This is a genomic window from Kitasatospora sp. NPDC056181 (assembly GCF_042266225.1).
GTDB lineage: Bacteria > Actinomycetota > Actinomycetes > Streptomycetales > Streptomycetaceae > Kitasatospora.
This window is the reverse complement of sequence record NZ_JBHJUK010000003.1, coordinates 57,672-114,734: the sequence shown is the minus strand read 5'-3', so window position 1 is coordinate 114,734 and position 57,063 is coordinate 57,672. Positions and strand designations below refer to the sequence as shown.

47 protein-coding genes, 1 tRNA gene and 1 riboswitch (2 of these 49 running past the window's edge) are annotated in these 57,063 nt (G+C 74.0%); of the genes, 29 read left to right on the top strand and 19 right to left on the bottom strand.

Annotated features, from left to right (window positions below):
- Window positions 1-51, top strand: the final stretch of a protein-coding gene (locus ACFC1F_RS02705) for a VOC family protein (protein ID WP_209415586.1). Its footprint begins 348 nt before the window's first position; only the last 51 of its 399 coding nucleotides appear in the window; the start codon falls outside the window, past its left edge; the stop codon is at window positions 49-51.
- A 6-nt stretch (window positions 52-57) separates the two neighbouring features.
- On the opposite strand, the gene ACFC1F_RS02700 is transcribed toward ACFC1F_RS02705, so the two are convergent.
- Window positions 58-378: a Uma2 family endonuclease gene (locus ACFC1F_RS02700; protein WP_376155139.1), complete on the bottom strand. Its 321-nt coding sequence runs from the start codon at window positions 376-378 to the stop codon at window positions 58-60.
- Window positions 379-425: 47 nt separating this feature from the next.
- On the opposite strand from ACFC1F_RS02700, the gene ACFC1F_RS02695 reads away from it, so the two are divergent.
- Entirely contained in the window at window positions 426-926 is a 501-nt protein-coding gene (locus ACFC1F_RS02695) for an NUDIX domain-containing protein (RefSeq protein WP_307853373.1), read from the top strand.
- Between the two features lie 92 nt (window positions 927-1,018).
- Here ACFC1F_RS02695 and thiC read toward each other — a convergent pair whose 3' ends face one another.
- Window positions 1,019-2,845, bottom strand: coding sequence for a phosphomethylpyrimidine synthase ThiC (gene thiC, locus ACFC1F_RS02690; RefSeq protein ID WP_209415526.1), 1,827 nt, complete (start codon window positions 2,843-2,845; stop codon window positions 1,019-1,021).
- A riboswitch (TPP riboswitch) is annotated at window positions 2,840-2,974 on the bottom strand. Its footprint overlaps the gene before it by 6 nt.
- Before the next feature lie 158 nt (window positions 2,975-3,132).
- Between thiC and ACFC1F_RS02685 the strand changes: the two genes are divergently transcribed.
- The 9 genes from ACFC1F_RS02685 (at window position 3,133) to ACFC1F_RS02645 (ending at window position 16,505) form a co-directional block, all read left to right on the top strand.
- Entirely contained in the window at window positions 3,133-3,339 is a 207-nt protein-coding gene (locus ACFC1F_RS02685) for a hypothetical protein (protein WP_209415525.1), read from the top strand.
- 124 nt (window positions 3,340-3,463) lie between these two features.
- Window positions 3,464-4,924: a flotillin family protein gene (locus ACFC1F_RS02680; protein ID WP_209415524.1), complete on the top strand. Its 1,461-nt coding sequence runs from the start codon at window positions 3,464-3,466 to the stop codon at window positions 4,922-4,924.
- A gap of 209 nt (window positions 4,925-5,133) precedes the next feature.
- Window positions 5,134-7,905 carry a PKD domain-containing protein gene (locus ACFC1F_RS02675; RefSeq protein ID WP_376155136.1) on the top strand — a complete coding sequence of 924 codons (2,772 nt, stop codon included), beginning with the start codon at window positions 5,134-5,136 and terminating at the stop codon, window positions 7,903-7,905.
- Window positions 7,906-8,216: 311 nt separating this feature from the next.
- Window positions 8,217-11,039 carry a PKD domain-containing protein gene (locus ACFC1F_RS02670; protein ID WP_376155134.1) on the top strand — a complete coding sequence of 941 codons (2,823 nt, stop codon included), beginning with the start codon at window positions 8,217-8,219 and terminating at the stop codon, window positions 11,037-11,039.
- Between the two features lie 92 nt (window positions 11,040-11,131).
- Window positions 11,132-12,145, top strand: coding sequence for a 3-oxoacyl-ACP synthase III family protein (locus ACFC1F_RS02665; RefSeq protein WP_209415521.1), 1,014 nt, complete (start codon window positions 11,132-11,134; stop codon window positions 12,143-12,145).
- Window positions 12,142-12,891: a glycosyltransferase family 2 protein gene (locus tag ACFC1F_RS02660; protein ID WP_376155133.1), complete on the top strand. Its 750-nt coding sequence runs from the start codon at window positions 12,142-12,144 to the stop codon at window positions 12,889-12,891. The genes ACFC1F_RS02665 and ACFC1F_RS02660 overlap by 4 nt, the downstream gene beginning before the upstream one ends.
- 121 nt (window positions 12,892-13,012) lie before the next feature.
- Window positions 13,013-14,491, top strand: coding sequence for a class I adenylate-forming enzyme family protein (locus ACFC1F_RS02655; protein ID WP_376155131.1), 1,479 nt, complete (start codon window positions 13,013-13,015; stop codon window positions 14,489-14,491).
- On the top strand, window positions 14,488-15,591 hold the full coding sequence (locus tag ACFC1F_RS02650) for a cytochrome P450 (RefSeq protein WP_376155129.1): 1,104 nt from the start codon (window positions 14,488-14,490) through the stop codon (window positions 15,589-15,591). The genes ACFC1F_RS02655 and ACFC1F_RS02650 overlap by 4 nt, the downstream gene beginning before the upstream one ends.
- On the top strand, window positions 15,582-16,505 hold the full coding sequence (locus ACFC1F_RS02645; protein WP_209415518.1) for an NAD(P)-dependent oxidoreductase: 924 nt from the start codon (window positions 15,582-15,584) through the stop codon (window positions 16,503-16,505). Before ACFC1F_RS02650 ends, ACFC1F_RS02645 begins: the two co-directional genes overlap by 10 nt.
- A 48-nt stretch (window positions 16,506-16,553) precedes the next feature.
- Here the strand turns inward: ACFC1F_RS02645 and ACFC1F_RS02640 are convergent, their stop codons facing one another.
- Entirely contained in the window at window positions 16,554-16,754 is a 201-nt protein-coding gene (locus ACFC1F_RS02640; RefSeq protein ID WP_209415517.1) for a DUF5326 family protein, read from the bottom strand.
- 266 nt (window positions 16,755-17,020) lie between these two features.
- Here ACFC1F_RS02640 and ACFC1F_RS02635 point away from each other — a divergent pair, with 266 nt between their 5' ends.
- Both ACFC1F_RS02635 and ACFC1F_RS02630 read left to right on the top strand, forming a co-directional pair.
- On the top strand, window positions 17,021-18,325 hold the full coding sequence (locus ACFC1F_RS02635; protein ID WP_376155127.1) for a hypothetical protein: 1,305 nt from the start codon (window positions 17,021-17,023) through the stop codon (window positions 18,323-18,325).
- Between the two features lie 167 nt (window positions 18,326-18,492).
- A complete protein-coding gene (locus ACFC1F_RS02630; RefSeq protein WP_376155125.1) occupies window positions 18,493-19,749 on the top strand; it encodes a hypothetical protein in 1,257 nt (418 codons plus the stop codon).
- A 52-nt stretch (window positions 19,750-19,801) separates the two neighbouring features.
- On the opposite strand, the gene tenA is transcribed toward ACFC1F_RS02630, so the two are convergent.
- Window positions 19,802-20,470 carry a thiaminase II gene (gene tenA / locus ACFC1F_RS02625; RefSeq protein WP_245205697.1) on the bottom strand — a complete coding sequence of 223 codons (669 nt, stop codon included), beginning with the start codon at window positions 20,468-20,470 and terminating at the stop codon, window positions 19,802-19,804.
- 43 nt (window positions 20,471-20,513) lie between these two features.
- Window positions 20,514-20,831, bottom strand: a complete 318-nt coding sequence (locus ACFC1F_RS02620) for a cupin domain-containing protein (protein ID WP_209415582.1) — start codon at window positions 20,829-20,831, stop codon at window positions 20,514-20,516.
- 101 nt (window positions 20,832-20,932) lie between these two features.
- Here ACFC1F_RS02620 and ACFC1F_RS02615 point away from each other — a divergent pair, with 101 nt between their 5' ends.
- Window positions 20,933-21,310 (top strand): phage holin family protein, encoded by a 378-nt coding sequence (locus ACFC1F_RS02615; protein ID WP_209415514.1) that lies wholly within the window; start codon window positions 20,933-20,935, stop codon window positions 21,308-21,310.
- A gap of 181 nt (window positions 21,311-21,491) precedes the next feature.
- Window positions 21,492-22,019, top strand: a complete 528-nt coding sequence (locus ACFC1F_RS02610; protein ID WP_148643784.1) for an NUDIX domain-containing protein — start codon at window positions 21,492-21,494, stop codon at window positions 22,017-22,019.
- Between the two features lie 106 nt (window positions 22,020-22,125).
- On the opposite strand, the gene ACFC1F_RS02605 is transcribed toward ACFC1F_RS02610, so the two are convergent.
- The 4 genes from ACFC1F_RS02605 to pdhA all read right to left on the bottom strand — a co-directional run bounded on the left by ACFC1F_RS02605 (window position 22,126) and on the right by pdhA (window position 27,574).
- Window positions 22,126-23,898: a globin domain-containing protein gene (locus ACFC1F_RS02605; RefSeq protein ID WP_376155122.1), complete on the bottom strand. Its 1,773-nt coding sequence runs from the start codon at window positions 23,896-23,898 to the stop codon at window positions 22,126-22,128.
- A gap of 219 nt (window positions 23,899-24,117) precedes the next feature.
- Window positions 24,118-25,431, bottom strand: coding sequence for a dihydrolipoamide acetyltransferase family protein (locus ACFC1F_RS02600; RefSeq protein WP_376155225.1), 1,314 nt, complete (start codon window positions 25,429-25,431; stop codon window positions 24,118-24,120).
- Between the two features lie 5 nt (window positions 25,432-25,436).
- Complete coding sequence (locus tag ACFC1F_RS02595) at window positions 25,437-26,435, bottom strand: alpha-ketoacid dehydrogenase subunit beta (RefSeq protein ID WP_209415513.1); 999 nt, start codon at window positions 26,433-26,435, stop codon at window positions 25,437-25,439.
- Window positions 26,432-27,574 carry a pyruvate dehydrogenase (acetyl-transferring) E1 component subunit alpha gene (gene pdhA / locus ACFC1F_RS02590; RefSeq protein WP_376155120.1) on the bottom strand — a complete coding sequence of 381 codons (1,143 nt, stop codon included), beginning with the start codon at window positions 27,572-27,574 and terminating at the stop codon, window positions 26,432-26,434. The genes ACFC1F_RS02595 and pdhA overlap by 4 nt, the downstream gene beginning before the upstream one ends.
- Before the next feature lie 149 nt (window positions 27,575-27,723).
- Here pdhA and ACFC1F_RS02585 point away from each other — a divergent pair, with 149 nt between their 5' ends.
- A complete protein-coding gene (locus ACFC1F_RS02585) occupies window positions 27,724-28,185 on the top strand; it encodes an Lrp/AsnC family transcriptional regulator (protein ID WP_148643787.1) in 462 nt (153 codons plus the stop codon).
- 7 nt (window positions 28,186-28,192) lie between these two features.
- On the opposite strand, the gene ACFC1F_RS02580 is transcribed toward ACFC1F_RS02585, so the two are convergent.
- Window positions 28,193-28,777, bottom strand: coding sequence for a TetR/AcrR family transcriptional regulator (locus ACFC1F_RS02580; protein ID WP_148643788.1), 585 nt, complete (start codon window positions 28,775-28,777; stop codon window positions 28,193-28,195).
- A gap of 153 nt (window positions 28,778-28,930) precedes the next feature.
- Between ACFC1F_RS02580 and ACFC1F_RS02575 the strand changes: the two genes are divergently transcribed.
- From ACFC1F_RS02575 to ACFC1F_RS02565, 3 genes are all read left to right on the top strand, one after another.
- Window positions 28,931-30,199 (top strand): hypothetical protein, encoded by a 1,269-nt coding sequence (locus ACFC1F_RS02575; protein ID WP_376155117.1) that lies wholly within the window; start codon window positions 28,931-28,933, stop codon window positions 30,197-30,199.
- 194 nt (window positions 30,200-30,393) lie between these two features.
- Window positions 30,394-32,094 (top strand): phenylacetic acid degradation protein PaaN, encoded by a 1,701-nt coding sequence (paaN, locus tag ACFC1F_RS02570; protein WP_376155115.1) that lies wholly within the window; start codon window positions 30,394-30,396, stop codon window positions 32,092-32,094.
- Between the two features lie 149 nt (window positions 32,095-32,243).
- A complete protein-coding gene (locus tag ACFC1F_RS02565; protein ID WP_376155113.1) occupies window positions 32,244-33,746 on the top strand; it encodes an FAD-dependent monooxygenase in 1,503 nt (500 codons plus the stop codon).
- Between the two features lie 60 nt (window positions 33,747-33,806).
- On the opposite strand, the gene ACFC1F_RS02560 is transcribed toward ACFC1F_RS02565, so the two are convergent.
- Window positions 33,807-34,373, bottom strand: a complete 567-nt coding sequence (locus tag ACFC1F_RS02560; protein ID WP_376155111.1) for a CGNR zinc finger domain-containing protein — start codon at window positions 34,371-34,373, stop codon at window positions 33,807-33,809.
- A 374-nt stretch (window positions 34,374-34,747) separates the two neighbouring features.
- Between ACFC1F_RS02560 and ACFC1F_RS02555 the strand changes: the two genes are divergently transcribed.
- The 4 genes from ACFC1F_RS02555 (at window position 34,748) to ACFC1F_RS02540 (ending at window position 39,849) form a co-directional block, all read left to right on the top strand.
- Window positions 34,748-36,901 carry a protease pro-enzyme activation domain-containing protein gene (locus ACFC1F_RS02555; protein WP_376155109.1) on the top strand — a complete coding sequence of 718 codons (2,154 nt, stop codon included), beginning with the start codon at window positions 34,748-34,750 and terminating at the stop codon, window positions 36,899-36,901.
- 241 nt (window positions 36,902-37,142) lie between these two features.
- Window positions 37,143-38,225, top strand: coding sequence for an XRE family transcriptional regulator (locus ACFC1F_RS02550; RefSeq protein WP_376155107.1), 1,083 nt, complete (start codon window positions 37,143-37,145; stop codon window positions 38,223-38,225).
- Between the two features lie 189 nt (window positions 38,226-38,414).
- On the top strand, window positions 38,415-38,882 hold the full coding sequence (locus tag ACFC1F_RS02545; protein WP_209415505.1) for a VOC family protein: 468 nt from the start codon (window positions 38,415-38,417) through the stop codon (window positions 38,880-38,882).
- A 49-nt stretch (window positions 38,883-38,931) separates the two neighbouring features.
- The gene (locus ACFC1F_RS02540; protein WP_376155104.1) at window positions 38,932-39,849 is read left to right on the top strand and encodes a pyridoxamine 5'-phosphate oxidase family protein; all 918 of its coding nucleotides are present in this window, start codon (window positions 38,932-38,934) and stop codon (window positions 39,847-39,849) included.
- A gap of 32 nt (window positions 39,850-39,881) precedes the next feature.
- Here the strand turns inward: ACFC1F_RS02540 and ACFC1F_RS02535 are convergent, their stop codons facing one another.
- From ACFC1F_RS02535 to ACFC1F_RS02515, 5 genes are all read right to left on the bottom strand, one after another.
- The gene (locus ACFC1F_RS02535) at window positions 39,882-40,637 is read right to left on the bottom strand and encodes an RNA methyltransferase (protein ID WP_209415503.1); all 756 of its coding nucleotides are present in this window, start codon (window positions 40,635-40,637) and stop codon (window positions 39,882-39,884) included.
- An 83-nt stretch (window positions 40,638-40,720) separates the two neighbouring features.
- A complete protein-coding gene (locus tag ACFC1F_RS02530; RefSeq protein WP_376155102.1) occupies window positions 40,721-42,865 on the bottom strand; it encodes an FUSC family protein in 2,145 nt (714 codons plus the stop codon).
- A 10-nt stretch (window positions 42,866-42,875) separates the two neighbouring features.
- Window positions 42,876-44,141: an HTTM domain-containing protein gene (locus tag ACFC1F_RS02525; RefSeq protein WP_376155100.1), complete on the bottom strand. Its 1,266-nt coding sequence runs from the start codon at window positions 44,139-44,141 to the stop codon at window positions 42,876-42,878.
- Window positions 44,138-44,797: a DUF5819 family protein gene (locus ACFC1F_RS02520; RefSeq protein ID WP_376155098.1), complete on the bottom strand. Its 660-nt coding sequence runs from the start codon at window positions 44,795-44,797 to the stop codon at window positions 44,138-44,140. The genes ACFC1F_RS02525 and ACFC1F_RS02520 overlap by 4 nt, the downstream gene beginning before the upstream one ends.
- Window positions 44,798-44,914: 117 nt before the next feature.
- A complete protein-coding gene (locus ACFC1F_RS02515) occupies window positions 44,915-46,084 on the bottom strand; it encodes a rhodanese-like domain-containing protein (RefSeq protein WP_376155096.1) in 1,170 nt (389 codons plus the stop codon).
- Between the two features lie 384 nt (window positions 46,085-46,468).
- Between ACFC1F_RS02515 and ACFC1F_RS02510 the strand changes: the two genes are divergently transcribed.
- Window positions 46,469-49,216, top strand: coding sequence for a SpoIIE family protein phosphatase (locus tag ACFC1F_RS02510; RefSeq protein ID WP_376155095.1), 2,748 nt, complete (start codon window positions 46,469-46,471; stop codon window positions 49,214-49,216).
- Window positions 49,217-49,244: 28 nt separating this feature from the next.
- Here ACFC1F_RS02510 and ACFC1F_RS02505 read toward each other — a convergent pair whose 3' ends face one another.
- Both ACFC1F_RS02505 and ACFC1F_RS02500 read right to left on the bottom strand, forming a co-directional pair.
- On the bottom strand, window positions 49,245-49,955 hold the full coding sequence (locus ACFC1F_RS02505) for a hypothetical protein (protein WP_376155093.1): 711 nt from the start codon (window positions 49,953-49,955) through the stop codon (window positions 49,245-49,247).
- Window positions 49,956-50,237: 282 nt separating this feature from the next.
- The gene (locus ACFC1F_RS02500; protein WP_376155091.1) at window positions 50,238-52,061 is read right to left on the bottom strand and encodes a phosphatidylglycerol lysyltransferase domain-containing protein; all 1,824 of its coding nucleotides are present in this window, start codon (window positions 52,059-52,061) and stop codon (window positions 50,238-50,240) included.
- Between the two features lie 338 nt (window positions 52,062-52,399).
- Between ACFC1F_RS02500 and ACFC1F_RS02495 the strand changes: the two genes are divergently transcribed.
- The gene (locus ACFC1F_RS02495) at window positions 52,400-53,050 is read left to right on the top strand and encodes a response regulator transcription factor (RefSeq protein WP_307853376.1); all 651 of its coding nucleotides are present in this window, start codon (window positions 52,400-52,402) and stop codon (window positions 53,048-53,050) included.
- On the top strand, window positions 53,047-54,189 hold the full coding sequence (locus ACFC1F_RS02490; protein ID WP_245205695.1) for a sensor histidine kinase: 1,143 nt from the start codon (window positions 53,047-53,049) through the stop codon (window positions 54,187-54,189). The genes ACFC1F_RS02495 and ACFC1F_RS02490 overlap by 4 nt, the downstream gene beginning before the upstream one ends.
- 139 nt (window positions 54,190-54,328) lie before the next feature.
- Here the strand turns inward: ACFC1F_RS02490 and ACFC1F_RS02485 are convergent.
- Window positions 54,329-54,412, bottom strand: a tRNA-Leu gene (locus ACFC1F_RS02485).
- Between the two features lie 419 nt (window positions 54,413-54,831).
- On the opposite strand from ACFC1F_RS02485, the gene ACFC1F_RS02480 reads away from it, so the two are divergent.
- The 3 genes in view from ACFC1F_RS02480 to ACFC1F_RS02470 are tightly spaced (at most 53 nt apart) and all read left to right on the top strand, a layout consistent with a single transcriptional unit that may run on beyond the window.
- Window positions 54,832-55,701 (top strand): DUF3662 and FHA domain-containing protein, encoded by an 870-nt coding sequence (locus tag ACFC1F_RS02480; protein WP_148643804.1) that lies wholly within the window; start codon window positions 54,832-54,834, stop codon window positions 55,699-55,701.
- Window positions 55,702-55,747: 46 nt separating this feature from the next.
- On the top strand, window positions 55,748-56,287 hold the full coding sequence (locus ACFC1F_RS02475) for an FHA domain-containing protein (protein ID WP_209415496.1): 540 nt from the start codon (window positions 55,748-55,750) through the stop codon (window positions 56,285-56,287).
- A gap of 53 nt (window positions 56,288-56,340) precedes the next feature.
- Window positions 56,341-57,063, top strand: the 5' portion of a protein-coding gene (locus ACFC1F_RS02470) for a PP2C family protein-serine/threonine phosphatase (protein WP_376155088.1). It continues 918 nt past the right edge of the window; the window shows 723 of its 1,641 coding nt (coding positions 1-723); its start codon is at window positions 56,341-56,343; its stop codon lies off the right edge, out of view.

The window sequence follows — 57,063 nt, the reverse complement described above, 5'->3', positions numbered from 1 at the left end:
GGCAACACCGTCGAGCTCCGCTGGTACGCCGAGGACGCGGACGACCAGTAGGAAGGCTCAGTAGGGGAGCAGCACCGAGGTGTCGAGGACGAAGCCGAAGGGATGCGGGATGTGGACCGTCTCCCCGAAGTCGGCCTCCTCCCGCAGCCGGTACCGTCCGGCCTCGGGCTCGCCGAACAGCGTGACGCTCCTCCGGGTGGCATCCACCAGCAGGTAGAGGGGGATCCCCATCAACGGGTAGTCACGGAGCTTGCCCACCCAGTCGTTCTCGGGATTCGAGGGCGAGACGATCTCGACGGCGATGAGCGCGGGCTCGGCCGGGACGCTGTTCCCGTAGACGCGGGGTCCCAGGAGCGACTGACCTGGAACGCCGCGCACGCGAGGCACTGACCTAACAGCCGCACCGCCGGAAGGGACCGAAGTACGTGGCCCAGACAACCGCCGACCAGTCCACCGCGCTCAAGCCCGCCACGGAGTCGATGACACTGCTGGTTGCCGCCGTGATCGTCCATGACCGCGAGACGCAGCGGGTGGCCCTCTTGCGACGCGGCCCCAAGGCAAAGTTCGCGCAAGGCATGTGGGACCTGCCCGTCGGCAAGAGCGAGCCCGGCGAACCCATCACCCAGACCGCCGTGCGCGAGCTCAACGAGGAAACCGGTCTCGTAGTCGCACCCGATGACTTGCAGCTGGTGCACGTCATCCACGGCGCCCGAGGTGTCGAGGCTCCCAACGGCTTCCTGACCGTGGTGTTCGTCGCGCACGAGTGGTCGGGAAGCCTGAGCAATGGAGAGCCCGAGAAGCACTCGGAGGTCTCATGGGTCAGCACCGACGCCATTCCCCGGGAGTTCGTGTCAACCACGGGGGCAGCCCTTATCAGCTACCTCCATGACGGCCCTAGCGTCTCACTCGATTCTTGGCGAGAGTAGGCGGCCACCAGCCGACGGCATCAACCGGGGCGCCGCGCCGCGCCGGGAAGCCCCCTCCTGCCTCCCGGTGCGGCGCGGCGCGTGCGGTGCTCTCAGTCCGCCAGCGGCAGGTAGACCCGGTTGCCCTGGGCCGCGAACTCCTCCGACTTGGCCTGCATCCCGGCCAGCGCCTCGGCGTCGTAGCCGGCGGCGGCCGAGGTGACGGCCGTCGATCCGTCGCCGTGCTCGTCGCGGATCTGCTGGGAGATCTTCATCGAGCAGAACTTCGGACCGCACATGGAACAGAAGTGGGCGGTCTTGGCGGGTTCGGCGGGGAGGGTCTCGTCGTGGAAGGCGCGGGCCGTCTCCGGGTCGAGGGCCAGGTTGAACTGGTCCTCCCAGCGGAACTCGAAGCGGGCGTCGGAGAGGGCGTCGTCCCACTCGCTCGCGCCGGGGTGGCCCTTGGCGAGGTCGGCCGCGTGGGCGGCGATCTTGTAGGTGATGACGCCGGTCTTCACGTCGTCCCGGTTGGGCAGGCCCAGGTGCTCCTTGGGCGTGACGTAGCAGAGCATCGCGGTGCCCCACCAGGCGATCATCGCCGCGCCGATGCCGGAGGTGATGTGGTCGTACCCGGGCGCGACGTCGGTGGTGAGCGGGCCCAGGGTGTAGAAGGGGGCCTCGTCGCAGATCTCCTTCTGGAGATCCATGTTCTCCTTGATCTTGTTCATCGCGACGTGGCCGGGGCCCTCGATCATCACCTGGACGTCGCGGTCGCGGGCGATCCGGCCGAGCTCGCCCAGCGTCTGGAGCTCGGCGAACTGCGCCTCGTCGTTGGCGTCGGCGGTGGAGCCGGGGCGCAGGCCGTCGCCGAGCGAGAAGGTGACGTCGTAGCCCGCGAGGATGTCGCAGAGCTCCTCGAAGTTGGTGTAGAGGAAGTTCTCCTGGTGGTGCGCCAGGCACCAGGCGGCCATGATCGAGCCACCGCGGGAGACGATGCCGGTCTTGCGGCGGGCGGTGAGCGGCACGTAGCGCAGCAGCACGCCGGCGTGGACGGTCATGTAGTCGACGCCCTGCTCGCACTGCTCGATGACGGTGTCGCGGTAGACGTCCCAGCTGAGTTCCTCGGCCTTGCCGTCGACCTTCTCCAGCGCCTGGTAGAGCGGCACGGTGCCGATCGGCACGGGGGAGTTGCGCAGGATCCACTCGCGGGTGGTGTGGATGTTGCGGCCGGTGGAGAGGTCCATGACGGTGTCGGCGCCCCAGCGGGTGGCCCAGGTCATCTTCTCCACCTCCTCCTCGATCGAGGAGGTGACGGCGGAGTTGCCGATGTTGGCGTTGATCTTCACCAGGAAGTTGGTGCCGATGACGGCCGGCTCCACCTCGGGGTGGTTCACGTTGACCGGGATGACGGCGCGGCCGCGGGCCACCTCGGCGCGGACGAACTCCGGGGCGAGGCCCTCGCGCAGGGCCACGAACTCCATCTCCGGGGTCACGATGCCGCGCTTGGCGTAGGCGAGCTGGGTGACGGCGGCGCCGTCGCGGCCGCGCAGCGGGCGGCGGGGGCGGCCGGGGAAGACGGCGTCGAGGTTGCGCAGGTTCCCGCCGCGCGGCGAGGTGTGCTTGATCCCGTCGTCCTCGGGGCGGGCCTCGCGGCCGTCGTACTCCTCGACGTCGCCGCGCTGGCGGATCCAGGAGTCGCGCAGCGCGGGCAGCCCGCGCCGGACGTCGGGTTCGTACGACGGGTCGGTGTACGGGCCGGAGGTGTCGTACAGCGGGACGCTCTTGCCATTGGTGAGCACGACCTCGCGGTACGGCACGCGCAGGTCGGGGCGGGACCCGTCGCGGTACGCCTTGCGCCAGGCCGGGGTCGGGTAGCCGGTGCCCGCGCTGCTGACGGCGGGGTTCTGGGCAGACTGCGGCTGTGCGTCGAACGTGGTCATCAGACCTCTACTCCCTACGCCGGCATTACCCGGTCAGGTTCCTGCGGTCGACGCAGCGGTCGGCACGTCCAGCGACGTACCGGTCAGCGTCCTCTCAGCCCGGTGCTCCGAGCTCCCGTGTCCGCAGGCGGTGTTGCCTGCGCATGACGTCCAACACCGTAGCGAGCGGATCGCCGCTGGTCCAGAGGGGGTCCACGGCCGGGCGATTCCGGCCGCGGGGCCACCGCCGGGGCCCCGGCCGGGCAGACTGGCTGCACGCGGGGGGCGGGGCGACGAGGGAGGGCGTAGTGGTCGGGAGCACGGGCCGGGTGTCCGGGGCGGTCGGGGCGGGACTGGTCGGCGAGGTGATGGTGCACGTTCCGGAGCGCCAGGGGACGGAGGCGTTCCTCGCCTACCTGGCCGTGCCGGGCGACCGACTGCCGGTCGGGACGCCGGTGGTGGTGATCGAGTACCAGCCGCCCAGGACGGTCTACGTGGCCCCGGTGCTTCCCTGACGGGCCACGTCACCGCCGTGACGAGCTTGTGACAGTCCGTCATGTTCTCGCCCTTCTCTTCGGGTTGCACCAAGCGGACAATCCGAACCGGTGCATCTCATGCGCCGGAAGGGGGAGTTGAACCATGTTGTTCATCATCATCGGGGCGTCCGCCGCGGTGCTGCTGCTGGGCATCACACTCTTCAAACTCATGTGGCGGGTGGCCGAGCCCAACGAGGCGCTGATCATCTCGGGCTCCCGGCACAAGACCGAGGGGGTCGGTGACGGGCTGGGCTTCCGGATCGTCACCGGCCGGGGAACCTTCGTGACGCCGGGCCTGCAGGGCGTCCGCCGGCTGTCCCTGGACCTCAACGAGGCCGAGCTGGACGTCGAGTGCGTCACCACGCAGGGCATCCCGGTCCGGGTCAAGGGCGTGGTGATCTTCAAGATCGGCGACGACGACGTCTCCATCGCGAACGCCGCCCGGCGCTTCCTGGACCAGCAGAAGCTGATCAGCCAGCGCGTCCACAACGTCTTCGCCGGCCACCTGCGCTCGATCGTCGGCGGGCTCACCGTCGAGGACATGATCCGCGACCGCGAACGGCTCACCGGGGAGACCAGGGCCGCCTCGGGGCTGGAGATGGAGAAGCTCGGGCTGATCATCGACACCCTGCAGATCCAGGAGATCATCGACCCGACGGGCTACATCAAGAACCTCGCCATCCCGCATGCCGCCGCCGTCCAGCGGGACGCGCGGATCGCGCAGGCCGTGGCCGACCGGATGGCCACCGAGGCGGAGCAGGAGGCCGCCGCCCGCAAGGCCGAGGCGACGCGCGACAGCGCGATCCAGCAGTCCGCCTACCAGGCCGAGCGGGACACCGCCAACGCCCGCGCCCAGCAGGCCGGTCCGCTCGCCGAGGCGGCCTCGCGGCAGGAGGTGGTGGTCCAGGAGACCAGGGTCGCCGAGCTGGAGGCGCGCCGCAAGGAACAGCAGCTCCAGATCGACGTCCGCAAGCCGGCCGACGCCAAGGCCTACGAGACCCGTACCCGGGCCGAGGCCGACCGCGACGCCCGGATCTCCGCCGCGCAGGCGCAGGCCCGGGAGACCGAGCTGAAGGCGGCGGCCGAGGCCAGCCAGGTCCGGGTCGCGGCCGAGGCGGAGGCCGACGCCACCAAGCTGCGCGGGCTGGCGTCCGCCGAGGCGACCCTGGCCACCGGCCGGGCCGAGGCCGCGTCCGCCGAGGCCCGCGGTCTGGCCGACGCGGCGGCGGCCAAGGCGATCGGGCTCGCCAAGGCCGAGGGGATCAAGGCCAGGGCGGAGGCCCTGACGGAGAACCCGGACTCGGTGGTGGCCCAGGAGCTGGCGGAGAAGTGGCCGGACATCGTGCTGGCCGCCTCGGAGTCCTTCGCCAACGTCGAGCACATGGTGCTGCTCAACGGTGCGGACGGCGTGGGGGAGTTGTTCACCAAGGCGCTCACGATGGGCGGGACCGGCCTCGGCCTGGCCCGGCAGATCATCGGCACCATGAGCGGGCAGGAGGAGCCGGCCCCGGCCGCCCCGGCGGCCGCCGCGGTACCCGTCCAGCAGATCCCGGTGGAGGACTGAGCACGTCTCCCAGGTGCCCGCCCGCCGCGACGGCGGGCGGGCACCCGTGCGTCACCGATCTTTATCAGCCAACCCAGTGACTGAAACGATCCCTCCTGGCACCATAATGCTCACAACTGCTCCGCAGAGACTCCCCCAGCGCCTCACCGCAACGGGTGGCGCCCGCGTCGAGCAGCAATGGACATTCACAAACCGGGGGGAAGCACAAAGTGCGCCTTCGTCATGCCGTCGGCCTCAGCGCCGCCGTGGTCTCAGCAGTGGTCGGACTGCCGCTCCCGGCGGTCGCGGCCGAGCCCGCCGCCGTCGTGTACGTCGACAACAGCCCGTCCGTCGGCTGCGACGACCACGGCACCGGTACCGCCGCCAAGCCCTACTGCACCGTCCAGGCGGCGGCCGACGCCGCCCTGCCCGGGCAGACCGTCCAGATCGCGCCCAACACCGAGCAGCTCGGTGACCTCGTCATCACGCGCTCGGGCGAGATCGGCAAGCCGATCACCTTCCGCGGCAGCCCGTTCACCGGCATCAACGACTACACCCAGCCGTCGATCAGCCCGAAGTCGCGCAACCCGATCCGGCTCACCAACGTCCACGACGTCGTCGTCACCGGCCTCGGCCTGACGACGGTCGAGCTCTCCGGCTCGTCCCGGGTGGGCCTGACGCAGAACTGGTACGAGGAGCAGGGCGAGAGCGTCCGGCCCGCGGTCGCCGTCACCGGCCAGGCCGAGCAGATCACGGTCGAGCGGTCGGTCTTTTACCACAACCGCGGCCTCTCGATCGGTGCCGGAGCCCAGCACACCACCATCGCCGCCAACCAGTTCAGCATGTCGACCGATGTCGCGATCAACATCACCGACGCCCCCGACACCGTCGTCAACAACAACACGATCACCGGCGGCCTCACTCAGGGCCTCGCCCTGAAGGGCGCCTCCGCGGGCTCGGCGATCGTCAACAACATCGTGAACGGGTCCAGCGTGTCGGTCTCGGCGGCCTCCGCCACCGGCACCAGGCTCGACTACAACATCGTCCACCCGGTCCAGGGCCTGCCGGCCTACACCTGGGCCGACCGGGGCTACCCGTCGCCCGCCGAGCTGAACGCCGCAACCGGCCAGGGCGCGCACGACATCGACCACGCCATCACCTTCGAGAACGCGTTCCTGCCGCTCGCCGTCCCGACGCTGGACAGCAACGCCGCGATCGACTCCGCCGACCCGCTGCCGGTCCGCGGCTCCTTCACCGACCTGGTGGGCAACGCCCCCACCGACCACCCGCTGGTCGCCAACGGCGGCCCGAACAGCAGCTTCCGCGACCGCGGCTCCTACGAGGTCCAGGGCCTGCTGTCGGTCGAGCTCAAGGCCGCCGGCACCGTCCACCCGGCCCCCACCGGCCCGGGCCCGCTGACGGTCGACCTCACCGCCGAGGCCTTCAACCAGTGGGGCGGCGCGCTCACCTACACCTTCGACTTCGGGGACGGCAGCGCGCCGCTGACCACCCCGGAGAAGACCGTCCGGCACACCTACCTCAAGTCCGGCGGCTACACCCCGAACGTCGCCGTGATCGACGGCCGCGGAGGCCGGAAGTCCGACGCCGTCGACTTCCCGGTCAACGTCACCGCGGACAGCCAGCTGAACGTGTCACTGACCGGCCACGCCAACAGCCAGCGGGACCCGCTCGGCTTCCAGGTCGACGCCACCGGCACCACGTCGCCCTGGGCGATCACCAGCTACACGTTCGACTTCGGCGACGGCACCACGCCCACCACCAACAACGTCGGCAAGGCCGAGCACGCCTTCGCCGAGCCCGGCACGCACACCGTCAAGGTGACGGTGACCGACGACTCGGGCCAGACCCGCAGCGGCGACCTCCCCGTCACCGTCAACTACGACGCGGCCGGCTTCAAGGCGCTCTCCCCGACCCGGGTGCTCGACACCCGCTGGCCGGGCGCCCAGAACCACAAGCTCGGCCCCGGCGAGACGTGGAACCTCAACGTCCGCTACCCCAGCGCCACCGGCGGTGCGACCGTGGTGCCGCCCGGCGCCACCGCGGTCGTCCTCAACCTGACGGCGACCGAGGGCACCCAGAACAGCTTCCTGAGCGCCTACCCGACCGGCGGGGCGCGGCCGATCACCTCGAACGTCAACTTCGGCCCCAACCAGGACGTCGCCAACCTGGTGACCGTCCCGGTCGGCCCCGACGGCCAGGTGACCATCCGCAACAACGCCGGCACGGTGCACGTCGTCGGGGACGTCCTCGGCTACTACTCCCCGTTCACCGACCAGTGGTACCAGCCGGTCGCCCCGGCCCGGCTGCTGGACACCCGCACCACCGGCACGCCGCTCGGGCAGGACTCCTCCCGCCGGCTGAAGATCGCCGGCCAGGGCGGCGTCCCCGCCGACGCGACCTCGGTGGTCCTCAACATCACCTCCACCGAGTCCAGCGCCAAGAGCTTCTTCACCGCCTACCCGGCCGGGAGCGCGCTGCCCGTCAACGGCTCCAACCTCAACACGGTGCCCGGCCGGGACATCCCCAACCAGGTGGTCGTCCCGCTGGGCGGTGACGGGTCCATCGACATCTACAACCACGTCGGCACCGCCCACGCCGTCGTGGACGTCTTCGGCTACTACACGCCGAACGGCAAGGGCCGGTTCGTCCCCGTCGTCCCGACCCGTCTGCTGGACTCCCGTGACAACGGCGGCGCCAAGCTCGGCCCCGGCGGCACCCGCACCGTGAACGGCGTGCCGGCCGGCGCCATGGCCGCCGCGGTCAACCTGACGGCGACCGAGACCGAGGAGAAGACCCACCTCATCGCCTGGGCCACCGGCTCGCCCCGCCCCGACACCAGCAACCTGAACGCCAGCCCGAGCCTGGACGTGCCCAACCACGCCACCGTCCCGGTGGACGCGCAGGGCCGGTTCGACCTGTTCAACAACGCCGGCAACACCCACGTGGTCGCCGACCTCTTCGGCTACTACCAGGCCTGGTGACACCCGGGCACCCTCCGGGGTGACCCGTCCGTCCACGCAGTCCGTCCGCGCCCGCCCGAGTACCCGTACTCGGGCGGGCGCGGTGCTGTCCGCCGGAGCACGGCGGACACCGGTGGGCCGTTTCGTCCGCGTACGTCCTCAACCGCCCGACCGGACCGGACGGCACGTCAATCCCCGCTCCACCAAGGTGATCACCGTGCCGATAGCCTGCGCGTCAGCCTCGTCCGCCTCGTCCGTCCCGTCCGTCCCGCAGGGCGGCCGGGCGAAGCACCTGAACCGACCTGTCCGTGCCCGTTCCGGGGGAAACACCAGTGCGCCTTCGTCATTCCGTGGTGCTCGGCACCGCCATAGCCTCCGCCGCCGTCGGCCTTCCGTTCTCCGCGGCGGCCGCCGAACCGCCGGCCGTCCTGTACGTCGACAACACGCCGTCGAAGCCGTGCGACGACTCCGGCACCGGAAGCCAGGCGGTGCCGTTCTGCACCCCGCAGGCCGCCGTCGACGCCGCCCGGCCGGGTCAGACGGTCCAGCTGGCCGCCCGCACCTGGAAGGGCGAGCTGCGGATCACCCGCTCCGGCGAGCCCGGCCGGCCGATCGTGATCAACGGCTCCCCCCTCGCCCCCGACGGGCCGCACCAGCCGGTCCTGCGCAACACCGCCGGCCACGCGATCCGGCTCTCCGGCGCCCACGACGTGGTCGTCCGCGGCCTCGCGGTCCTCGACACCCCCGAGCCGGTTCTGATCGAGAACTCCAGCCGGGTCACCGTCGACCAGCTCTACCTGTTCCAGCGGCCGACCGGCTCCGCGGAGCCCCCGGTCGTGCCCGGCGCCGCCACGGTCAGGGTCACCGGCACCAGCGACTCCACCACGATCAGCCGCTCGGTGATCGGCTACGGGCGCGGAGTGGTCCTCGACGCCGGCACCCGGGGGACCACGGTCGTCGGCAACGACCTCAGCTCCAACACCGAGGGCGCGGTCAAGGCCACCGACGCCGTCGGCACCGTGGTCGTCAACAACACCATCACCCTGCCGATCGGCCCGGGTGTGCGGCTGGCAGGTGCCTCCACGGGCGCGACCGTCGAGAACAACGTGGTCATCCCGAACGCCGAGAACCCGGGCAACGGCCACGGCCTCATCGTCGTCGAGGTCGGCGCCGTCGCCGGGACGAAGGTGGACTACAACGTCGTCCACCCGACCGGCACCGACCCGGCCTACGTCTGGGCGGGGACGGCCCACCGCGGCCCCGCCGAACTGACCGCCGCCACCGGGCAGGGCTCGCACGACCTCGACTCTGACATCCGGTTCCGGGACGCCATGATCGGGGGCTACCACCGGCCGACCGCCACCGCCGACGCGCTGATCGACTCCGCCGACCCGGACGCACCCGGGGTGCTCGACTCCGACATGTGGGGCCGGGCCGTCGTGGACGCGCCCCACATCGCCAACTCCGGCCCGGGAGCGAGCGCCCGCGACCGCGGCGCGACCGAGATCCACGGCCTGGCCGGCGTCAACCCCGTGATCACCGGTACCGAAACGCCGTCCCCGCAGGGGCCCGTCCCGCTGACGGTCGAGATGTCCGCCGGGGCGTCCAACGGCTGGCCCACCGCGCTCACCTACACGTACGACTTCAAGGACGGCAGCGCCCCCCTGGTGACCACCGAGGCCACCGTCCGGCACACCTACACCGCGGCCGGCACCTTCAAGCCGACCGTGACGGCCGCCGACGGGACCGGCGACACGGTCAGCGGGGAGCCGTTCGAGCGGGTCGTCATCGCCTCCGCCCCCGGCCCGCTGAGCGCCCGGCTCACCGTGACCCCGTCCGCCGAGGAGCCACTCGGCTTCACCTTCACCGCGAGCGCCACCGGCCCGTACCGGATCACCGAGTACGGCATCCTGAGCTACGGCGACGGAGGAGGCGCCCAGTGGGGCCCCGGCAACACCTTCTCCCACACCTACTCCCGGCCCGGCGACTACGACGTGACGCTGGTGGCAAAGGACGAGAAGGGCAACTCCACCTCCTGGGTCCAGAAGGTCACCGCCGCGTACGCCCCGTCCGGCTTCACGGCCCTGCCGCCCGTGCGCGTCATGGACACCCGGACCCCCGGTACCCGCTACCGCCACGTCGAGGCGGGCGGCACGCTCTACCTCCAGGTCCGCAAGACCCAGGACGGCGCCGCGAGCGGCGTTCCGGCCGGAGCCACCGCCGTCGTGCTCAACCTGACGGCGACCGGCGCCTCCGGGCACGGATTCCTCAGCGCCGCCCCGTCCGGCAGCGGCACCTCCACCACCTCGAACGTCAACTTCGCGCCCGGCCAGGACGTCTCGAACCTGGTGACCGTCCCCGTCGGCCTGAACGGCGAGGTGTCCATCGGCGCACAGGGCGCCTCGCTGGACGTCGTCGCCGACATCCTCGGCTACTACCAGCCCTCCGCCGCCGACAGGTTCACCGCCCTGGCCCCGGCCCGGCTGCTCGACACCCGCGGTGCCGGCGGCCCGGTCGGCCAGGACGCCACCCGCCGCCTGAAGGTGGCCGGCAACGGCGGCGTGCCCGCCACGGCCCGCTCGGTGATCCTCAACGTGACGGCCACCGAGTCCACCGCCAACAGCTACGTCACCGTCCACCCGGCCGGCACCCCGCGCCCCGCCGCCGGCTCCAACCTCAACACCGTCCCCGGCCGGAACATCACCAACCAGGTGGTCGTCCCCCTCGGCACGGACGGCTCGATCGACATCTACAACCACAGCGGCAGCTCGCACGCGGTCGTGGACGTCGTCGGCTACTTCGGCCCCGAGGGCAAGGGGCTGTTCACGCCCGTCCTGCCGAGCCGGTTGCTGGACTCCCGCAGCGGCGCCCCGCTCGGCGCCGGCTCGGTGCGCACCGTCGTCGGCGTCCCCGCCGGTGCCACCGCCGCCGCCGTCAACCTGACCGCCACCGAGACCACCGAGGCCACCCACCTCACCGCCTGGGCCACCGGCACCGCCAAGCCCGGCACCAGCAACCTCAACGCCACCCCGGGCCTGGACGTGCCCAGCCACGGCACCATTCCGGTGGACGCCCAGGGCCGCTTCGACATCGCCAACAACGCCGGTTCCACCCACGTGGTCGCCGACCTCTTCGGCTACTACCGCAACCAGTAGCCCGGCCCCCGCACCGATCGAGTAGCCCGCCCGCGCCCACCTGAGTACCCGTACTCAGGTGGGCGCGGCGCCGTCCGCCGGAGCATGGGGGCATGCACCCAGCAGCCACCGCACGGATCGGCATCACCGCCGTCGGATCCCACCTGCCCGCCCGCCGCCTGACCTCCCAGCAGCTCCAGGACGAGGTCACCGCGGGCGGCCGGCTCCGCCTCCCGGAGCGGATGTTCGAGAAGGCGACCGGCATCGTCACCCGGCACTTCGCGGCCGACGGCGAGTACGCCTCCACCCTGGCGGTCGGCGCCGCCCGGCGCGCCCTGGACGCCCGCGGCCTGGACCCGTCCGACGTCGACCTGCTGCTGTACGCCTCCGCCACCCGGGACATCTGCGAGCCGGCCACCGCACACCTCGTCCAGGCCGAACTCGGCTCGCGAGCCCATGCGTTGGACGTCAGCAACGCCTGCAACAGCTTCCTCAACGGGATCGACCTGGCCCGCGCGATGATCCTGGCCGGCCGGGCCCGGCGCGCCCTGGTGGTCACAGGCGAAACGCCCAGCCGCGCGATGCGCCGCGACCCGGGCGGCCTGGCCGACTTCCGGGACGGCTTCGCCGGCTACACCTTCGGGGACGCCGGCGCAGCCGTGGTGGTCGAGGCCGTCGAGCGCGGCGGCATCCTCGACGTCGAGACCGAGACGGCCTCCGAGCACTGGGAGGCCGGCGGCATCCCCGGCGGCGGCTCGCGCCACCCGCGCGGCGACGAGTACAGCTACTTCCGGGGCGGCGGCAAGGAGTTGCGCGGCGTCTTCGAGAAGATCGGCGGCGCCATCCTGACCAGGGTGGCGGCCCGCACCGGCCTCGGCTGGGACGACTACGCCCGGGTGCTGGTGCACCAGGTCACCGTCCCCTACCTGGACCGGTTCGTGGAGCTGACCGGTGTGCCCGCGGAGAAGCTGGTGCTCACCGTCCCGGAACTGGGCAACATCGCCAGTGCCACCATCGGTGTCCAACTGGACCGAATACGGCCTGAGTTGAACCCGGGTGACAAGGTGCTGCTGATCGGCCTCGGCGGCGGGGTCAGCCTGATGACGATGGTCTGGGAGGCGTCGTGAACGCCCCGACCAAGCTCTGGGTGGTCGTCCCCGCCTACCAGGAGGAGGCCCGGATCGAGGGCACGCTCAACGCCCTCGCCGCCCAGCGGGACCGGGAGTTCACCCTGCTGGTGGCCGACAACGGCTCCACCGACCGCACCGTGGCGAAGGTCCGGGCCTTCGCCGAGCGGGCGCCGTTCCCGGTCGAGGTCCTGGTCGAGCCGGAGAAGGGGGTCGGCTCGGCGATCGACACCGGGTTCCGGCACGCCATCGCGCACGGCGCCACCCTGCTCGCCCGCACCGACGCCGACTGCCTGCCGGAACCCGGCTGGACGGCCGCCGCCCGCGCCGGGATGACCGAGTCCCGCGGCCTGGTCTGCGGCCGGGTCACCGCCCGCCGGGACGAGCACGGGCCGGCCGGGCGGGCGGTGTTCCTGGTCCTGGTGGCGCTCGGCGCCTTCTTCGGCCGGATCCGGCCCGCCCACCGCCGCCGGCACGGCTACCTCACCCCGTACCGGATGCACGCGGGCAACAACATGGCGATCACCGCCGAGCTGTACGAGGCGGTCGGCGGGATGCCGCGCCGCCCCTCGCCCACCGACCGGGCGTTCATCAACCGCGTGCGCCGGCACACCACCGCCATCGTCCACCGCCGCGACATGGTGGTGCAGAACTCCACCCGCCGGATCCGCGCGTACGGCGTGGCCGGCACCGCCCGCTGGTACCTGGAGCGGGGCCCCGGCGGGCGCTCCGCCGACGTCCGCTGAGCCCGCCCGCCGACCCGCCGACCGACCTCCCGCCGACCCGACCGCCGACCCGCCGACCGACCTCCCGCCGACCGACTTCCGCCGACCCCGCCCGCCGACCCCGCCCCGCTGAGGACACACCGTGCTCGACCGGCTCGCCCACGCCCTGCGCACCGTCCACCCCGACCGGCCCGCCGTGCTGCACCACACCCGCACCGGCGCCACCAGGGTCCGGATCCGCCGCGGCGACCTCGCCGACCTCGCCGACGTCTACGCCGCCGCCCTGCACGCCCGCGGCCTCACCGAAGGCGCCACCCTCGGCGTCGCCGTCCGCCCCGGCCCCCGGGCACTCGCCGTGATGCTCGCGGCGCACCGGCTCGGCCTGCGCACCGCCGTCCTCGACCCGACCGCCGGACCGGACGTGCTCGCCGCCCGCCTCGCCCTGGCCCGGCCCGACCTGGTGCTCGCCGACGCCGCCGCCCAGGCGGTGGCCGGCTGGGCCGGCCCGCTCGCCCGCCGCGCCGACCTCGCACTGCCCCGGCTGGCCGCGCTCGGCCCGGTCGCCACCCTCGGCCGCCGGCTGCCCGGCTGCGCGCCCCGGCTGCGCACCGACGCCGCCGCCGTACCCGCGCCCCGTACCGGCGGCCGCGACACCGACGCCGTGATCGTCTTCACCTCCGGCACCACCGCCCGCCCGCGCGCCGTCGTGCACACCCGGGACGGGCTGGCGGCCGGCCTGCGGACCGTCACCGAGCTCGTCGGGCCCCGCCCCGGCACCACCGTGCTCGGCGGCACCTTCTTCGTCCTCGTCCCGGCCCTGGCCGCCGGCGCCACCGTCGCCCTCCCGGCCCGGACGCCCGCCGCACTGGCCCGCCAACTCGCCCGGCTGGCACCGGCCCAGACCTACCTCACCCCGCCCCAGCTGCGCGCCGCCCTGCATTCCGGGGCCCGCTTCTCCGGCCGAGTCTGGACCGGCTCCGCGCCCGCCGACGCCGCCCTGCTGCGCCGGGTCAAGGAGGCCGGCGCCGAGCAGGCCTGGGGCGTGTACGCGCTCACCGAACTGTTCCCGGCCGCCGCCGTCGAGGAGGCCGCGAAGAGCGCCTTCAGCGGCCCCGGTGACCTGGTCGGCGCACCCCTGCCGGGCGTCCGCACCGGCCTCGCGCCCGACGGCGAGCTGCTGCTCACCGGCCCCGGCGCCCGCCACCGCTACCTCGGTGAGGACCCCGACCCCTGGGTCCGCACCGGCGACCGCGCCACCCTCACCCCGGACGGCCGGATCGTGCTCGCCGGGCGGCTCAAGGACATGGTGCTGCGCGGCGCCGAGAACATCTACCCCGGCCTGTACGAGCCCTCGCTGCACCTGCCCGGCGTCGAACTCGCCGTCCTGGTCGGTGTCCCGCGCACCGACGCGCCGGGCGACGAACGGCTGGTCGCCCTCGTCCAGCCGCGCCCCGGCACCGACCCGCACCGGCTGCGCACCGCCCTGCAGGGCCCCCTCGACCGGATGGGTGCCGCCCGGCCGGACGCGCTGCTGTTCGGCGCCGTCCCGCTGGCCGGCCGGTCCCGCAAGCCCGACCGGGCCGCCGCCTCCGCCCACTGCGCACGGGAGTTGACCACGTGACCAGCCCGCCGACCCGAGCCGTCCCCGCCCCGGCCGCCGCCTCCCGGGCCGCCCGCCGCCGCGACCGCCGGGTCTACCTGCACAGCCACCCCGTCCTGTTCGCGCTGCTCTGCGCCACCCGCCGCCGCCCGGTCGTCCGGCTCGGCCGCACCGTCCTGGTGCACGACACCGACGCCTACCGGGAGGTGCTCACCCGCGTCCCGCTCGACCGCACCGCGCCCGGCACCACCGGCGGGGCAGCCGCCGAACTCACCGACGGCGGGCTGCTGTTCGACCAGGAGGGCAGCGAACACCGGGCCGCCCGCCGCGAACTGGCCGGCGACCTCGGCGCCGGCGCGCTCGACCGGATCCGGCCGCACTGGCAGGCCGTCCTCGCCGACCGGGTCCCGGCCCTCGCCACCGGGCGGCTCGAACTCGTCGACCTCGCCCTGGAACTGGCCGGGGTGACGACCGCCGCGCTGACCGGCTCCGACGCCTGCCCGCGCGCCCTCGCCCGGGCCGCCGCCGAGACCGCCGCGGCGGCCGCCGCCGACCACCTGCCCGGCCCGCGCCGCCCCGGCCGCCGGACCGACGCGACCACGGCCGCAACCGGGCTGACCGCCCTGCTCCCCGACCCGCTCGACGCCATGCTCGCCGTCGCCGCCGTCAACACCACGGTGGCCGCCCTCCCCCGGGCCGTCGCCTGGTGCGCCGACGCCGCCCTCTGGCCGACGGTGGACGCCTCGACCGCGCCCCGGCTCGCCGCCGAACTGCTCCGGCTCACCGCCCCCTCGCCGCTGCTCCCCCGGGTGGCCGCCGCCGACGCCACCGTGGCCGGCCGCCCGGTCCGGGCCGGCGACCGGCTGGTCCTGGTCGCCCGGCACGCCGCCCGGGCCCACCGGACCACCCCCGCCCCCGGGCCGGCCGCCGCCCAGGCCGTCTTCGGCGCAGGCCCGCACGCCTGCCCCGGCGCCGGCCTGGCCCGCGCCCAGCTCGCCGACGTCCTGCTCGCCCTGGCCCCGTACCGGCCGGTGGTCACCCGTGCCCGCGTCGACCGCCGCGCCGCCCTGCCCGGCTACGCGGAACTCGCCGTCCGGTCGGGAGCCCGCCGATGCGGATAGCCGTCACCGGCGCCGGCGGCTTCTGCGGCTCGCACGTCGCCCTCGCCGCCGACGCGCTCGGCCTCGACGTGCACTGCTACGGCCGCTCCCCCGGCCCGGTCGGGCGGCACGTCCGCTGGGACGCCACCGAGGGGGCGCCGGACCTCACCGGCACCGACCTCGTGGTGCACTGCGCGGCGGCCGTCGCCGACCTGCCCCCTGGCTCCCCCGGCGAGGCCGGCCAGTACGCCGTCAACGTCACCGGCACCGAACGCCTGATGCGCGCCGCGGCCGGCCGCCCGGTCGTCTGGGTGAGCAGCGCCAGCGTCTACGACCCCCGGACGAGCCGCGAGGGCGTCACCGAGCGCCACCCCACCGAGGGCGGCCACCTCAACGCGTACGGGCGGACCAAGGCCGCCGGCGAACGGATCGCGCTGGCGGCGGGCGCCGTCGTGCTGCGCCCGCGCGCCGTCTACGGTCCGGGCGACCCGCACCTCGCCCCGCAGCTGCTGGCCCGCGCCCGGCGCGGCCTGCTGCTGCTCCCCGGCGGCGACGTCCGGATCAGCCTCACCGCCGTACAGAACCTCGCCGACGCGTGCCTGGCCGCGCTGGGCCTGACCGGCCGGGCCCCCTGGGCCCCGGGCGCGTACAACATCGCCGACGGCCGGTCCTACCGGCGGGACGACGCCGTCCGCCGGGTGCTGGCCGCCCACGGCGTCCGGGCGCGGATCGGCCACGTGCCCGTGCCGCTCGCCCGGCTGGCCGCCCGCACCGGGCGGTTCCCCGGGCTGACGCCCTACGCGGTCGACCAGCTCGCCAACAGCGTCACCCTCGACCTCACCCGGGCCCGCGCCCAGCAGTGGCAGCCGCGCTGGGACCTCGACACGGTGGCGCTCCACCCGCCGGCCCGGGCCGGCTCCCCGGCGGACGACTGACGCCCGCACCCCCGGCGAGGGGGTACGGGCGTCCGTGGGGCCGGTGGGTCAGCTCTTGGCGGCCTTCTTCACCAGGATCACCACCGCGGCGGCGATCCCGACCACCACCAGAAGCTTGAAGGCCAGGCTCAGCAGCGCGCCCACCACGCCGAAGACGAACCCGACGATGTTCCAGGCCAGGATCAGCACCAGCACCGGGACGACGATGTTGCGCACCCACGAGGGCAGCGACTTCCAGAACTCAGCCATGTCCGTTCCTTCTCTCCCCTCGGGCCGGCTGCCGTCCGGTGCCGCATCCCGCTTGCTTTCGATACTTCGATCGTACGGGGGCGCACGTGCCGGAACGAGAGCCAACGGCCCGGAGAGAACCCGGAGATCGCCCTGACCCGGCCCCCGGGGAAAACCCCCGGTAATTCCTTCGTCCCGCCTGCAACCCCGGCCGGGTCCAGACGTCCTGGGGATACAGGGGCATCCGGAACTACCGGTGCACCAGCATCACTTGGGGGGAACCAAGCATGCGTGTCCGTACTGCCACCGCCGTCGCCGCCCTCACGGCCCTGACCCTGACCGCACCGCTCCTGGCCATGTCACCGGCCGTCGCCGCGCCGGCCGTCGCACCGGCCGTCGCACCGGCGATGATCCCGACCGACACCACCCCGGCCGCCTTCGTGCCCACCGGGCTCAAGCGCGTCCTGGACACCCGCGACGCCCAGCGGACGCCGGACCTCCAGCGGCGTCCGCTCGGCCCCGGCGAGAACTACTCGGTGCCGCTCTCCGCCTGGGCGGACGAGGCTCCGCGCGAGCGCCCGGTCGTCCCCACCGACGCGACCGCCGTGATCGTCAACGTGACCGCCACCAACCCCGGCACCGCCGGCCACCTCACCGTCCGCCGGGACGCCGCCCAGCCGGGCGCGCCGCTGACCTCGACCCTCAACTTCAAGGCCGGCGAGACGGTCTCCAACATGATCAGCGTGGCGGTCGACGAGCGTGCGGTCGGCGCCTCGCCGCAGATCAGCGTGTACAACAGCGCCGGCAACACCGATGTCGTGGTCGACGTGGTGGGCTACTACCGGCAGGGTGCCGCGGACAAGTACGAGCCGGTCAGGCCGACCCGGCTGGCCGACACCCGCACCACCGGCGGGAAGGTCGGACAGGGCGGCGTCCTCTCGGTCGACGCCGCGCGCAAGGACCTCGGCGCCGGGGACGCCAAGGCGGTGCTGCTGAACGTCACCGCCGTCACGCCCGGCACCGACGGCCACGTCACCGCGTACCCGTCCGGCTCGGCCCGCCCGGCCGAGGGCTCCAACCTCAACTACGCGGCGGGGCGGACGGTCGCCAACCAGGTGGTCGTCCCGGTCGGCCGCGACGGCAAGGTCGACCTCGCCAACATCGGCGGCCCCACCGACGTGGTGGTCGACCTGATCGGCTTCTACAGCCCCTCGGGCCACGGCCTGTACAGCGCGCTCCGCGAGCAGGGCCGGCTGTTCGACACCCGGGGCCGCGGGGTCGGCCTCCTGCCGTACTCCGCCACGGCGGTGCCGGTGTCCGGCATCGGCTTCATGCCGCCGCACCCGTGGGTGGTCACCCTCAACGTGACCGCGACCGAGCCGACCGCCGCCGGCCACCTGGAGGCGAACGGGGTCGACTCCACCTCGACCGGCACGTCGAACCTCAACTGGACGCCGGGCCGGACGGTCGCCAACGGCGTCACCACCGAGACCGCCGCGGTCCAGGGTTCCGACGGCGCCGTGTGGTTGCGCAACAACGCGGGCTCCACCCACCTGCTCGTCGACGCCACCGGCTACTTCACCACCGGCTGACCGGTCCGGCACCGGTTCCGGCGGTCCGATCCCACGGGGGGACCGGACCGCCGGGCGCGGTCGGGCAAATGTTCGGTCAAGTCCCGCAACCTTTTCCCCACTTGGCGGTCTACCAGGACAGATACCTCCGGCCCGTGCCGGAGGCCACCGTCACACGGGGAGAACACATGCACGCAAGACCCGCCGCCCTCGCCGCGATCACCGCGCTGGTCCTCACCGGGCCCGCCGTCATCGCGGCCCCGGCCGCCGTGGCCGCCCCGGCCGCACCCGCCGCCGCCACGGCCGGCGACCTCACCACCCCGGGCGGCTTCACCGGGATGAGCCCGACCCGGGTCCTGGACACCCGGAACGCCATGTTCGTCCCGAACGGCCAGCAGCGGCCGCTCAACCCCGACGAGTACTACACGACCCCGCTCGTGACGTTCACCTCGCACATGCCGCCGACCACCCACACCGTGGTGCCCGCCGACACGACGGCGGTGGTGGTCAACGTGACGGCGACCAGCCCGACCGCCGACAGCTACCTCACGCTCAGCGCGGCCGGCCACCCCGGTACCGTCCCGGCCACCTCCAGCCTCAACTTCAAGGCCGGCAAGACGGTGTCCAACCTGGTCACCGTCGCGGTGCTCCCCGGCACCACTCCGGCGATCACCGTCTACAACCACGCCGGCACCACCGACGTCGTCCTCGACGTGGTCGGCTACTACCGGGCCGGCGCGACCGACAAGTACGCCCCGCTCACGCCCTCACGGCTGGTCGACAGCCGAAGCGACGGCGGCCGGCTCGGCCAGGACGGCGTCCGTTCGGTCCAGGTCGCCAGGCCCGAGCTCGGCACGGCCGACGCCCGCGCGGTGATCCTCAACGTCACCGCCACCGAGGGTACGGCGGAGAGCTTCCTGGCGGTCTACCCGACCGGCACGGAGCGGCCCTTCGTGGGCTCGAACGTCAACTTCGGTGCGGGGAAGACCGTTCCGAACCAGGTCGTGGTCCCGGTCGGCGCCGACGGGAAGATCGACGTCTACAACCACGTCGGCTCGGTGGACGTCGTCGTCGACCTCGTCGGCTACTACGGCCCCTCCGGCACCGGGCTGTTCAGCGCGCTCGGCACCCCGGTCCGGGCCTACGACACCCGGAGCTCGGCGGCCGTCGAGCCCGGCGGCACCCGTACCGTCCCGGTGGTCCAGGGCCAGGTCGTCGGCGCGGCCCTCAACGTGACCGCCACCGAGCCGACCACCGACGGCCACCTCACGGTGTACCCCGCCGCGGCGGCCCGGCCGGACACGTCCAACCTCAACTTCACCGCCGGACTGACCGTGGCCAACTCCGTCACCACCAGGACCGACGACGGACGCGTCTCGATCTACAACAACGACGGCTACACCCACGTGATCGCCGACCTCACCGGCGTCTTCGTCGCGGGCTGACGCACCGGGGCCGTTCCCCCCGTGCGGGCGCACGGGGGGAACGGCCCTCCGGTCAGACCGGCCAGGTCTCGCCGCGCCAGGCGGCGTCCCAGAACATCCACTCGTACCGCGAGGTGGTGGTGAAGTGCTCCACCACCCGGCGGCGTTCGGCCGGGGAGATCTCCTCGCCGAGCCGGTCGGTGAGCGCGAGCACCCGGCGCACCACGGACTGGAAGGCCTCGTCGCCGTAGGTGGCGATCCACTTGGCGTACAGGGGGTCGGGGGAGCCCTTGGCGAGCAGTTCGTCGCCCACCCGGGCGTAGATCCAGTAGCAGGGCAGCACCGCACCGACCGCCTCGGCGAAGGAGCCGCCGTAGACGGTGGCCAGCAGGTAGCTGGTGTACGCGCGGGTGGTGGGCAGCACCGGCTCGGCGGCGGCCTCCTCGGCGCTGCCGCCGAAGGCGGTCATGAAGTCGGCGTGCATGCCCTGCTCGGCCGCCAGCGCGCCGACCGCGTCGTCGGCGAAGGCCCGCACCTCCTCCTCGCCGGGCGCCTTGGCGGCGCAGACGGCGAGCGCGCGGGCGTAGTCGCGCAGGTAGTGCGAGTCCTGGACGACGAAGTGGCGGAACGCCTCGCGCGGCAGGGTGCCGTCGGTGAGGCCGCCGATGAAGGGGTGGTCGAGGATCTTGGCGTAGACCGGCTCGATCGCCGCCCAGAGTTCTTCCGTCAGGCTCAGGCTCATACCCCGACCCTAACCGGGCGGCCGCCGCCGGCCACGGCTCCGTTCAGTCCTCGGGCGGGGAGAACACCACCAGCACCCGCAGCTCCTCGGTGACGTGGTGGAACCGGTGCGGCACACCCGCCGGGACGTAGACCACCGTCCCGCGGGCCACCGTCGTGGTCTCGTCGCCGACGGTCAACTCGGCCCGTCCGCTGACCACCTGGTAGATCTCGTCCTGGGTGTGCGCGGTCTGCGGGTCGGTGTCGCCGGGGGAGAGCGCGTAGAGGCCGGCGGACATCCGCGGCTCGCGCAGGAAGCGCAGGTAGGCGCCGTCGTTGGCGGCGCGCTCGGCGTCCAGTTCGTCCAGCCGGAACAGCTTCATCGGGGCGCCTTCCTCCTCCGGGTCCGGGTCCTGGGGCATTCAACACCAAACTTGCTCGTCAGGAGCTTCCCCCGCCCCGACGGGCCTGCGACGCTGGCCCCATGAAGGGTTTCGTCATCAAGACACTTATCAACGCGGCCGCGATCTGGGTGGCCGCCTGGATCGTCGCCGGCATCACGCTGACCGGCGACGACTGGCAGCAGAAGAGCCTGACGGTGATCGCCGTGGCGCTGGTCTTCGGCGTCGTGAACTGGCTGATCAAGCCGGTGGTGAAGCTGTTCTCGCTGCCGCTGTTCATCCTCACCCTGGGGCTGATCACCTTCGTCATCAACGCCCTGATGCTCTGGCTGACCTCCTGGGCCTCGGACAAGCTCAACCTGGACTTCCACGTCGACGGGTTCTGGGCCGCGCTGTTCGGCGCGCTGATCATCAGCCTGGTCTCCTGGGGCCTCAACCTGGCGCTCGGCGACGACGACTGAGCCGCCGCGCCCCGCGGCGGCCCGAGCGAACGACCCCGGCGGAGGGGGCCCGCACCCGGTTCCCCACCGGGACGGGCCCCCTCCGAGCACCACCCGAACGGACGCACCCGGCCGCACCGGTGTTTCGGCCCCGGCCGCCTGCGGGAGACTCCCGCACAACGCTCCGGCCACGGAGGTCGCCATGCGCACCCCGCCCCGCCCCGTCGTCAAACGCACCGCGCGGGCGATCCTGCTGGAACTCGACCCGGACGACCCGCACGGTCCGGCCTCGATCGTGCTGATCAAACGCACCAGGCCCGGCTCCCCGCACCCGTACTGGATCACCCCGGGCGGCGGCGTCGAGCGCGGCGACCGCACCGTCGTCGACGCCCTGCACCGCGAGGTCGACGAGGAGCTCGGCGGCAAGGTGGTGGACGTCGTCCCCGCCTTCGTCGACACCGTCAGCCACACGCACCACGACGACGGCACCCTGCTCCACCCGCACGGGGTCAAGGTGCAGCACTTCTTCGCCTGCCGGCTCGCCTCGATGGACCTCGCACGGCGGCACGGGCCCGAGGTGGAGGAGCCCAACGGGGAGTACGAGGTGGTCCGGCTGCCCTTCACCCGGGAGGGCGTCACCTCGGTCAACGTCGTCCCGCCGAGTCTGCGCGCCTACCTGGCGGCCAACATCGAGGGCGTCCGGGCACTCCTGGCCCCGGACCTCGGCTGAGCCCCGCGCGGCCGGGCGGCACGCCCGTCGCCCGGCCCGGCGCCCGGCCCGGCGTTCAGCGCCGGCCGTCCAACGGGCCCGTCCAGCCGGCCGTTCAGTCGGCCGTTCAGCCCGCTGCGAGGTCCCCCACCAGGTCGTGCCGGATCCGCTCCGCCGCCACGCCGGCCCGCAGCAGCACGCCGACCCCGCGCCGGACCATCGCGGCCGGCCCGCTGAGGTACGCGTCCCGGCCGGTCCACGGCCCGAACCGGCCGACGACCTCCGGCAGTTCCCCGGTCAGTGCCCCGCCGCCCGAGGCCCCGTGGCCGGACAGCACCGGGCGCACCGAGAGCCACGGATGGCGCCCGGCCAGCGCGCGCAGGGCCTCCAGGTCGTACAACTCGGCGGCCTGCCGGGCACCGTAGAAGACCTCCACCGACCGTCCGGCCGCGCCGTACTCGGCCACCTCCTCGACCAGCGCGCGGATCGGCGCGATCCCAGTCCCTCCGCCCAGGCAGAGCAGGTCCGCGCCGGACGCGTGGTCGACCGTCATCGCGCCGGCCGCCGGGCCCAGCCGCAGCACGTCCCCGGGCGCGGCCCGGTGGACCAGCGCGTTGCTCACCCAGCCCGCCTGGACGGCCTTCACGTGGAAGGTCAGCAGGCCGTCCGGCCGGGGCGCGGTGGCGAAGGAGAAGTGCCGCCAGACCCGGGGCCACCAGGGCGTCTCCATGCTGGTGTACTGCCCGGCCCGGTAGGGGTACGCCTGGTCGGGCCGGACGGTGATCACCGCGACGTCCCCGGTGCGGCGCTCGTGCCCGACCACCTCGCCCTGCCACCAGGGCGGCGAGGTGCGGGCGGCGTCCTCGGCCGCCTCGATCATGATCGAGGAGACCAGCCGGTACACCCGGCGCCAGGCCAGCTCGGTGTCGGCGTCCCAGCGGCCGCCCGCGTACCGCGCCAGCGCCTGCACCAGGCACTCGCCCACCGGGCCGTAGTGGCCGGTCAGCGTGCCGTACCGGCGGTGTCCGCGGCCGAGCGCGCTCAGGTACGTCCGCAGGCCCTCCGGGTCCCCGGCGCTCCGGGCGGCCATCAGCAGCGCGCGGAAGAGGCGGTCGCGCTGGACGTCCATGGCGGCCGGGAAGAGCGCGCGGACCTCGGGGTGGTGCAGGAAGATCAGCGCGTAGAAGTGCGCGGTGGCCCGGTCGGCGACCGGCTCGACCACCGCCAGACTGGCCCGGATCAGCTCGATGTCCCGTGCGGTGGGCGGCTGTTCGGCGGCGGTGCGCAGGTCGGGCACGGGCGTGGCGGCCTGCGCAGGACGGGTGTCGTCGAGGGTCTGCAGCGCCCAGGCCCGGCTCCAGTTGTCGCCCGGTCCGGCCCAGTTGAGGCCGGGGGCGTGGGTGAACAGCGGCTCGATCACGGGGGTGGGCGGCCCGGCGGGCGTGGACGGCGCCGGAACGGCGGGCGGCTCGGCCGGCGGGTCGGGGATCGCCGCCCTCACCGAGGCCGCAAGCGGGGCCGGGGCGGCGACCGGGGCCGGGGCGGCCAGGCCGACGGGGGCGGGGAGCCCGGACGGCGGCGGGAGGTCCGGCGGGTCCAGCGGCATCGGCGGGAGCACCGTCACGGCGCCCGCCCCGGGAGCCGGCGCAGCCGCCGGCGCGGCGCCCCGGGCCCCGAGCGACGCGAGGTCCGCGGCCGCGGCCTCCGGCACGCCGTCCGGCGCGACGTCCGGCAGACGGCCCGGTGCAACGGCCTGCGGGGTGTCCTGTGCGGGGCCCTGCGCGATGCCCCCTGCGACGCCCGGCGTGGTTTCCGACGCGGGGCCCGGCATCCCGGGGACGGCCGCGACGCCCGCCGAGCCGTGCCCGCTACGGACCAGAAGTGTTCTGCGGGACTTCACCGCAGCGTTTCGAGTACCCAAGAGAATCGTTTCGCCTCCGGCCGGCCTGCGCCACCACCTGGCTTGTCTCCACTGACGCCTAGGCAGCGTGGCACGCCCGAAGTACTCATCCGACAAATCGCGTGAAGCCCGTACACCCGCCCTCCGCACGCGCTACTCTCGCTCGATCTGCGGTCGCCTTGCGTGGCGTCACGGCCACGCAAGGCGATCATCCGCAGGTCACAGCTGGCGCAACAGCATCCCCGGCTGCTCGACGCAGTCCGCCACGAAGCGCAGGAAGCCGCCCGCCGTGCCGCCGTCGCAGACCCGGTGGTCGAAGGTGAACGACAGCTGGGTCACCTCGCGCACCGCCAACTCGCCCTGGTGGACCCAGGGCTTGCCGACGATCCGGCCGACCCCGAGCATCGCCGCCTCGGGGTGGTTGAGGATCGGGGTCGAGCCGTCCACACCGAACACCCCGTAGTTGTTCAACGTGAACGTCCCGCCGGTGAGTTCGGCCGGCGTCAGCGATCCCACCCGGGCCGCCTCGGTCAACCGGCCCAGCTCCGCGCCGAGTTGCTCGGTGGAGAGCAGCTGGGCATCCCGCACCACCGGGACGACGAGACCGCGTTCACCCTGCGCCGCGAAGCCCAGGTGCACCGCGGAGTGCCGCAGGATGCCGGAACCGTCTTCCGTCACACTGGAGTTGAGCTCGGGGAAGCGCGCCAGCGCGACCGTGCAGATCCGCGCGAGCAGCGCCAGCACGCTCACCTTCGGCCCCGGGGTGGCATTCAACTGCCGTCGCAGCGCCATCAGTTCGGTGGCATCGGCGTCCACCCAGCAGGTCGCCGCCGGGATCTCCCGGTGGCTGCGGGTGAGCTTCTCGGCCACCGCCCGGCGCAGCCCGCGCAGCGGGACGACGCCCTCCACGGCGGCCGCCGGTGCCGGTGCGGCCGGGGCGGCGGGCACGGCCCGCGCCGCGACCGCCCGTTCGACGTCCGCACGCAGGATCAGCCCGTCCGGGCCGCTGCCGGTGACCGACAGCAGGTCGATCCCCTGCTCCCGGGCCGCCCGCCGCACCAGCGGCGAGATCACCGGCACGACCACCGGAGCCGCCGGAACCACGGGAGCCGCAGGTGCCACCGGGGCAGCTGGGGCAGCCAGGGCAGCGGCAACGGCGGAACCGGCCGGAACCCCCACCCGCCGCCGGCGGCCGCCCCGGTCCGGCTCCGCGACGCCGTACCCGACCAGCGGCCGCTCCACCTCACCGGCGAGCGTCGCCGCGACGAGCGGCTGCTCGCCCTCCCCGGGCGCCACCGCGACGGTCACCAGCGGCGCGCCGACCGCCACCTCCTCGCCCGGCTCGCCGTACCGGGCGGTGACCACCCCGCCGTACGGGCAGGGCACCTCGACCACGGCCTTGGCGGTCTCCACCTCCACCACCGGCTGGTCGACCGCGATCACGTCACCGACCTCGACCATCCAGCGGACCACCTCCGCCCCGGTGAGGCCCTCACCGAGGTCGGGCAGGGTGAACTCGCGCACGACGGGCATCATCCTCAGTCCTCCCACTGCAGCCGGGCGACCGCGTCCAGGATCCGGTCCACCCCGGGCAGGTGGTGGTGCTCAAGCATGGGCGGCGGGTAGGGGATGTCGAAGCCGGTGACCCGCAGCACCGGGGCGGCCAGGTGGTGGAAGCAGCGCTCGGTGACCCGGGCGGCGATCTCCGCGCCGGTGCCGCCGAAGCCGCTCGCCTCGTGCACCACCACGGCCCGGCCGAGGGAGCGGACCACCCGGCAGACCGTCTCGTCGTCGAACGGCACCAGGGTGCGCAGGTCCAGCACCGCGAGGTCCCAGCCCTCGGCCTTCGCCGCCTCCGCCGCCTCCAGGCAGACCGGCAGCGAGGGCCCGTAGGTGATCAGCACCGCGGACGTCCCGGTGCGCCGCAGCACGGCCCTGCCGATCGGCTCGACCGGCGCCGACGGGTCGAACCCGTCCTTGCCCCAGTAGAGCCGCTTGGGCTCCAGGAAGACCACCGGGTCGTCGGAGGCGATCGAGGCCCGCAGCAGCCCGTACGCGTCGGCCACCGTGGCCGGGGTGACCACGTGCAGGCCGGGGGTGGCGGTGTAGTACGCCTCGGAGGCGTCGCTGTGGTGCTCGACGCCGCCGATCCCGCCGCCGTAGGGGATCCGGACGGTGATCGGCAGCGGGAGCCTGCCGGCCGTGCGGTTGCGCATCTTGGCGACGTGCGAGAAGAGCTGCTCCAGCGCCGGGTAGGCGAAGGCGTCGAACTGCATCTCGACCACCGGGCGCAGCCCGTACATCGCCATGCCGATCGCGGTGCCGAGGATGCCCGCCTCGGCCAGCGGGGTGTCCAGGCAGCGGTCCGGGCCGAACTCGGCGGTCAGCCCGTCGGTGATCCGGAAGACGCCGCCGAGCGCGCCGACGTCCTCGCCGAGCACGTGCACGGCCGGGTCCTCGCGCAGGGAGTCGCGCAGCGCCGCGTTGAGCGCCTGCGCCATGGTGGCGGTGCGCGAGGAGACAGCTGTCTGGTTCATCGGTCGTGCACCTCGGCCTCGGCGGCCAGCTCGGCGGACAACTGGGCGGCCTGCTCGCGCAGTTGCGGGGTGGGCTCGGCGTACACGTGGGCGAACAGGGCCATCGGGTCCAGTTCGGCGTCGGCGTGGAACTCGGCCCGCATCCGGGCCGCCAGCGCCTCCGCCTCGTCGGCCGCCTCCTGCACCAGTGCGTCGTCCAGCACGCCGAGGGCGCGCAGGTCGCGCTCCATCAGCAGGATCGGGTCGTGCTCCCGCCAGGCCGCCACCTCGGCGTCGTCCCGGTAGCGGGTGGCGTCGTCGGCGTTGGTGTGCGCCTCGGCCCGGTAGGTGAGCGCCTCGACCAGGGTCGGGCCGCCGCCGGTCCGGGCCCGCTCGACCGCCTCGGCGAGCACGCCGTGCACGGCGGGCGCGTCGTTGCCGTCCACCAGCCGGCCCGGCATGCCGTAGCCGACGGCCTTGTGCGCCAGGCTGGGCGCGGCCGACTGCGCGGTGAGCGGGACGGAGATCGCGTACCCGTTGTTCTGCACCAGGAAGACGACGGGGGCCCGGAGCACCGCGGCGAAGTTCAGCGCCTCGTGGAAGTCGCCCTCGCTGGTGCCGCCGTCGCCGAGCAGCGCCAGCGCGACGACCGGGTCGCCGGCGAGCTTGGCGGCGTGCGCCAGCCCGACGGCGTGCGGGGCCTGGGTGGCCAGCGGGGTGCAGAGCGGGGCGGTGCGGGTCGCGCGGGGGTCGTACCCGGTGTGGGCGTTGCCGCGCAGCAGGGTGAGCGCCTCCAGCGGGTCGACCCCGCGGGAGACCACCGCGAGGGTGTCGCGGTAGCTGGGGAACAGCCAGTCGCGCTCGCCGAGCGCCAGCGCGGCGGCGACCTGGCAGGCCTCCTGGCCGGTGGAGGCCGGGTAGACGGCGAGCCGGCCCTGCTTGGTCAGGGTGGTGGCCTGCTGGTTGTAGCGGCGGCCGACCACCAGGCGGCGGTACAGCTCGCGCAGCAGCGCGGGGTCGTACTTCTCCAGCTCGGGAGTACCGAGCACGCGGACCGGTGAGGCGTCCGGGAGCAGCGGCGCCGGATCGGTGCGCGGGGCGGTCGCCCCGGGCAGCCAGCCGGGCACCGCCGTGCGGTGTCTGTGGTCGAGAACGGTCATCTCGGGGCACCTCCAGGGGTGGCGGGGGCTCCCTACCGATTGTTCGGTCGTCTGTTCATCTTGACCAGAAGCGTGACAAGGTGCTGGACAATCGGCCCGGGCGGCGGTCGACTGGTGGCAGTGCGTCCAATCAGTGAGGGTGGGGGGTCATGTCGGCTGAACAGACGTCCAGACTCGACCGTGTCGACCGGGCGATCCTGCGGCTGTTGCAGCAGGACGGTCGCGCCTCGATCCGCTCGGTGGCCGAGCGGGTGCACGTGTCCCGGGCGAATGCGTACGCCCGGATATCCAGGATGGTCGAGGACGGCGTCATCCGCGGCTTCACCGCCCGGGTCGACCACGAGAAGGCGGGTCAGGGCGCGTCCGCGTACGTCACCCTGAAGATCGTCCAGAACTCCTGGCGGACGGTCCGCGAGCAGTTGCTGGCGCTGCCCGGGGTCGCCCACATCGCGCTGGTCGGCGGTGACTTCGACGTGCTGCTGCTGGTGCACACCGCCGACAACCACGCCCTGCGGGAGCTGGTCCTGGGCAGCATCCAGTCCATCCCGCAGGTGCTCGGCACCCGCACGATGCTGGTCTTCGAGGAGACCGACCAGGTCCCCCCGGACTGAGCGGGGCCTACCGCGCCCGCAGCCCGTCGAACGCCAGGTGGACCACCGCGTCGGCGACGCCGTCGGCCGCCTTCAGGCCCGGCCGGTACCACTCCACGATCGAGTTGATCATGCCGAAGAGCAGCCTGGTGGCCAGCCGGGGCTCGACGTCCGCCCGCAGGGCGCCGTCCGCGACGGCCGCCCGCAGCAGCTCGGCGACCTGGTGGTCGAACTCCCGGCGCCGCTCCAGCGCCCACTGCTCGGTGGCCGTGTTGCCGCGCACCCGCAGCAGCAGGGTGACGTACGGCAGCTCCGCCAGCAGCACCTCGGCGGTCCGCCGCACCACGTGCTCCAGCCTCTCCACGGCCGGCCCCGCCACCGCGGCCGGCTCGGCGAGGATGCCGAACAGCCCGTCCAGCGCCCGCCCGACGGCGAGCCGGAGCAGCTCCTCCTTGCCGCGCACGTGGTGGTAGATCGAGGACTTGGAGATGCCCGCCGCCCGCGACAGGTCCTCCATCGAGGTCCCGTCGTATCCGCGCTCGTTGAAGACGTCGACGGTCACCGCGAGCAGCGACTCCACGGTGTAGGCGGTGCGCGTGGTGTGATCGGCCATCCTCCGAGTATCCCCGCCCCCACCCGGCCGGGTGCGCCCGGGTCGGCCGGTACCGGGCGGCGGTGACGCCGCACCGGGTTGGTCCACACCAACCGGACGGCCGCACACTCTAGAATTCGGCGGACGATCGTCCAAGGCCAGCAGGGTGGGAGCATGAGCGCAATACCGGCAGTCGCCTCCGACGTGCCCGAGCAGCGCAGCGACGAACCGGGAACCGGGGCGGCGGCCGGCTGGCGCGGGCGGGTCCGCGCCCTCGTGGTCCGGTTCGGGCCGGCCGTCTGGTGCTACGCGGTCCTCAAGCTGCTCGGCTTCACCGTCTTCATGAAGCTGCTCTCCTTCTCCGGCGACTACCTCAAGAAGCACCCCCGCTTCGGCGGGGGCGCCAACCCGTGGGACGTGCTGGCCAGCTGGGACGGCTGGTGGTACCAGCAGATCGCCGAGAACGGCTACCACCCGGCGCTGATCCCGGTCCCCAACGGCCTCCCCGGCTTCACCATCGAGCAGAACTCGGCCGCCTTCTTCCCGCTCTACCCCGGCCTGATGCGGCTGGTCTCGGACACCACCGGGCTCGGCCTGTACGGCGCCGGGATGCTGGTCTCGGTGGTGGCCTCGCTGTTCGCCGCCGCCGGCATCTACGCCGTGGTGGACCGGATGGCGGGGCAGCGGGCCGGTGTGATCGCGGCCGGGCTCTGGGCGATCGCCCCGGGCTCGGGCGCCGAGTGGGCCGTCTACTCCGACTCGCTCTTCGTCGCGCTGGCCGCCTGGGCCTGCTACTGCGTGATGAGCAGGCAGTGGGTCGCGGCAGGCCTGATCGCCCTGGTCGCGGGGCTCAACCGGCCGACCGCGGCGGCCCTGATCGGCGCCGTCGGCCTGGCCGCGCTGGTGGAGCTGTTCCGGCGGGAGAGCGGCGTCGTCCGCCCGCTGGCCGCGATGCTGCTGGCCCCGGTCGGGCTGCTCGGCTACGTCGGCTGGGTCGGCTGGCGGGTGGACGACTGGGGCGGCTACTTCAAGCTCCAGCACGACGCCTGGCTGCACTACTTCGACTTCGGCCAGGGCACCTTCTACGCGATCCGCGGCGTGCTGCTGGGCCGGACGGACTACCCGTTCGCCTGGCCGACGACCGACCTGCTGGCCACCCTGATCGTGCTCACCCTGCCGGTGCTGATCGTGCTGCTGGTCCGGCTCCGCCCGCCGCTGGTGCTGACCGCCTACACCCTGGCCACCATCGTCTCGGTGCTCGGCAGCCTGGGCATCTTCGGCAACACCTCGCGCTACCTGCTGCCGGCGTTCCCGCTGCTCATCGCGCTGGCGGTGGCGATGCGCAAGCTCAGCTGGCCGGTGCTGGCCGCGGTGCTCGGCGCCGGCGCGCTGGCCTCCGGCTGGTACGGCGGGTACGTGATCTTCGAGCTGGGCATCCCGTAGGCCGCGGCCGAACGACTCCTGCGGGGGCGCGTCCACTCCGGACGCGCCCCCGTCCGTTTCCCCGGCTCCGGCCCCGGCCCCCTGAACCCGTCCGGAACCCGTCCGGAACTCCGGTCGGGCATACCCTCTTGAGCCGACCGATCGTTCGGTTACTCTGTGACGTGTCCCGTCCTCCCCTCTGAGGAGCGCACACCATGTCCGCAGCGGTCACCCACCCCCTCGTCGCCGAGCTGGTCGAACGCCACCAGGCCACCCTGGACGCCGCGCTCGCCGCCGCCGCGAAGCGCGACTACTGGTCGCCCTACCCCGAGTTCCCGAAGGCGTACGGCGAGAGCGGCGCCGCGGACGGCAAGGCCGCCTTCGAGGCCCTGCTGAACAAGCCGTTCGCCCTCGACGGCCACCCCGCCGACGGTGACCTGGTCGGCGGCGAGGCCTCCCCGTACGGCGTCGAGCTGGGCATCGGCTACCCGCACGCCGAGCCGGACGCGCTGATCGCCGCGCTGACCGCCGCCCGACCCGGCTGGGCCGCCGCCACCCCGCTCGACCGCGCCGCCGTCTGCCTGGAGATCCTCGGCCGGATCAACGCCCGCTCGCACGAGTTCGCGCACGCGGTGATGCACACCACCGGCCAGGCGTACGGCATGGCCTTCCAGGCCGGCGGCCCGCACGCCCAGGACCGCGGCCTGGAGGCCGTCGCCTACGCGTACGCCGAGCAGACCCGGCTGCCGCGGCAGGCCGGCTGGACCAAGCCCCAGGGCAAGCGCGACCCGCTGGTGATGACCAAGGACTTCACCGTCGTCCCGCGCGGCCTCGCGCTGCTGATCGGCTGCAACACCTTCCCCACCTGGAACGGCTTCCCGGGCCTGTTCGCCTCGCTGGCCACCGGCAACCCGGTGCTGGTCAAGCCGCACCCGCGCGCCATGCTGCCGCTCGCCCTCACCGTCGCGATCGCCCGCGAGGTGCTCGCCGAGGCCGGCTTCGACCCCAACCTGGTCTGCCTGTCCGCCGAGCACGAGGGCGGCACCGTCGCCCAGACGCTCGCCGTGCGCCCCGAGATCAAGCTGATCGACTACACCGGCTCCACCGCCTTCGGCGACTGGCTGGAGGAGCACGCCCGGCAGGCCGAGGTCTACACCGAGAAGGCCGGCGTCAACACCGTCGTCATCGACTCCACCGACGACTACAAGGGCATGCTGGGCAACCTGGCCTTCTCGCTCTCGCTGTACAGCGGCCAGATGTGCACCACCCCGCAGAACCTGCTGATCCCGCGCACCGGCGTCGACACCGACCAGGGCACCAAGTCCTACGACGAGGTGGTGACCGACCTCGCCGCCGCGATCGAGGGCCTGCTCTCCGACGACGCCCGCGCCGCCGCCCTGCTCGGCGCCGTGGTCAACCCCGGCGTGCTCCAGCGCACGGTGGCCGCCGCCGGCGGCGAGTACGGCGAACTCGCGCTCGCCCCGCGCGTGGTGACCTCGCCCGAGTTCCCCGCCGCGACCGTCCGCACCCCCGCGCTGGTCAAGCTGGACGCCGACAAGCCGGACGACCGGGCGGTCTTCCGCAGCGAGTGCTTCGGCCCGGTCTCCTTCGCCGTCGCGGTCGAGTCCACCGCCGCCGCGGTCGAGTTGCTCCGCGACACGGTCCGCACCCAGGGCGCGATGACCGCCTCCGGCTACACCACCTCGCCCGAGGTCGAGACCGCCCTGGTCGAGGCCGCCCTCGACTCCGGCGTCTCGCTCTCGCTCAACCTCACCGGCGGCGTCTTCGCCAACCAGACCGCCGCCTTCTCCGACCTGCACGGCACCGGCGCCAACCCGGCCGCCAACTCCGCGTACTGCGACGGCGCGTTCGTCGCCAACCGGTTCCGCACCGTCGAGGTCCGCCGCCACGCCTGAGGCACCGGGCCCACGGGCCCGGCTCCGGGCCCCGGCGGCACGACGCCGGGGCCCGGAGATTCACAGCCCCGCCCCGGGCGGCGATGATGGAGGCCGGAAGAACGCCGAGATCGGCGTCCAACCTCCGTCCGACCACCGGGAGCTGACACATGACCGCCAAGCAGACCGTCACCGACGTCCTGATCGTCGGCGCCGGACCGACCGGGCTGCTGCTGGCCGGAGACCTGGCCGCCGCCGGGATCCGGGTCACCGTCCTGGAGAAGCGCGGCGCCGAGTCCAACCTCACCCGGGCCTTCGCCGTGCACGCCCGCACCCTCGAAATGCTGGACGCCCGCGGCCTGGCCGACGAGCTCATCGCCACCGGCGTCCCGCTCGGCTCGCTGCGGCTCTTCAACAAGCTCCGGATCGACCTCGGCAGCCTGCCGACCCGGTTCCCGTTCGTCCTGATCACCCCGCAGTCGAACACCGAACGCCTGCTCCAGGAGCGCGCGGTCAAGGCCGGCGCGACCATCCTGCGCGGCGCCGAGGTCACCGGGCTGCGCCAGGACGCCGAGGGCGTCACGATCGAGACCGTGGAGGACGGCGCCACCGCCACCCACCGGGCCCGCTACGCGGTCGGCACCGACGGCGTCCACTCCACCGTCCGCGACCTGCTCGGCATCCCCTTCCCCGGCGAGTCCGTGGTCAACTCCGTGGTGCTGGCCGACGTCCGGCTGGAGCGCGCCCCCGACGAGGTGGTCACCGTCGGCGCCACCGACGACGGCTTCGCCTTCCTCGCGCCGTTCGGCGACGGCTGGTACCGGGTGATCGCCTGGGACCGGCACGACCGGCACCCCGACGGCACCCCGCCGCCGCTGGAGCGGATCGCCGAGATCACCCGCAACACCATCGGCGAGGACTACGGCCTGCACGACGCCCGGTGGAGCTCCACCTTCCACAGCGACGAGCGGCAGGCCCCCAACTACCGCTCCGGCCGGGTCTTCCTGGCCGGCGACGCCGCGCACTGCCACTCCCCGGCCGGCGGCCAGGGCATGAACACCGGCCTCCAGGACGCCGCCAACCTCTCCTGGAAGCTCGCCGCCGCCCTCCGGGGCCGGGCCACCGACGCCCTGCTCGACACCTACCAGACCGAGCGGCACCCGGTCGGGAAGACGGTGCTGCGCAGCTCCGGCGCGCTGGTCCGGCTCGCCCTCGCCCACTCGGCGCCCACCCGGGCCCTGCGCGGCGCCCTCACCACCGTCGCCGAGCACCTCGACGTGGTCACCGAGCGCGGCGCGAAGATCATCTCCGGCATCGGCATCCGGTACGGCGCCCCCAAGGACGCCCACCCGCTGGTCGGCCGGCGCGTCCCGGACCTTCGGCTCACCGGCCTGGAGCAGCCCCGCGAGGACGGGCCCGCCGCGCCCGAGCGGCTCTACGAGGCACTGCGCGCGGGGAAGTTCGTGCTGGTCAGCAATGACGAGCTGTCCGCCGCCGACCCGTGGGCGGACCGCGTGGTCACCGCCGCCCCGGCCGATCCGCACGGCAAGCTGCGCGACACCGTCCTGCTGATCCGCCCCGACGGCTACGCCGCCTGGGCCGCCGTCGACCCCGGCCGCGGCGAGCTCCGCGCCGCCCTCGCCGAGTGGCTCGGCGCCCCCGCCGACGCCTGACGTCCGGCCCGCGGGCGCGGGGCCCGGCCCCTCATGGGGCGGCCCCGCGCCCGCACCGGCTCAGGCCTTCGCCTTCTCGTAGTGCCGCGCCGCCTTGGCCCGGTTCCCGCACACCGCCATCGAGCACCACCGCCGCCGCCCGTTCTGCGACGTGTCGAAGAAGTGCAGGATGCAGGCCTCGTGCGCGCACTTCTTGATCCGGTGCGCCCCCTGGCCGAGCAGGCCGAGCAGGTCGTCCGCCGCCAGCCAGGCCGCCAGCCACTGCGGCCGGTCCACCTCGACCTGCTCGGTCGGCCCCTGCGGACCGAGCTCCCGCCGCAGCCGCCCGTGCCGCAGCACCTCGTTCAGCCCGGCCACCGCCACCGCCCCGGGCGCACCGTGCTCGTCGAGGTCGCGGACGACCGCCGCCAGCGCGTCCCGCGCCTCCAGCAGGGGGCCGAGCCCGGAGTCGTCGGCCCCGCAGCGCCCGGCCAGCCCGGCGGAGGAGAGCCAGATCCCGTAGCCGTCGGGTCCGGCCAGCAGGTCGTTGACCGGCGTGCCCGCCCATCGGGTGTTCAGCAGGTCCAGCGAGAGCGGTTCGCCGAGCAGCGGGCGCGGGTCCCGCGGGTCTGCTTTCCGGTCCGTCATCGGTTCTCCCTCGGTCGCGCCCGGTACCCGATTCTACGTCCGGCCCGGTCTGCCCCGAATTCGCCCGGAAGGGGCCGGACCGCCCCGACCCGAGTTCCGGCCGGGCATACGGCCGGGCATCCCGCCAGGTACGCGATCCGGCATGCAGTCAGGTATGCAGTCAGGATTTGCCGTCAGGTTTGCGGCCGGAATTCCGGCCTTTAACTGTATGGAGCAGCCTCCATTCGGTTCTCCACAGTTGACTGTTTTTTAGCAACGGATTGCTTGACCATGAGCCAATTACCGCACTCCTTCTGACATGTTCTAGCCAGCGTCTCACCCCAGCGACGCCCTGGCCCCTGCCGGCCCCCACACGCCGGCCAGAGGAGGATTCCGTGCGCCCCCGCTCCCTTGCCCTTGCCGCGGCCCTTGCCGTCCTGCCGCTGACCGCCGTCTCGCTCGGCGTCACCGCCGCCCAGGCGGCCCCGAACCCCAACGCCGCCGCGCCCCGCGTCTCGCTGCCGAACACCGTGACCCCCGCGGTGGCCCACTCCGAGAAGAAGGGCGACGTCCCCGCCGACCAGCAGCTCTCCGTGGCGGTCAGCCTCAAGCTGCGCAACACGGCCGAGCTGGACCGCTTCCTCACCGCGGTCGCCACCCCCGGCACCCCGGAGTACGGCCGCTACCTGACGCCGCAGCAGTTCACCGAGCGCTTCGGCCCGACCCAGGCGGGCGTCGAGCAGGTCAAGGCGTACCTCGCCGCCCAGGGCCTGACCGTCGGGAGCGTCAGCGACAACCGCCAGGTGGTCAACGCGCACGGCACCGCCGAGCAGATCGCCAAGGCGTTCGGCACCCACGAGAGCGCCTACGTCGACCCGCAGCAGCAGCGCACCTTCTTCGCCAACGACGCCGCCGCGTCCGTCCCGGCGGATCTGGCCGACGTGGTGCAGGGCATATCCGGCCTGAACAACCACACCGTCCGGACCACCCGGAACGTGAAGCCGGGCACCACGCCGAACGCGACCACCGCCGCCCCGAGCGGCTTCGGCCCGGGCCAGTACAACGGCGCCTACAACCTCGACAAGACCGGCGCCGACGGCACCGGGGTCACCGTCGCCCTCTGGGAGTTCGACGGCTACAGCTCCACCAACCTGAAGACGTACGACTCGCAGTACGGCCTGACCGGCCCGGCCGTCTCCACCGTCTCGGTCGACGGCGCCAACTACGACTCCAAGCCGGGCGAGGGCCAGGGCGAGGTCGAGCTGGACAGCGAGATCGTCCGCGGTGTCGCCCCCAAGGCGACCCAGCTGGTCTACGAGGCCCCCAACAGCGACCAGGGCGAGATCGACATGGCCGCCCAGATCGTCGCCGACAACCGGGTCTCGGTCATCTCCATCTCGTGGGGCTCCTGCGAGCCCGACACCACCGCCTCCTCGATGACGGCGGTCGACAACTCCTTCAAGCAGGCCGCCGCCCAGGGCATCTCAATCTTCTCGGCCTCCGGCGACGACGGCTCCCGCGACTGCACCCGCTCCACCAGCGGCTCCACCGTCAAGGCGGTCGACTTCCCGGCGTCCAGCCCGCACCAGACCGGCGTCGGCGGCACCAACCTCAAGGTCTCCGGCAACGCCTACTCCTCGGAGAGCGCCTGGAGCACCGCCGGCGGCGGCGTCTCCACCGTCTTCGCCAAGCCGAGCTGGCAGACCGGCACCGGTGTGAGCGGCACCATGCGCACCGTCCCGGACGTCTCCTCCAACGCCGACCCGGCCAGCGGCTTCGCGATCTACACCACCGGCGGCTGGCAGGTCTACGGCGGCACCAGCGCCGCCGCACCGCTCTGGTCCGGCTACGCCGCCCAGTTCAACCAGAAGGCCAAGGCCGCCGGGCAGCCGGTCCTCGGCGAGGCGAGCCCGAAGCTGTACGCGGTCGCCAACAGCAGCAGCTACGGCACGACGTTCCACGACGTCACCACCGGCAAGAACCAGGACTTCTCCACCAAGGCCGGGTACGACCAGGTCACCGGCTGGGGCAGCCCGATCGCGGACGCCCTGAACACCGCGCTGCTCGGCGGCACCACCCCGCCGCCGTCCGGCGGCTGCACCCCGGCCCAGCTGATCGGCAACGGCGGCTTCGAGACCGGCACCGCCGCGCCGTGGACGGCGTCCAGCGGCGTGGTCGACAACGGCACCGGTGAGGCCGCGCACGGCGGCTCCTGGAAGGCCTGGATGGACGGCTACGGCAGCGCCCACACCGACACCCTGTCGCAGACCGTCTCGATCCCGGCCGGCTGCAAGGCCACCCTCTCGTTCTGGGTGCACGTCGACACCGCCGAGACCGGCAGCACCGCGTACGACAAGCTGACCGTCCAGGCCGGCTCGACCACGCTGACCACCCTGTCGAACGCCAACGCGGCCACCGGCTTCGTCCAGAAGTCCTTCGACCTCTCGGCCTTCGCCGGCCAGACGGTGACGGTCAAGTTCACCGGCACCGAGGACTCCTCGCTGAAGACCAGCTTCGTGATCGACGACGCCGCGCTCAACGTCTCCTGACCACCCCACCCCCACCCCGCCGGGGCGGTCCCGCAGAGGGACCGCCCCGGCGGCGTGTTTCCACAGTGTTTCCGGATCGCTAACCCTGTGGTCGAACACTCGTGACTACTGTCATACGCACGACTGATGACGTAGCCTCTCGACCGTGCATAGGGTTCCCCACAGCTCGGTGAAGCCGCTGACGGCGCGCCTCGGCGCCGGACCGGTTGCGCCGAACCCGCCTGCTGGGGAAGGTAACCGAATGGGCTCGCAAAACCCCCAGGACGCCCGGCTGCGGCTGGTCGGCCCGCGCCCCGGTGCGCCCGCACCCGCCGCCGCGCCGGTCCCGCCCGCCGCACCGGTCCCGCCCGCTGCTCCGGTCCCGCCCGCCGCTCCGGCACCCGTCCCGGCACCCGCCGCCGCAGCGGCCGCCGCCGGCCGCCCCGCGCCGGCCGGGGGCTTCGCCGACGCCCTGAACCTGGCGATCGAGGCCAGCGGCCTGAGCCTGGACCGGATCCGCGCCGCCCTCGCCCAACGTGGGGTCAGGGTCAGCGTCACCACTCTGAGTTACTGGCGCCGCGGCCGCAGCCAGCCCGAACGGGCCAGCTCGCTGCGCGCCGTCCTCCTGCTGGAGGAGCTGCTCGGCCTGCCGCACTCCACCCTGTCCGCGCTGCTCGGCCCGCCCCGCCCGCGCGGCCGCTGGGCCGCCGCCGCCACCACCGCACACCTGCGGCTGGAGGACATCTGGCCGGGCGAGCAGAAGATCGCGGACGTGTTCGCCGAGCTGGACGCCCCGCCGGCCGGCGAGCTGGAGCGGCTCTCCATCCACGACTCGTACTACGTGGACTCCGAGCGGCGCGGCAACCTGCTGCGGATGCGCCAGGTCGTCCGCGCCACCGTCGGCGGGGTGGCCCGCTGCCTGGTCGTGCACATGGCCGACGAGGAGGCCTCCGGCTGCCCGGAGATCACCGCGGTCCGGCACGGCCGGCTCGGCCGGGTCCGCCGCCGCCCGGAGGCCGGGCTGGTGGTCGGCGAGATCATGCTGGACCGCCCGCTCGCGCTCGGTGACAGCACGGTCTTCGAGTACGAGGTGGAGATCCCGTCGGGCGGTGCCCCGACCATGGAGTACAGCCGCCGCTTCGCGGTCCCGGTCCGCGAGTACGTGCTGCAGGTGCACTTCGACCCGGCGGCCGTGCCCGCCCACTGCGAGCGTTACGACCGCGCCCCGGGCGCGGAGGTCGACCGCCGCCGTGAGCAGCTCTGGATCGGCGCCTCGGCCAGTGCCCACGTGCTCGCCCCCGACCAGCAGCCCGGCCTCGTCGGCATCCGCTGGGAGTGGGAGTAGTCCCGACCGCGCCCCCGGCGCCCGTGCGACGCCGGGTCCGCGAGCTTTCTTGTCATGTTACCGACACTTCACCCCTAACCCCTTCGTGCCCGCGTGTCGGTTGACGCCCTCATTATCTAACCCCTAACCTCAATAGAGACGGTTAGATCCCGGCGTCCGCGGACGTCCGAGCCACGGGAGTGATCAGGCATGTCCAGCACCATCACCAGCACCCTGCAGACCGGCCACGTGGGCCTGAACGTGACCGACCTCGACCGCTCGGTGGCCTTCTACCGGCGCGCCCTCGGCCTGGAGCTGGTCAACGAGGGCACCGACCCGGACCGCCGCTTCGCCTTCCTGGGCCGCGACGGCCGGCTGCTGATCACGCTCTGGCAGCAGAGCACCGGTACCTTCGCCGGCTCCGCGCCCGGCCTGCACCACCTCTCCTTCCAGGTCGACTCGCTGGACGAGGTCCGCGCCGCCGAGCAGGTGCTGCGCGAGCTGGGCGCCGAGTTCGCGTACGAGGGCGTCGTCCCGCACCGCGAGGGCTCGGCCTCCGGCGGGATCTTCTTCACCGACCCGGACGGCATCCGGCTGGAGGTCTACACCCCCAAGGGCGTGGACGAGACCGAGGCCACCGCCCCCACCGAGTCCGCCCCGACCTGCGGTTTCTTCTAGAACCCGGCCCGACCCGGGCCACTCACCCCGCCAGCACAGGAGGCACGCCATGACCGGCAGCACGCCGTACCACCCGGGCGAGCGCGCGGTGCAGGCCCGGGCCGGCCGCAGCGACCGGGCCGACCACTCGGGCCGCGCGATCGGCGGCACCATCCCCGCCGTGGCCGCCCGGTTCCTGGCCGAGCGGCGGATCCTGGTGGTGGGCGCCGCCGACGCCGACGGCAGGCTCTGGGCCACCCAGCTCACCGGCGAGCCCGGCTTCCTCCAAGCCCCCGACGAGCGGACCCTCGCGGTGGCGGCCCGCCCGGCCGGGGACGACCCGCTGGCCGCCGTCCTGGCCGGGCCGGCCGAGGTCGGCACCATCGCACTGGACCCGGCCGGCCGGCGCCGGATGCGGCTCAACGGCCGCTCCGCACCGGACGGCCGGGGCGGCCTGGTGATCGCCGCCGACCAGGTGTACGCCAACTGCCCGAAGTACATCCAGCGCCGCAGCCCGCTGGTGCGGCCGGCCGCGGGCACCCCGCACGCGGTGGCCTCCGGACCGGCCCTCTCCACCGCCCAGCAGCTGGCGGTGGCCACCGCCGACACCTTCTTCGTCGCCACGGCCGGCCCGGACGGAAGGGTCGACGCCTCGCACCGGGGCGGCAACCCCGGCTTCCTCCGGGTGCTCGGACCGGACCGGCTCAGCTGGCCCGAGTACGCCGGCAACAGCATGTTCATGACCCTCGGCAACCTGGAGCTCGACCCGCGCGCCGGGCTGCTGCTGCCGGACTTCGAGACCGGAGGGGCGCTGCTGATCACCGGCGAGGCCCGGACCGACTGGTCCGAGCAGGCCGCGGCCGGCCTGCCGGGCGCCGAGCGGGTGGTCGACCTCACCGTCACCGGCGTCCTCGAACTGGCCGACGCCACTCCGCTGACCTGGACCGACCCCGAGTACTCGCCCGCCAACCCGCCCGCCGCCGCCTGACCCGGCGTCCGGCCCGCCGCAGCGGCGGCAGGTCACCGCGGCGGGCGTCCCGACATCCAGTGGAAGAGCCCCATCGCGACGCTGGTCGCCAGGTTGAAGCTGGAGACCCCGGGCTGCATCGGCACCGCGACCAGCCGGTCGGCGCGCGCCTTCAGCTCGTCCGAGACCCCGTGGCGCTCGGTGCCGAAGGCGAGCAGCGCGTCGTCCGGGAAGGCCACCGTCCGCACGTCCGCCCCCTCCGGGTCCAGGACGTAGAGCGGGCCGTCCGGGAGCTCCGGCAGCGCCAGCCGCTCGACGGCGGTGGCGAAGTGCAGGCCGGCGCTGCCCCGGACCACCGTCGGGTGCCAGGGGTCCAGGTCGCCGGTGGTCACCACGCCGGTGGCCCCGAAGCCGGCCGCCAGCCGGATCACCGCGCCGACGTTGCCCAGGTTGCGCGGGTTCTCCAGCAGCACGACCGGCGCCGTCCGGGGCTGCCGGGCGAGCGCGGCCAGGTTGGAGCCGGTGGTGGGCCGGGCGGCCAGCGCGATCACGCCGGTCGGGTGCAGCCGCGGGACCAGCGCCCGCAGCTCCGCCTCCGGCAGCTCGGCCGCCAGGCCGTCCAGGGCGGGCACCACGTCCGCGGCCAGCTCGGCGGCGAGCGCCAGCAGAGCCGCCCGGTCGGCGGTGAGCACCTGCCGGACGTCCCCGCCGAAGCGCAGCGCGTGCTTCAGCGCGTGGAAGCCGTCCAGCAGCACCGTCCCGGGCGCCCCGGCGCCCTCCCGCCAGGCCCGCACCAGCTCGTCGTTCATGCCGCTCACTCTGCCACCCCGCCCCGGGGGCGCCCGCACGCCCCCGGGCGGGCCGCCCGACGGACCACCTGACGGCTCGCCGCCTAACGCGCCGTCGACTCCTGCCCGTACTGCGTCGGCGTGGCGGTCCCGCCCCCGCGCAGCGCCCGTTCCAGGTCCCTCAGTGCCTGGAGCAGCAGCCGGGCGCTGGAGCGCACGACGTCCCGCTGCACACTCGCCGGCGCCGCCGCGAGCCGCTCCTCCAGCCGGACGTGCGCCTCCCGCACCGCGCCGAACTCCACCGGCCGGTCGGTGAGCAGTGCGGCCGCCGCCAGCGCGGTGGCCAGCCGCAGCTCCTCCGCGAACTCGGCCGTCCCGGGCACCGGTTCGGCGTCGGCGACCGGCAGGTGGGCCTCCAGCAGCACGGCGACCCGCCCGAGGTGGCCGACCGCGGCGCGGGCCCGGTCGAGCTGGCGGCGGCTCACCCCGGGCAGCCCGGAGGCGTGCCGGCCGGGTTCGGCGTCGGCCCGCTGCATCGCCTGGAGCAGCTCGGAGCGGGCCTCCCGGGAGTCCAGCAGCGCCGCGCGGACCTCCCGCCCGCGCGGCGCCGCCGGGTGCTCGTAGACGTCGAGCACGGCGGCCGCGTAACGCCCGGCGGCGGCCAGCCACTCGGCCAGCCGCTCGCCGAGCCGGGCGGTCTGCCAGGTCGGGAAGAGCGCGTAGACGAGCAGCGCGACCGACCCGCCGAGCAGCGTCAGCCCGACCCGCTCCACGGCGGTGACCAGCGGGTTCCCGGCCTGCAACCCGAGCAGGAAGACCACGTACGAGGAGACGCCGACCGTCATCAGCGCATAGCCGGTGCGCAGCGTCAGGTAGGCGACGCCGATGCAGAGCACCGCGAGCGCGGCCAGCACCCACTCGCCGGGGTGGGCGAGCTGCACCACCAGGGTGGAGACGGCGACGCCGACCGTCGTCCCGGCCAGCCGGGCCACGCCCCGGCTGTAGGTCTGCGCGAAGTCGGGCCGCATCACCATGGCGGCGGTCATCGGCGCCCAGTAGCCGTGCTCGAAGCCGGCCAGCCGGGCCAGCAGGTAGGCGAGGGTGACCACCGCGGTGAGCCGGACGGCGTGCTGGAAGACGGCCGAGCGCGGCTGGAGCTGGCGGCCCAGCGCGCGGGCGGCGACCGGCAGCATCCGGAAGAGCGGCGGCTTGCGCAGCGCCCCGCCGGTCCCGACCACGGGGGTGCTGATGGTGTCCTCGTCGCCGCGTTCCAGGGTGTCGGCGGCCTTGCGGAGCAGACCGGCCAGCCGTCGGGCGGCCCGGCGGGCGGCGCCCCGGAGCTCCGGGCCCTCGACCGGGACGGCCAGCGTGAGCGCGGGCGCCGAACGCGGCAGTTGCAGCGGATCGCCGGTGCGGACGGCCTTGGCCAGGGCGTCCATCGCCTCGGCCGCGGCGGCCAGGACGGCCCGCGCCCGGTCGCGTTCGGGGCCCTCCTCGGGGGCGCCCACCTTGGGGTCGGCGAGTGCGGCGAGGGTGGGGCGGATCCGTTCGGCGACGCCGCGCAGGCCGCGCATCTCGGGCGGCCGGTGGCGGTCCTGCCAGGGGGTCAGCGCGGCCGCGCGCCGGGCCGTCATGAACGGCGCCGGGTCGACGTGCGCGGTCGGGTCCTGGCGCAGCCGGCGGGCGTAGTCGGCGAGTTCGGCGTAGGTGTCGGCGAGCGCCTCGCGCTGGACGGTCCAGCTGCCGATCGGCCAGAGCGTGATGACGGCCGCCTGGGCGAGGCCGCCGAGCGAGCAGACCAGCCCGTGGCCGAACGCGGCGAGCGCGCTGACCGGCAGCTGGACCACGACCAGCATCACCGCCAGGGTGTTGGCCGCGACCACCCCGGCGGTCGGCCCGACCGCCCAGGCCAGGCCGGCGCCGAAGGCCCAGAGGGCGAGCAGCGCGGGGAACGCCCCGGGCACCCCGGCGGCCAGGTAGCCGAGGAAGGTGCTGGTGCCGAGCCCGATCCCGGCCGCGACGGCGAGTGAGGCCCGGGGCCGGAAGCTGCGCTGGAAGGTGGCCGTCCCGGCGATGAAGGCGCCCATCGCGGCCGAGGTGGCGAGCCGTGGCCCGCCCACCGCCAGGGTCGGGAAGAGCACCAGGGCGACGGCGACGGCGCCGCGGGCCGCCCGTTTGGGGTCGGTGAGCGCCCGGTCGAGCGTCAGTCCGGTCCGCGCGGTGTCTCGGAGTGCGGCGAACCAGGACATAACGGTCAGCTTAGGGGAGGGGCTCCCGAGGGGACCGCAAGCCCCGGATCCGCGCGGCCACGCCCCCGGCCCGTGCCCCCGCGCCCGCGACCCGCGCGGCCGCCCAGACCAGCGCCGCCGTCGGCAGGAAGACCGCGTCCGCCGCGACCATGGCCAGCGAGAACACCGGCAGCCCGAGCAGCACCGCGATCCCCAGGTGCTCGGCCATCATCACCATCAGCAGGACGTTCTTGACCCTCCGGCTGACCAGCGTGAACGGGAACGCGACCTGGAGGATCACCGTCCCGTACGAGATCAGGAAGACCGGCAGCAGGGCCGAGGCGACCAGCCCGGAGAGCCACGGCCAGGGGGTGAAGTAGTCCAGGTGCAGCGGGTAGTAGAGCGCGGTGCCGTCCTGCCAGCGCGAGCCCTGCACCTTGTACCAGCCGGCGGTGGCGTAGATCAGCACCACCTCGGCGGCGATCACCAGCATCGCGCAGTTGTGCACCATGGTCGCCAGCGCGTCCAGCACCGCCCGCGGCTCGCCGTCCGGCCGCAGCCGGCCGAGCGCCCACCAGAGCCCGGCCACCGCCCAGAGGCCCCAGAACACCGGCGACCAGCCGACGTACGGGAAGGTGTCGGCCGTCCAGGTCAGGCCCGCCCCGGCGAAGCCGCCGAGCTGGCAGACCAGCAGGACCGCGCCGAGCAGCGCCCAGAGCACCACCCCGGTCCGGCCGGGCGCGCGGCGCCGGGCGTCCAGCGACCAGACCTCGGCGCAGCGGGTGAAGACCAGGTAGAGCGCCATCAGGTGGACCACGTTGTCGCCGCCGTCGCCGAGGAAGACGTTGCGGTTCTGCAGCGACAGCACGGTGACCATGAACAGCACGCTGCTCGCCCTGGTCCGCCAGCCGAGCACCACCGCGACGGCGGCCAGCACCGCCAGGTGGTAGACCAGCTCGAACCAGAGCCGCCCGCCGAACCAGGGCAGCACCGTCAGCGCGCCGTTGTCGGCGAGCAGCCGCTCGGCCAGGTCGAGCGACCAGGGCGAGGTGTCGCCGTACAGCAGCCGGCGGTTGGGCCACTCGCGGAGCAGGTGGGCCAGCCAGACCAGGCCGAAGCCGATCCGCACCGCCGCCGCCTGGTGGCGCCCGAGCACCTGGCCGGTGAACGCGCCGAAGGCACGCGCGCACAGCTCCCCGACACCGGGGCCGGAGCCCGGCGCGGGTGCCGCCGGGGCGGGCTCGGGCTGCGGGGGGACCTCGGCCGGCAGCAGTTCGTCCGGCGCCGTCCCGTTCACCCGAGCCCCCGGTAGTCCTCGTCGTTGACCGGCCACCACGGCAGCTCCCGGACCTTCGGCGCGGGCGGCGCGGCCTCCCCGCTCCAGCCCGGCGGCGGCACGGTCGCGGCCGTCACCCGGAACTCGATCTCCATGATCCGCTCGCCGTCGCAAGCGCGGCCGAACCGCTGCAGCGCGATCCGCTTGAGGTACTCCTCGGCGAGCTTGCCGCGCGGGTTGGTCAGGGAGTCGTCCTGCGCGCTGTGCGAGCCCTCGTAGAAGTCCCAGGCCCGGCGCAGCAGGTTCTGGTCGGCGTGGCTGGGCGCCGGGTTGCCGCGGATCGCGGCGATGTCCCGGGCGGTCAGCCCGACCCAGTCGTGGGTCCGGGTGGCGCCGCCGTCCACGACGGTACGGACCCTGGCGTCCAGGCTGACGTTCTGCTGGAGCGGGTTGGGCGCGAACAGCTTCCAGTTCTGCTCGAACTCCGGGTACACCACGCCGTCGACCTGCTCCCGGTACTCGCGGGAGAGCGAGTTGGCCGGGGCGACGTGCAGGAACACCGCCGCGAGGAAGAGCCCGGTGCCCGTGACCAGCACCGCGGCGGCCGTGACGAGCACGGCCAGCGCCGGCCTCGACCAGACCCTGCCACCGGACGGGGCCTGCGCACCCTCGGCCATGCACCCTCCCCAGCCGTCGGCCGGGAGGTGTCCCCACCCGGACGGGCGCCGCCGGTCCCGTCCCGGGTCGGTCGCGCGCCCATCCTGCCCTACCGCGGGCGGGGGAGCCGCCGGGGACTACAGAACGTACGCGTCCTGGCCGCCGCCGCTCACCATCGGCCGGCCGGCGCCCTCCCAGGCGTACATGCCGCCGTCCACGTTGACCGCGTCCCGGCCGTTCTGCACCAGGTACTGGACGACCTGCGCGGAGCGTCCGCCGACCCGGCAGAGCACGTACAGCTTCTCGTCCGGCAGCTCGCCGATCCGCGCGACCAGCTGGCCCATCGGGATGTGCAGCGCGCCGTCCACGTGCCCGGCGTCCCATTCGTCCTGCTCGCGGACGTCCAGCAGAGCGGCGTCGGCGGGCACGGAGGCGGCGTCGGTGGTGGGGATCTGGGCGAACATCGTCTGGCTCTCCTGGGGCTCGGTCTCGGCACCGCCATTGTCCCCCACCGGCGGCCGCTCCCCGGCCGCGCCGAGCAGCCGCTCCAGCTCGGCCTGCTGGGCGGCGGCCTTGGCGAGCAGCTGCTCGGCCAGCTCCTCCAGCAGCCCGTCCGGGTCCTGCGGGGCGAGGGCGAGCAGCTGGCCCATCGCGGTGTTCTCCAGCCGCACCTGTTCGGTGGCGGTCGCGGTGATCTTGGCGTTGAGCCACTCCAGCCGCCGGCGCAGCCAGCCGAGCCGGTCGGGGGAGTCCTGCGCGGGCGCCGCTTCCGGGGCGGTGGACCACTCGGCGGCCAGGCCCTCCAGCGCGGCGCTGTCGCCGTACGCGTAGGCCTCGTTGACCCGGGCGAGGAACGCGGCCCGGCGCTCCTGCTCGGCCGGGTCGGTGGTCAGGTCGGGGTGCGCGCGGCGGACGAGGTCGCGGTAGATCCGCTGGGCCTCCCGGCCGGGCCGCACCCGGGCCGGCGCGGCCGGCGGCGCCGCCTCCTGCTCCTGCACGCTGTCGAACAGGGCGTCCAGGTCGGGGAGTTCGTCCACCCGCCGGCGCGCCTCGGCGGCCTGCCGGAGGTCCTCCGGGTGCCCGGTCCGGGCGGCCACCGTCTCGGCGATCAGCGCGTCCAGCTCGTCCAGCCGGGCGTAGAGCGGGCCGAGCAGCTGGTGGTGGATCAGGGCGAAGTTGTCGATCTCGACCCGCAGCGTCTGCACGTCGACGTCCATGGTGAGCCAGGCGAGCTCGGAGGCGGCGACCCGCTCCTCCAGCTCCTGCTGCTCCGGGTCGGTCCAGCGGACGGGGATCTGCGCGGTCACTTCTCGCCTCTGTCTCGTCCTGGTCGTCCTGGTCGTGCCGGTGGTCCGGCCCGTACGGGGCGTGCGGCCCGTCCGGCCGGCCCGCCCGCGGGCGACCGTCCCGGTACGGCGCACCCGCGCCCCGGGCGGCCCGGCCGCCCACCCTACCCTCGCGCGCGCTGCTCCGACCGGGTGGACGGGGAGTGCGGACCGGTGTCCGTGCGCCAGATCGTCGGCCCGTCGCGCCCGCTCGCGCCGTCACGCGCAACTGATACTGATGAATCTCCCCGTTTCGCTATCGAGCCCGACCCTGTCCGTGCTTCGCTGGTATCCGCAACAGCGTGCCTTCCTCCAGAGAGACGGCCGCCTCCAGGCGTGGCGGCCAGGCGGGAGCAGACCGAATCCATGGTGGACGAGCCCAACTCCACACCGCTTCCGGCGGCCGCCGCCGCCGAGCCCGCGGCCGCCCCGGGTGACCAGCCGTCAGGCGTGGTCGCCCAGGTGCGGCTCGCCCTCGTGCTGGTCGACCGGTCCGGCCGGATCGCGCAGTGGAGCCGCGCCGCCGAGGAGCTCTTCGGGCACCGCGCCGAGGTCGTCCGCGACCGCCCCGCCACCGGCCTGCTGCCCGCCGTCGAACCGCGCAGCCTCCCCGTCCCGGCCGCCACCGCCGCCCGCCGCCGCTGCGACGCGCTGGACACCCTGGCCGCGCTGACCGGCGAAGGCCGTCCCTGGGCCGGGCAGATGCCGGTCGTCGACCGCGAGGAGCACCTGCGCGACGTGCTCTGGTGGGCCTACCCGCAGGCCGGCGGCGGCCTGCTGGCCCTGGCCGCCGACGCCCGCCCGCTGCGCACGGCGGGCCCGCGACTGGCCCTCGGCGAGCGCCTGCTGCCGTTCGCCGCCGCCCCCGCCGCCCGGGGCGGCTTCCACCGGCTCTCCGCCACCCTGACCCCGCCCGGCCGCCCGCTGCCGGAGCCGCTCGCCCGGCTGCTGCCGGCCGGCCCCGCCGGCCACCGGGAGCAGCTGCTCGACGGGCTGGTCCGGGCCGGACTGCCCGCCCTGCGGCTGGACCCGGCCACCGTGCTGCCCGTCCTGCCCGCCGACCCGCCGACCGGCGCCGCGCACGCGGCCGCCGGGATCGGCCGCCGCTACCCGACCGCCCAGCAGCGCGCCGCCCGGCTGGGACCGCCGCCGCAGCCCGAGCAGCCCGCGCCCGGCCGGCGCCCGCCCGGCCCGCTGCCCGCCCAGCGCGAGACCGCCGACCGGCCCGCCCGGCCCGCCGGCCCCGTGAGCGGCACGCCCGCGGCAGCCCCGTCCGTCCCGGCCCCGCCCAGAGGAGGCGCCACCATCGAGCAGGCCGCCGTCGAGTCGTCCGCCAACGGCCACCAGGCCCGTCGGGGCGACCAGGCCCCACTCCCGACCGTCCCCTCCCCCGCCGGGGCGGACGGCGCCGCCCCGCCCGCCGGGCGGCTCGGCCCGTTCCTCACCAACGGCCAGGCCGGCGAACAGCTGGCGCTGCTGAACGAGGTCGGCGGCAAGGTCGGCACCACGCTGGACCTCGGCTTCACCGCGCGCGAGCTCTGCCAGGTGCTCGTCCCCCGGGTCGCCGACTTCGCCTGCGTCGACCTGGTGGACGGCCTGATCTCCGACTCCGAGCTGCCCGAGGCCCGGCCGGACGACGACACGATGCTGCGCCGGGTCGCCCTGGTCTCCAACGAGTCCGCCGGCCAGTGGGACCACGTCCTCGCCGAGGGCTCCCTGGTCGCCATGCCGCGCCGCACCCCGCCCGGCATGGCCCTCCAGCTGAACCAGCCCGTCCTGGTCCCGGTGGTCAGCCAGGACGTCGCGGTGGACTACGCCGCCGCGCTGGGCGGCCCCCGGCTCGCCTCGGTGGTCACCGGGCGCTCGATGCTGGTGGTGCCGCTCTCCGCCCGGGGCACCGTGCTCGGCATCCTCAAGCTGCTCCGGCTGCCCGACCGGGCCCCCTTCGACGAGGGCGACGCCGCCACCCTCAAGGAGCTGGCCGCCCGCGCCGCGCTGTCGCTGGACAACGCCCGGCTGCACCGCGCCGAGTCCAAGGTCGCCACCACCCTGCAGCGCTCGATGATCCCGACCCGGCCGCCGCAGATCCCCGGCGTGCAGATCGCCCACCGCTACCTGCCGGGCGACTCCAAGGCCGAGGTCGGCGGCGACTGGTTCGACGCCATCCAGCTGCCCGGCAGCCGGGTCGCCCTGGTGGTCGGCGACGTGATGGGCCACGGACTGCACTCGGCCGCGGCGATGGGCCGCTTCCGCACCGCGATGCAGACCCTGGCCGCCCTCGACCTGCCGCCCGGCCAGCTGCTGCGGCACCTGGACAACCTGGCCCACAAGCTGGGCGACGACCACCTCGCCACCTGCCTGTACGCGGTCTACGACCCGATCAACCGGACGTGCGAGCTGGCCAGCGCCGGCCACGTGCCGCCGGTCCTGGTGCACCCGGACGGCAGCGGCGAGCTGCTGGAGATCCCGGCCGGCGCGCCGATCGGCGTCGGCGGGGTGCCGTTCGTCGCCAAGACCATCGAGGTCACGGACGGCTCGATGCTGGTGCTCTGCACCGACGGCCTGGTCGAGGTCCGGGGCGGCGACATAGGAGCAGGGCTGGCCGCGCTCTGCGGCAACCTGATCGACCCCCGGCAGAGCCCCGAGCAGGCCTGCGACGTGGTGCTGGAGCGGCTGCACTCGGACGACCGCAAGGACGACGTCGCCCTGCTGGTGGCCCGCTTCGACGGCGTCGCGCCGACCGAGGTGGCCACCTGGGACCTCACCGTGGACCACCGCGAGGTCCGCCGGGCCCGCGCGCTGGTCCGCGAGCAGCTGGCGGGCTGGCACCTGGACGCCCTCGCCGACACCACCGAGCTGCTGGTCAGCGAGCTGGTGACGAACGCCGTCCGGGTGGCCAGGGACCGCGTCCAGCTCCAGCTGATCCGGGTGGACAAGCTGCTGGTCGAGGTCAGCGACGACAACCACAACCTGCCGTCCCTGGAGCCGGCCGAGCAGCTGGGCGAGACCGGCCGCGGCCTGACCCTGGTCACCAAGCTCGCCGAGCGCTGGGGCACCGCCCGCAAGGCGGTCGGCAAGGTGGTCTGGTTCGAGCTGCCACTGCCGCCCGCCTGAACCCGGCCCGGTGGTGCGGGCGGGCGCGTCAGGGAATGGCCGCGCCCGCCGGCGTCCGGCGCCGGGCCTCCGCCGCCACCTCGATCGAGGCCGCCGTGGCCACCGAGGTCGCCGCCCCCACCCCGGCCAGCACCCGCGGCCAGAAGTCCCCGAAGACCTCCACCGAGACGGCGATCAGCAGCGCGGTGATCACCGCGACGACGTGCTCCAGGCCCGCGAGGTTCGGCAGCACGACCGCCTCGCCGACCATCAGGGCCACCACCAGCCCGGCCGTGAACCAGGCCCGGCAGCGGAACGCGATGCAGATCGCCAGCGCCACCACGGCCGCCGAGGGGCCGGTGTCGCGGACGTAGGCCACCCACTTCGGGAAGCCGAACAGGTGGTGCGGCCCGATCGCCACCCCCACCCGGGCGAACAGCGTCCCGGCCAGGGTGCAGGTGTAGGCCACCACCAGGGTCAGCCGCCGCCCGAGCACGATCTCGGCGATGCCGAACACCACGAGGACCTGGGCCAGCGCCCCCCAGACCGGCAGGTCCAGCGCCGGAACGTACAGCGACAGCGGTGTGCGCAGCAGCGAGACGTCCAGCGGCAGGGCCGCCTTCACCACACCGATGTGGGTGACGAACCGCTCGCCGCCCGGCAGGTGCTGCACGATACTGAACAGCAGGATCAGGGCGGTCGCCGTGACGGCGAGCGGAACGGCCGCGAGTTTCCTCGCCCGCAACCGCTCGTGCACCATCCCGAACAACGTTCCCCACTCGGCGACAGCGGCCGCACCGGCAATAGCCAGCGGCCCCTTTCGCACGCCCCCCGCGTGGGTCCTGTGAATCACGACCGTCTCTCCAAATCCCCGAAGCCATCCCCGAAGCCGGAACGCCTTCCCCGACCACTCCAACATTAGAAGCCGGTTAATCAATCCACATCGGCATAAATGTTGATCGCCGTCATCCTCTGGGGGGAGATAAACCCCTGAAACACCCCCATCCGGACGACCGGCACCCTCCGCCCCCCGGCGGAGGGACTACCCCTTCCCGTCCCGCGCCGTCACCGGCACCCGGGGAGCGGCGACGACCGCGGCTCCGGAGTGCCGACGACGGAACAGGGCGGGCAGGCTCGGCGCGGTGATGAAGCCCTCCGCGCGCGCACTGGCGATGCCGATCCGCGGAATCTCGCTGCTCTTCTCGAAGAGCAGGTAGCGCGGCTCCCAGATCGGCCGGTACTTGGCGTTGGCCCGGTACAGCGATTCGATCTGCCACCAGCGGGAGAAGAAGCCCAGCACCGAGCGCCAGAGCCGGAGCACCGGCCCCGCGCCGAGTTTCGAACCACGCTCGAAAACGGAGCGGAACATCGCGAAGTTCAGCGACACCCGGGCCAGTCCGACCTCCTCCGCCCGCTGGAGGAGTTCGATCACCATGAACTCCATCAGCCCGTTCTCGGTGTCCCGGGCCCGGCGCATGAGGTCCAGCGAGAGCCCGTCCGCGCCCCACGGCACGAAGCTGAGCAGCGCCTTCAGCTCGCCGTCCCCGTCGTGGCACTCCAGCATCACGCAGCGCCCGTCGCCCGGGTCGCCGAGCCGGCCCAGCGCCATCGAGAAACCGCGCTCGGTCGCCCCGTCGCGCCACTGGTCGGCCTTGGCCACCAGCTCGGCCATCTCCGCCTCCGGGATGGCCTCGTGCCGGCGGATCCGCACGGTGTACCCGGCCCGCTTGACCCGGTTGTACGCCTGGCGGACCACCCGCATCGCCCGGCCGTCCAGCGAGAACTCGTCCAGCTCGACGATCGCCTCGTCGCCCAGCTCCAGCGCGTCCAGCCCGTGCCGGGCGTAGATCACCCCGGCCTCCTCGGAGGCGCCCATCACGGCCGGCGCCCAGGCGTGCTCGCGGGCCTCGGACAGCCAGGCGTCGATCGCGCCCGGCCAGGCCTCCGGGTCCCCGATCGGGTCGCCCGAGGCCAGCGAGACACCGCCGACCACCCGGTAGGTCACCGCCGCCTTGCCGCTGGGGGAGAAGACCACGGCCTTGTCCCGGCGCAGCGCGAAGTAGCCGAGCGAGTCCCGCTCGCCCTGCTTGTCGAGCAGCCCGCGCAGCCTCTCCTCGTCCTCGGCGGTCAGCAGCTCCTTGTCCTTCGGGCTGCGGAACGCCACGTAGAGCACCAGCAGGAAGAGCACCGCGCCCATCGCGTTGATGACGGCGTTCACCCAGGTCGGCGCGTCGATCACCGAGCGCAGGTGCTGGGACGGCGTGATGGTGATCATCCGGCCGACCGAGTAGCGGAAGTAGTCCCAGAACCGGGCGCCGGTGAGGTCGTTGGTCAGCCAGACCAGCAGCGAGCCGAGCAGGCCGCCGAGGGCCAGGCCGCCGACGAAGGTGGCGGCCGCGGTCTTCGGGTTGGAGCTGTCGCCCTTGGAGGTGAACTCCTTCCGCCCGACCAGCAGTGCCAGCACGAACAGGCAGGTCAGCACGGTGGAGACGTAGTTCAGCACGTGGTGGTTGAACCGCTCGCCGGGCAGCACCATGGCGATCAGGTAGAGCACCGCGAAGAGCCCGGCCAGCGCCGTGTTGAAGATCCACGCGGCCCGCTTGCGTCGCCGCATCGCGATCGCCAGGAACACCGACAGCACCGCGCTGCTCAGGCCGGCGGTCAGCAGGTACGGGGTGAAGTACTCGCCCTCGTTGTGCTCGGTCACCTGGTTCCGGAACGGCGCCAGCAACACCGTCACCAGGTTCAGCAGGGCCAGCAGCCGCAGGTACCAGACGGTGGCCGCGGCGGCCCGCGGCCGCCAGCGCTCGCTCAGCGCGGCGGATCCGGGCTCGGCGGACGGCTCCGGCTTCACAGTGGACGACACAGCTCAATTCCAAACGATCAGGTGGTGGGGCGCATCCGCACACGGCCCGGCGCCGGGCGCCCGCACAGGCCCGGCGGACTGGGCAGCGGCCCGACACCGCGGCCGAAGAACCGCAAAGGGGCAGCCAACACCATGGTTCCCCACCCAGGGTGAGAATTGCGTGAACCAGGTAGCCGATTCCGACCCCCGCCGAACGGCGGGGGTCCCGGCCGTACGCGTTTCGGCACCCCGGGCCGTCACGCCCTAGTCTCGAAACAGCTCAGCGAGACTGCATCGAGCGGACCGGCCCGCCCGGCCGCCCGAACCGAGGAGGGACCATCACCACCACCCGCGTGCTGATCGTGGACGACGAGATCCTGGTCCGCTCCGGCCTCGGCCTCATCGTCGGTTCCGCCCCCGACCTGGACGTGGTCGGCGACTGCTCCGGCGGCCAGGCCGAGCAGTGCGTCCAGCGCCTGCGCCCGCACGTGGTGCTGCTCGACATCCGGATGCCCGACCTGGACGGAATCTCCGTGCTGCGCCGGCTGCGCGCCCTTCCCGACCCGCCGGCGGTGGCGATGCTCACCACCTTCGACACCGACGAGTACATCGGCACCGCGCTGCGCGCCGGCGCGTCCGGCTTCCTGCTCAAGGACACCGCCCCGGAGCAGCTGGTGCACGCCGTCCGGGTGCTCGCGGCCGGCGGCAACATCCTCTCCCCGACCGTCACCCGCACCGTGATCGGCGGTTACGTGGACGGCGGCGGACCGGACGCCGAGGCCGCCACACTGGCCCGCACCCTCACCGGCCGCGAACTCGACGTGCTGGCGCTGCTCGGGGAGGGCCTGTCCAACGCCGAGATCGCCGACCGCCTCTTCCTCGGCACCGGCACCGTCAAGGACCACATCAGCGCGATCCTCGGCAAGCTCGGCGCCGCCAACCGGGTGCAGGCCGCCGTCATCGCCCACCGGGCCGGTCTGGTCCGGCCGAAGCCCGGCGACGGGGCATGACGACCGAACCGCTCCCCGCCAGACGGTGGCCGGCCTGGCTCACCGCACCGTGGCTGATGCTGCTCCTGCCGGCCCTCTACTCCCTGGTGGACGCCGCGCTGGTGGCCCGGGACGCACCCTGGTGGCAGGTGCTGCTCTCCGTGCTCGCCGCCGTCGTCCTGCTCTGGCGCCGACGCTTCCCGGTCACCGTGCTGCTGCTGACCATGCCCGGCAGCTACTTCGACGACATCTGGCTCGCGCCGATAACCGCCGTCTACACCGTGGCCGCCGAGCGCCCCGCCCCGCGCGTGGTGGTGCCCTGCGCGACCCTCTTCGCCCTGGTCGAGTTCTTCCACTGGCCGCTCTCCGAGCAGAACTTCACGCTCGGCCGGGAGACCGCGCTGTACGCCATCCAGTCCGTGATGCTGGCGGCCGGCCCGGCCGCCACCGGACTGCTCTCCCGGACCAGGCGGGAGCTGGCGGCCCGGCTGGACGAACTGACCCGCGGCCAGGAGCGGGAGAGCCGGCTGCTCGCCGAGCGGGTGCTGGTCAGCGAGCGCGGCCGGCTCGCCCGGGAGATGCACGACGTGGTCTCGCACCAGGTCAGCCTGATCAGCATCCAGGCCGGTGCGCTCCAGGTCAGCACCACCGACCCGGCCGCCGTGGCCACCGCCCGGACGATCCGGGAGCTCTCCGTGCGCACCCTCGACGAGCTGCGGCAGATGGTCGGGGTGCTGCGGGCCGCCTCCCCGCGCCCGGACGCCCCGCTGGCCCCGCAGCCCCGGCTGGCCGACCTGCCCCGGCTGATCGAGGAGAGCGGCCTGGCCGCCGAGGCCGAACTGTCCCCCGGTGACCGGCCGTGGCCGGAGGCGGTCGAGCGGGCCGCCTACCGCACCGTCCAGGAGGCGCTCACCAACATCACCAAGTACGCCCCGGAAGCCGCCGTGCACGTGAAGGTCCGGTCCCGGGGCCGCCGGCTGCGGGTCGAGGTCCGCAACGACGCCCCGCCGGGCCTGCCCGCCGAGATCCTGCCGGGCGGCGGCCACGGCCTGGTCGGCCTGCGCGAGCGCGCCCAGCTGCTCGGCGGCACCCTGACCGCCGGGCCGACCGCCGACGGCGGCTTCGAGGTCCGCGCGGACCTCCCCGCCAGCCGGGGCTGAGGCCCCCGGCGAAGACCGCCGGCTCCGGAGCCCCCGGGGCCGGCGCACGGGCCCGGGTTCCCCGGGTTCCCGAGTCCCGCCGAGTCCCGCCGGAGAACGAGAAAGCCCCGCAGATCCGAAGATCTGCGGGGCTTCGCTGTGCGCGAGGGGGGAGTTGAACCCCCACGCCCTTTCGGGCACTGGAACCTGAATCCAGCGCGTCTGCCTATTCCGCCACCCGCGCATGGGTGTTTGTCGTGGTTGCCAGCCGATCAGCCGACCCGCTCGGTACCATGTGGCCTTCGCGGTTCTTCGATCCGGCTCCCTTGCGGGCGCCCCTTCCGACGTGGAAAACAGTAGCACGACCTGCGGGTCACCTCCGAATCCGTTTCCGGGGGAGGCCGAGCGCATCCGAACGGATGCCCGGCGAACAGGCGAGCGAGGGATGGCGGCCCCTTCCGGCGGGTAGCCCTGGCATGTTGTCGCCGGGATGCGTCACCCTGTGTGTCCGAGCCCACCCCCGGTCACCACACGGTCGGGGAACCGTACGGATGGCCCCGGCGTGGATACGATCAGTACGGAAGTACCGCAAGTAGGCGCGACCGGGCTCTTCCCGGAATCCGGTCGGCAGGCAGGCGAACGAACCCTGGAAGGGGGTGCCCCATGGGAGTGCTGAAGAAGTTCGAGCAGCGACTTGAGGGTCTCGTCAACGGCACCTTCGCCAAGGTGTTCAAGTCCGAGGTCCAGCCCGTGGAGATCGCCGGTGCGCTGCAGCGCGAGTGCGACAACAACGCGAGCATCTGGAACCGCGACCGCACCGTCGTGCCCAACGACTTCATCGTCGAGCTGAGCCCGCACGACTTCGAGCGCCTGAGCCCCTACTCCGGCCAGCTGGGCAGCGAGCTCGCCGGCATGGTCCGCGAGTACGCGGAGGCCCAGCGGTACACCTTCATGGGCACGCTCCAGGTGAACCTGGAGAAGGCCGACGACCTGGACACCGGCCTGTACCGGGTGCGCAGCCGCACCCTGGCCGCCGAGGAGCCGCAGCAGCAGGCCCCGGCGCAGCCGACCCAGGGCGGCGGCTACGGCCGCCCGCCGGCCGCCCCGGCCCCCGGCGCGCCGTGGCAGCAGCAGGGCGCCGCCCCCTACGCCGCGCCCCCGCCCCCGGCCGCACCCCCCGCCATGCCCCCGGGCCCGCCCGCCCCCGCCGGCGGCAACGTCCGCCCGTTCCCGGGCGCCGGCCACGGCACCTCGGTCCGCCGCTGGATCGAGGTGAACGGCACCCGTCACCAGATCACCGGGAACGCCTGCGTGCTCGGCCGCTCCACCGAGGCCGACGTGCGGATCGACGACCCCGGGGTCTCCCGCAAGCACGCCGAGATCCGGCCCGGAACGCCTTCGATGGTGCTCGACCTGGGGTCCACGAACGGCATCGTGGTGGACGGACAGCACACCCAGCGCGCTACGCTCCGCGACGGCTCTCGAATCGTCGTGGGCTCCACCACCATCGTCTACCGACAGGTCGAAGGGTAGTGTCCGATTTGTTCGCGCGCTTCGCTCACACAGGGGCGGGCCGGCCATGTCAGAACTGACCCTCACGGTCATGCGGCTGGGCTTCCTCGCCGTGCTGTGGCTGTTCGTCATCGTCGCGGTCCAGGTGATCCGCAGTGACCTGTTCGGGACCAGGGTGAACCCCCGGTCCTCCCGCCGCGGCGGTGCCGCCACGGCGGCCGCTGCGCCGACCCCCGCACCCGGGCGCGCCCCGCAGGGCCCGTCCGGTGCCCCCGCGGCGCAGCAGACCCAGGGCGGCGGGCGCCGCCGTGGCGCCCCGACCCAGCTGGTCGTGGTGGCGGGATCGCTGGCCGGAACCACCGTCGCGCTGCAGGGCCAGACCATCACTCTGGGCCGCGCGCACGACTCCACCATCGTGCTGGACGACGACTACGCGTCCTCCCGGCATGCCAGGATCTATCCGGATCAGACTGGGCAGTGGACGGTCGAGGATCTAGGCTCCACCAACGGCACCTATCTGGACCGGCAGCGCCTCACGGCGCCGACGCCGCTCCAGCCTGGCATGCCGATCCGTATCGGCAGGACCGTCATCGAACTGCGGAAGTAGTAGCGCATGAGGGACAGCATCCCGTCCATGACCCAGAGGGGGGCTCAGGTCGCATGACCCTGGTGCTGCGCTTCGCCGCCGGCTCCCACAAGGGGCTGATCCGGGAGGGGAACGAGGATTCCGGCTATGCCGGGCCGCGGCTGCTGGCCGTGGCCGACGGCATGGGCGGCGCCGCGGCCGGCGAGGTCGCTTCCTCCGAGGTGCTCGGCTCGATCGTCCGCCTGGACGAGGACGTGCCCGGCGCCGACCTGCTGACCCTGCTCGGCGACGCCGTCCAGGGCGCCAACGACCGCCTCCGGCAGATGGTCGAGGAGGACCCGCAGCTGGAGGGCATGGGCTGCACCCTCACCGCGATGCTCTGGACCGGGCAGCGGATGGGCCTGGTGCACGTCGGCGACTCCCGCGCGTACCTGCTGCGGGACGGTTCGCTGGTGCAGATCACCCAGGACCACACCTGGGTGCAGCGGCTGGTCGACGAGGGGCGGATCACGCCCGAGGAGGCCGAGACGCACCCGCAGCGCTCGCTGCTGATGCGCGCGCTGGACGGCCGCGGCCAGGTCGAGCCCGACCTGTCGATCCGCGAGGTCCGGGCCGGCGACCGCTACCTGATCTGCTCCGACGGCCTCTCCGGCCCGGTGAGCCACCAGACCCTCCAGGACACCCTCGGGAGCTTCTACTCCCCCGAGCAGACCGTGCAGGAGCTGATCCAGCTCGCGCTGCGCGGCGGTGGCCCGGACAACATCACCTGCATCGTGGCGGACGTCATCGACGTCGGC

Coding starts and splice junctions, on each gene's coding strand:
- ACFC1F_RS02475 (WP_209415496.1), top strand. CDS start 55,748: ATGTCAGAACTGACCCTCACGGTCATGCGGCTGGGCTTCCTCGCCGTG.
- ACFC1F_RS02595 (WP_209415513.1), bottom strand. CDS start 26,435: ATGAACCAGACAGCTGTCTCCTCGCGCACCGCCACCATGGCGCAGGCG.
- ACFC1F_RS02480 (WP_148643804.1), top strand. CDS start 54,832: ATGGGAGTGCTGAAGAAGTTCGAGCAGCGACTTGAGGGTCTCGTCAAC.
- thiC (WP_209415526.1), bottom strand. CDS start 2,845: ATGACCACGTTCGACGCACAGCCGCAGTCTGCCCAGAACCCCGCCGTC.
- ACFC1F_RS02545 (WP_209415505.1), top strand. CDS start 38,415: ATGTCCAGCACCATCACCAGCACCCTGCAGACCGGCCACGTGGGCCTG.
- ACFC1F_RS02560 (WP_376155111.1), bottom strand. CDS start 34,373: ATGACGGACCGGAAAGCAGACCCGCGGGACCCGCGCCCGCTGCTCGGC.
- ACFC1F_RS02635 (WP_376155127.1), top strand. CDS start 17,021: ATGCGTGTCCGTACTGCCACCGCCGTCGCCGCCCTCACGGCCCTGACC.
- ACFC1F_RS02505 (WP_376155093.1), bottom strand. CDS start 49,955: ATGGTGCACGAGCGGTTGCGGGCGAGGAAACTCGCGGCCGTTCCGCTC.
- ACFC1F_RS02540 (WP_376155104.1), top strand. CDS start 38,932: ATGACCGGCAGCACGCCGTACCACCCGGGCGAGCGCGCGGTGCAGGCC.
- ACFC1F_RS02575 (WP_376155117.1), top strand. CDS start 28,931: ATGAGCGCAATACCGGCAGTCGCCTCCGACGTGCCCGAGCAGCGCAGC.
- ACFC1F_RS02665 (WP_209415521.1), top strand. CDS start 11,132: ATGCACCCAGCAGCCACCGCACGGATCGGCATCACCGCCGTCGGATCC.
- ACFC1F_RS02620 (WP_209415582.1), bottom strand. CDS start 20,831: ATGAAGCTGTTCCGGCTGGACGAACTGGACGCCGAGCGCGCCGCCAAC.
- paaN (WP_376155115.1), top strand. CDS start 30,394: ATGTCCGCAGCGGTCACCCACCCCCTCGTCGCCGAGCTGGTCGAACGC.
- ACFC1F_RS02645 (WP_209415518.1), top strand. CDS start 15,582: ATGCGGATAGCCGTCACCGGCGCCGGCGGCTTCTGCGGCTCGCACGTC.
- ACFC1F_RS02615 (WP_209415514.1), top strand. CDS start 20,933: ATGAAGGGTTTCGTCATCAAGACACTTATCAACGCGGCCGCGATCTGG.
- ACFC1F_RS02550 (WP_376155107.1), top strand. CDS start 37,143: ATGGGCTCGCAAAACCCCCAGGACGCCCGGCTGCGGCTGGTCGGCCCG.
- ACFC1F_RS02490 (WP_245205695.1), top strand. CDS start 53,047: ATGACGACCGAACCGCTCCCCGCCAGACGGTGGCCGGCCTGGCTCACC.
- ACFC1F_RS02520 (WP_376155098.1), bottom strand. CDS start 44,797: ATGGCCGAGGGTGCGCAGGCCCCGTCCGGTGGCAGGGTCTGGTCGAGG.
- ACFC1F_RS02600 (WP_376155225.1), bottom strand. CDS start 25,431: ATGCCCGTCGTGCGCGAGTTCACCCTGCCCGACCTCGGTGAGGGCCTC.
- tenA (WP_245205697.1), bottom strand. CDS start 20,470: ATGAGCCTGAGCCTGACGGAAGAACTCTGGGCGGCGATCGAGCCGGTC.
- ACFC1F_RS02630 (WP_376155125.1), top strand. CDS start 18,493: ATGCACGCAAGACCCGCCGCCCTCGCCGCGATCACCGCGCTGGTCCTC.
- ACFC1F_RS02565 (WP_376155113.1), top strand. CDS start 32,244: ATGACCGCCAAGCAGACCGTCACCGACGTCCTGATCGTCGGCGCCGGA.
- ACFC1F_RS02640 (WP_209415517.1), bottom strand. CDS start 16,754: ATGGCTGAGTTCTGGAAGTCGCTGCCCTCGTGGGTGCGCAACATCGTC.
- ACFC1F_RS02510 (WP_376155095.1), top strand. CDS start 46,469: ATGGTGGACGAGCCCAACTCCACACCGCTTCCGGCGGCCGCCGCCGCC.
- ACFC1F_RS02610 (WP_148643784.1), top strand. CDS start 21,492: ATGCGCACCCCGCCCCGCCCCGTCGTCAAACGCACCGCGCGGGCGATC.
- pdhA (WP_376155120.1), bottom strand. CDS start 27,574: ATGACCGTTCTCGACCACAGACACCGCACGGCGGTGCCCGGCTGGCTG.
- ACFC1F_RS02680 (WP_209415524.1), top strand. CDS start 3,464: ATGTTGTTCATCATCATCGGGGCGTCCGCCGCGGTGCTGCTGCTGGGC.
- ACFC1F_RS02535 (WP_209415503.1), bottom strand. CDS start 40,637: ATGAACGACGAGCTGGTGCGGGCCTGGCGGGAGGGCGCCGGGGCGCCC.
- ACFC1F_RS02580 (WP_148643788.1), bottom strand. CDS start 28,777: ATGGCCGATCACACCACGCGCACCGCCTACACCGTGGAGTCGCTGCTC.
- ACFC1F_RS02585 (WP_148643787.1), top strand. CDS start 27,724: ATGTCGGCTGAACAGACGTCCAGACTCGACCGTGTCGACCGGGCGATC.
- ACFC1F_RS02530 (WP_376155102.1), bottom strand. CDS start 42,865: ATGTCCTGGTTCGCCGCACTCCGAGACACCGCGCGGACCGGACTGACG.